Origin of the sequence: Lacrimispora sphenoides, assembly GCF_900105215.1 — a bacterium.
GTDB classification, from domain to species: Bacteria; Bacillota; Clostridia; order Lachnospirales; family Lachnospiraceae; genus Lacrimispora; species Lacrimispora sphenoides_A.
Window position 1 is genome coordinate 173,015 of record NZ_FOIP01000001.1, and the last position, 57,671, is coordinate 230,685.

51 protein-coding genes (2 of these 51 running past the window's edge) are annotated in these 57,671 nt (G+C 45.2%); 9 read left to right on the forward strand and 42 right to left on the reverse strand.

The genetic code is table 11. The features are described 5' to 3' along the window. The 4 genes from guaB to BMW45_RS00805 all read right to left on the reverse strand — a co-directional run. Positions 1-867 carry the 5' portion of an IMP dehydrogenase gene (guaB, locus tag BMW45_RS00790; protein WP_092240133.1) on the reverse strand. It extends 588 nt beyond the left edge of the window, so only the first 867 of its 1,455 coding nucleotides appear in the window; it begins with the start codon at positions 865-867; its stop codon lies beyond the left edge, outside the window. Positions 868-1,073: 206 nt separating this feature from the next. Beyond that, positions 1,074-1,583: a DUF6106 family protein gene (locus BMW45_RS00795; RefSeq protein WP_092240134.1), complete on the reverse strand. Its 510-nt coding sequence runs from the start codon at positions 1,581-1,583 to the stop codon at positions 1,074-1,076. A 249-nt stretch (positions 1,584-1,832) separates the two neighbouring features. Continuing rightward, positions 1,833-3,452, reverse strand: a complete 1,620-nt coding sequence (gene groL, locus BMW45_RS00800; protein WP_025231718.1) for a chaperonin GroEL — start codon at positions 3,450-3,452, stop codon at positions 1,833-1,835. 77 nt (positions 3,453-3,529) lie between these two features. Next, positions 3,530-3,820 carry a co-chaperone GroES gene (locus BMW45_RS00805; protein WP_092240135.1) on the reverse strand — a complete coding sequence of 97 codons (291 nt, stop codon included), beginning with the start codon at positions 3,818-3,820 and terminating at the stop codon, positions 3,530-3,532. A gap of 371 nt (positions 3,821-4,191) precedes the next feature. On the opposite strand from BMW45_RS00805, the gene BMW45_RS00810 reads away from it, so the two are divergent. Then, on the forward strand, positions 4,192-4,836 hold the full coding sequence (locus BMW45_RS00810; protein WP_092240136.1) for a prolipoprotein diacylglyceryl transferase: 645 nt from the start codon (positions 4,192-4,194) through the stop codon (positions 4,834-4,836). Positions 4,837-5,126: 290 nt separating this feature from the next. Here BMW45_RS00810 and rhaD read toward each other — a convergent pair whose 3' ends face one another. From rhaD to BMW45_RS00840, 6 genes are all read right to left on the reverse strand, one after another. Then, positions 5,127-5,954: a rhamnulose-1-phosphate aldolase gene (rhaD, locus tag BMW45_RS00815; protein WP_092246051.1), complete on the reverse strand. Its 828-nt coding sequence runs from the start codon at positions 5,952-5,954 to the stop codon at positions 5,127-5,129. 13 nt (positions 5,955-5,967) lie between these two features. Continuing rightward, positions 5,968-7,218, reverse strand: coding sequence for an L-rhamnose isomerase (locus tag BMW45_RS00820; protein WP_092240137.1), 1,251 nt, complete (start codon positions 7,216-7,218; stop codon positions 5,968-5,970). A gap of 65 nt (positions 7,219-7,283) precedes the next feature. Continuing rightward, on the reverse strand, positions 7,284-7,598 hold the full coding sequence (gene rhaM, locus BMW45_RS00825; RefSeq protein WP_092240138.1) for an L-rhamnose mutarotase: 315 nt from the start codon (positions 7,596-7,598) through the stop codon (positions 7,284-7,286). Positions 7,599-7,621: 23 nt separating this feature from the next. Then, on the reverse strand, positions 7,622-9,055 hold the full coding sequence (rhaB, locus tag BMW45_RS00830; RefSeq protein ID WP_092246053.1) for a rhamnulokinase: 1,434 nt from the start codon (positions 9,053-9,055) through the stop codon (positions 7,622-7,624). Positions 9,056-9,493: 438 nt separating this feature from the next. Further along, positions 9,494-10,396 carry a GGDEF domain-containing response regulator gene (locus BMW45_RS00835; RefSeq protein ID WP_092240139.1) on the reverse strand — a complete coding sequence of 301 codons (903 nt, stop codon included), beginning with the start codon at positions 10,394-10,396 and terminating at the stop codon, positions 9,494-9,496. Positions 10,397-11,115: 719 nt separating this feature from the next. After that, positions 11,116-12,729 carry a S8 family peptidase gene (locus tag BMW45_RS00840; protein WP_092240140.1) on the reverse strand — a complete coding sequence of 538 codons (1,614 nt, stop codon included), beginning with the start codon at positions 12,727-12,729 and terminating at the stop codon, positions 11,116-11,118. A 590-nt stretch (positions 12,730-13,319) separates the two neighbouring features. On the opposite strand from BMW45_RS00840, the gene BMW45_RS00845 reads away from it, so the two are divergent. Further along, the gene (locus BMW45_RS00845) at positions 13,320-14,957 is read left to right on the forward strand and encodes a S8 family peptidase (protein ID WP_242882852.1); all 1,638 of its coding nucleotides are present in this window, start codon (positions 13,320-13,322) and stop codon (positions 14,955-14,957) included. Positions 14,958-15,259: 302 nt separating this feature from the next. Here the strand turns inward: BMW45_RS00845 and BMW45_RS00850 are convergent, their stop codons facing one another. The 7 genes from BMW45_RS00850 to BMW45_RS00880 all read right to left on the reverse strand — a co-directional run bounded on the left by BMW45_RS00850 (position 15,260) and on the right by BMW45_RS00880 (position 21,419). Then, the gene (locus BMW45_RS00850; RefSeq protein ID WP_092240141.1) at positions 15,260-15,496 is read right to left on the reverse strand and encodes a hypothetical protein; all 237 of its coding nucleotides are present in this window, start codon (positions 15,494-15,496) and stop codon (positions 15,260-15,262) included. A gap of 292 nt (positions 15,497-15,788) precedes the next feature. Then, a complete protein-coding gene (locus BMW45_RS00855) occupies positions 15,789-16,022 on the reverse strand; it encodes a hypothetical protein (protein WP_025231702.1) in 234 nt (77 codons plus the stop codon). A 267-nt stretch (positions 16,023-16,289) separates the two neighbouring features. Beyond that, on the reverse strand, positions 16,290-16,709 hold the full coding sequence (locus tag BMW45_RS00860) for an RrF2 family transcriptional regulator (protein ID WP_092240142.1): 420 nt from the start codon (positions 16,707-16,709) through the stop codon (positions 16,290-16,292). A 310-nt stretch (positions 16,710-17,019) separates the two neighbouring features. Then, positions 17,020-17,847 (reverse strand): carbohydrate ABC transporter permease, encoded by an 828-nt coding sequence (locus BMW45_RS00865; protein ID WP_092240143.1) that lies wholly within the window; start codon positions 17,845-17,847, stop codon positions 17,020-17,022. Positions 17,848-17,861: 14 nt separating this feature from the next. Then, positions 17,862-18,770, reverse strand: coding sequence for a carbohydrate ABC transporter permease (locus BMW45_RS00870; RefSeq protein ID WP_092240144.1), 909 nt, complete (start codon positions 18,768-18,770; stop codon positions 17,862-17,864). Between the two features lie 8 nt (positions 18,771-18,778). Next, positions 18,779-20,074: an ABC transporter substrate-binding protein gene (locus tag BMW45_RS00875; protein WP_092240145.1), complete on the reverse strand. Its 1,296-nt coding sequence runs from the start codon at positions 20,072-20,074 to the stop codon at positions 18,779-18,781. Positions 20,075-20,138: 64 nt separating this feature from the next. Further along, on the reverse strand, positions 20,139-21,419 hold the full coding sequence (locus BMW45_RS00880; protein ID WP_092240146.1) for a Gfo/Idh/MocA family protein: 1,281 nt from the start codon (positions 21,417-21,419) through the stop codon (positions 20,139-20,141). A 446-nt stretch (positions 21,420-21,865) separates the two neighbouring features. Between BMW45_RS00880 and BMW45_RS00885 the strand changes: the two genes are divergently transcribed. After that, the gene (locus BMW45_RS00885) at positions 21,866-22,810 is read left to right on the forward strand and encodes an AraC family transcriptional regulator (protein ID WP_092240147.1); all 945 of its coding nucleotides are present in this window, start codon (positions 21,866-21,868) and stop codon (positions 22,808-22,810) included. A gap of 80 nt (positions 22,811-22,890) precedes the next feature. Further along, positions 22,891-24,792, forward strand: a complete 1,902-nt coding sequence (locus BMW45_RS00890) for a DUF5696 domain-containing protein (RefSeq protein WP_092240148.1) — start codon at positions 22,891-22,893, stop codon at positions 24,790-24,792. On the opposite strand, the gene BMW45_RS00895 is transcribed toward BMW45_RS00890, so the two are convergent. The 6 genes from BMW45_RS00895 to BMW45_RS00920 all read right to left on the reverse strand — a co-directional run bounded on the left by BMW45_RS00895 (position 24,789) and on the right by BMW45_RS00920 (position 32,139). Continuing rightward, positions 24,789-25,751, reverse strand: coding sequence for an AraC family transcriptional regulator (locus tag BMW45_RS00895; protein ID WP_092240149.1), 963 nt, complete (start codon positions 25,749-25,751; stop codon positions 24,789-24,791). The two genes, BMW45_RS00890 and BMW45_RS00895, sit on opposite strands and share 4 nt — an antisense overlap. A gap of 15 nt (positions 25,752-25,766) precedes the next feature. Then, positions 25,767-26,636, reverse strand: coding sequence for an MORN repeat-containing protein (locus BMW45_RS00900; RefSeq protein ID WP_092240150.1), 870 nt, complete (start codon positions 26,634-26,636; stop codon positions 25,767-25,769). Then, positions 26,629-28,077, reverse strand: coding sequence for a MocR-like pyridoxine biosynthesis transcription factor PdxR (pdxR, locus tag BMW45_RS00905; RefSeq protein WP_092240151.1), 1,449 nt, complete (start codon positions 28,075-28,077; stop codon positions 26,629-26,631). Before pdxR ends, BMW45_RS00900 begins: the two co-directional genes overlap by 8 nt. Positions 28,078-28,230: 153 nt before the next feature. Beyond that, complete coding sequence (locus BMW45_RS00910; protein WP_025231691.1) at positions 28,231-29,904, reverse strand: glutamine--tRNA ligase/YqeY domain fusion protein; 1,674 nt, start codon at positions 29,902-29,904, stop codon at positions 28,231-28,233. Between the two features lie 111 nt (positions 29,905-30,015). After that, on the reverse strand, positions 30,016-30,291 hold the full coding sequence (locus BMW45_RS00915) for a GNAT family acetyltransferase (protein ID WP_092240152.1): 276 nt from the start codon (positions 30,289-30,291) through the stop codon (positions 30,016-30,018). A gap of 150 nt (positions 30,292-30,441) precedes the next feature. Continuing rightward, positions 30,442-32,139, reverse strand: coding sequence for a L,D-transpeptidase family protein (locus BMW45_RS00920; protein WP_092240153.1), 1,698 nt, complete (start codon positions 32,137-32,139; stop codon positions 30,442-30,444). 200 nt (positions 32,140-32,339) lie between these two features. Here BMW45_RS00920 and BMW45_RS00925 point away from each other — a divergent pair, with 200 nt between their 5' ends. Beyond that, a complete protein-coding gene (locus BMW45_RS00925; protein ID WP_092240154.1) occupies positions 32,340-32,849 on the forward strand; it encodes a hypothetical protein in 510 nt (169 codons plus the stop codon). 85 nt (positions 32,850-32,934) lie between these two features. Here the strand turns inward: BMW45_RS00925 and BMW45_RS00930 are convergent, their stop codons facing one another. From BMW45_RS00930 to BMW45_RS00945, 4 genes are read right to left on the reverse strand one after another with little or no spacing between them, the layout of a single operon-like run. Beyond that, positions 32,935-34,617, reverse strand: coding sequence for an ABC transporter ATP-binding protein (locus BMW45_RS00930; protein ID WP_092240155.1), 1,683 nt, complete (start codon positions 34,615-34,617; stop codon positions 32,935-32,937). Continuing rightward, entirely contained in the window at positions 34,608-35,381 is a 774-nt protein-coding gene (locus BMW45_RS00935) for an energy-coupling factor transporter transmembrane component T family protein (protein WP_092240156.1), read from the reverse strand. Before BMW45_RS00935 ends, BMW45_RS00930 begins: the two co-directional genes overlap by 10 nt. A gap of 20 nt (positions 35,382-35,401) precedes the next feature. Beyond that, on the reverse strand, positions 35,402-36,004 hold the full coding sequence (locus tag BMW45_RS00940) for an ECF transporter S component (protein ID WP_029701498.1): 603 nt from the start codon (positions 36,002-36,004) through the stop codon (positions 35,402-35,404). A 27-nt stretch (positions 36,005-36,031) separates the two neighbouring features. Further along, on the reverse strand, positions 36,032-36,772 hold the full coding sequence (locus BMW45_RS00945; protein ID WP_025231684.1) for a nucleoside phosphorylase: 741 nt from the start codon (positions 36,770-36,772) through the stop codon (positions 36,032-36,034). A 194-nt stretch (positions 36,773-36,966) separates the two neighbouring features. Between BMW45_RS00945 and BMW45_RS00950 the strand changes: the two genes are divergently transcribed. Together BMW45_RS00950 and BMW45_RS00955 are read left to right on the forward strand one after the other, a co-directional pair. Then, positions 36,967-37,791, forward strand: coding sequence for a MurR/RpiR family transcriptional regulator (locus tag BMW45_RS00950; protein ID WP_025231683.1), 825 nt, complete (start codon positions 36,967-36,969; stop codon positions 37,789-37,791). After that, positions 37,775-38,557: a MurR/RpiR family transcriptional regulator gene (locus BMW45_RS00955; RefSeq protein WP_092240157.1), complete on the forward strand. Its 783-nt coding sequence runs from the start codon at positions 37,775-37,777 to the stop codon at positions 38,555-38,557. Before BMW45_RS00950 ends, BMW45_RS00955 begins: the two co-directional genes overlap by 17 nt. A 63-nt stretch (positions 38,558-38,620) precedes the next feature. On the opposite strand, the gene BMW45_RS00960 is transcribed toward BMW45_RS00955, so the two are convergent. From BMW45_RS00960 to BMW45_RS01010, 12 genes are all read right to left on the reverse strand, one after another. Beyond that, positions 38,621-40,144: a PTS transporter subunit EIIC gene (locus BMW45_RS00960; RefSeq protein WP_092240158.1), complete on the reverse strand. Its 1,524-nt coding sequence runs from the start codon at positions 40,142-40,144 to the stop codon at positions 38,621-38,623. Positions 40,145-40,258: 114 nt separating this feature from the next. Beyond that, positions 40,259-41,584: a 6-phospho-alpha-glucosidase gene (locus tag BMW45_RS00965; RefSeq protein WP_092240159.1), complete on the reverse strand. Its 1,326-nt coding sequence runs from the start codon at positions 41,582-41,584 to the stop codon at positions 40,259-40,261. A 381-nt stretch (positions 41,585-41,965) separates the two neighbouring features. Next, positions 41,966-43,375 (reverse strand): L,D-transpeptidase family protein, encoded by a 1,410-nt coding sequence (locus BMW45_RS00970; RefSeq protein WP_092240160.1) that lies wholly within the window; start codon positions 43,373-43,375, stop codon positions 41,966-41,968. Positions 43,376-43,459: 84 nt separating this feature from the next. Next, a complete protein-coding gene (locus BMW45_RS00975; protein ID WP_092240161.1) occupies positions 43,460-44,344 on the reverse strand; it encodes a DMT family transporter in 885 nt (294 codons plus the stop codon). A 263-nt stretch (positions 44,345-44,607) separates the two neighbouring features. Next, positions 44,608-44,805, reverse strand: coding sequence for a DUF4177 domain-containing protein (locus BMW45_RS00980; RefSeq protein WP_054790679.1), 198 nt, complete (start codon positions 44,803-44,805; stop codon positions 44,608-44,610). A gap of 286 nt (positions 44,806-45,091) precedes the next feature. Beyond that, positions 45,092-46,132: an NAD(P)H-dependent amine dehydrogenase family protein gene (locus BMW45_RS00985; RefSeq protein ID WP_092240162.1), complete on the reverse strand. Its 1,041-nt coding sequence runs from the start codon at positions 46,130-46,132 to the stop codon at positions 45,092-45,094. A 107-nt stretch (positions 46,133-46,239) separates the two neighbouring features. Continuing rightward, positions 46,240-47,094, reverse strand: a complete 855-nt coding sequence (locus BMW45_RS00990; protein WP_025231675.1) for a MerR family transcriptional regulator — start codon at positions 47,092-47,094, stop codon at positions 46,240-46,242. A gap of 232 nt (positions 47,095-47,326) precedes the next feature. Continuing rightward, positions 47,327-48,286 carry an ABC transporter ATP-binding protein gene (locus BMW45_RS00995; protein WP_092240163.1) on the reverse strand — a complete coding sequence of 320 codons (960 nt, stop codon included), beginning with the start codon at positions 48,284-48,286 and terminating at the stop codon, positions 47,327-47,329. Continuing rightward, positions 48,273-49,277 carry an ABC transporter ATP-binding protein gene (locus BMW45_RS28205; protein ID WP_330390636.1) on the reverse strand — a complete coding sequence of 335 codons (1,005 nt, stop codon included), beginning with the start codon at positions 49,275-49,277 and terminating at the stop codon, positions 48,273-48,275. Before BMW45_RS28205 ends, BMW45_RS00995 begins: the two co-directional genes overlap by 14 nt. A 9-nt stretch (positions 49,278-49,286) precedes the next feature. Then, positions 49,287-50,156: an ABC transporter permease gene (locus BMW45_RS28210; protein WP_207649042.1), complete on the reverse strand. Its 870-nt coding sequence runs from the start codon at positions 50,154-50,156 to the stop codon at positions 49,287-49,289. A 4-nt stretch (positions 50,157-50,160) separates the two neighbouring features. Next, positions 50,161-51,096: an ABC transporter permease gene (locus BMW45_RS01005; protein WP_092240164.1), complete on the reverse strand. Its 936-nt coding sequence runs from the start codon at positions 51,094-51,096 to the stop codon at positions 50,161-50,163. Positions 51,097-51,109: 13 nt separating this feature from the next. Further along, entirely contained in the window at positions 51,110-52,648 is a 1,539-nt protein-coding gene (locus BMW45_RS01010) for an ABC transporter substrate-binding protein (RefSeq protein ID WP_092240165.1), read from the reverse strand. A gap of 204 nt (positions 52,649-52,852) precedes the next feature. On the opposite strand from BMW45_RS01010, the gene BMW45_RS01015 reads away from it, so the two are divergent. Beyond that, positions 52,853-53,551, forward strand: coding sequence for a response regulator transcription factor (locus tag BMW45_RS01015; protein ID WP_092240166.1), 699 nt, complete (start codon positions 52,853-52,855; stop codon positions 53,549-53,551). Between the two features lie 4 nt (positions 53,552-53,555). Continuing rightward, on the forward strand, positions 53,556-55,043 hold the full coding sequence (locus BMW45_RS01020; protein WP_092240167.1) for a sensor histidine kinase: 1,488 nt from the start codon (positions 53,556-53,558) through the stop codon (positions 55,041-55,043). Between the two features lie 121 nt (positions 55,044-55,164). On the opposite strand, the gene BMW45_RS01025 is transcribed toward BMW45_RS01020, so the two are convergent. The 3 genes in view from BMW45_RS01025 to BMW45_RS01035 are tightly spaced (at most 17 nt apart) and all read right to left on the reverse strand, a layout consistent with a single transcriptional unit that may run on beyond the window. Then, positions 55,165-55,893, reverse strand: coding sequence for a ChbG/HpnK family deacetylase (locus BMW45_RS01025; RefSeq protein WP_092240168.1), 729 nt, complete (start codon positions 55,891-55,893; stop codon positions 55,165-55,167). Positions 55,894-55,910: 17 nt separating this feature from the next. Next, positions 55,911-57,236, reverse strand: coding sequence for a family 4 glycosyl hydrolase (locus BMW45_RS01030; RefSeq protein ID WP_092240169.1), 1,326 nt, complete (start codon positions 57,234-57,236; stop codon positions 55,911-55,913). 4 nt (positions 57,237-57,240) lie between these two features. Beyond that, positions 57,241-57,671, reverse strand: the end of a protein-coding gene (locus tag BMW45_RS01035) for a PTS transporter subunit EIIC (protein WP_092240170.1). It continues 1,183 nt past the right edge of the window; 431 of the gene's 1,614 nt are visible here — the last part of the coding sequence; the start codon falls outside the window, past its right edge — the gene reads right to left on this strand; it ends in the stop codon at positions 57,241-57,243.

Genomic DNA, 57,671 nt, shown 5'->3' on the forward strand with positions numbered 1-57,671 from the left:
TCCTGCTTCTATGAGATCCTTTGTGGCCTCTCCGGTTGCTACATTTCCTGCAATAACGGAAAGAGCCGGATAAGCTTCTTTGATCATTTTTACGCAGCGGAGAACGTTTTCGGAATGACCGTGAGCGGAGTCTAAAACTACCACATCCACTTTTGCCTTTACCAGGGCGTCTACACGGTCAAGCACGTTGGCTGTAATTCCTACGGCAGCTCCGCACAGAAGTCTTCCTTGTCCATCTTTTGCGGACAACGGATATTTGATCTGCTTTTCAATATCCTTGATGGTGATAAGGCCCTTTAAATTAAAGTCTTCATCAACGATCGGAAGCTTTTCTACTCTTGCTTTTGCAAGGATCTTTTTTGCCTCCATAAGGGTGATGCCTTCTCTGGCTGTTACCAGGTTTTCAGAGGTCATGCACTCCTTGATCTTCCTGCTGAAATCCTCTTCGAATTTCAAGTCCCGGTTGGTGATGATTCCCACCAGTTTTTTTCCTTCTGTGATCGGCACTCCGGAAATGCGGTATTTACCCATAAGTTCATCCGCATCTTTTAATGTATGCTCCTGGGAAAGATAGAATGGGTCCGTTATGACGCCGTTTTCTGACCTCTTTACCTTATCAACCTCTTCTGCCTGCTCTTCAATGGACATATTCTTGTGGATAATTCCGATACCTCCCTGTCTTGCCATGGCAATTGCCATGCGATGCTCGGTAACGGTATCCATGCCTGCACTCATAAGCGGAATATTGAGCTTGATGGTTTTTGTAAGGTTGGTCGTTAAGTCAACCTGATTAGGAATAACCTCTGAATAAGCCGGAACTAACAGCACATCATCAAAAGTAATGCCTTCGCCAATTATTGTACCCATTAACTTTTCCTCTCCTTCTTTATATTTTTATTAATGAAACTAATAAGTCTTTTTACTTGTTAGTTACATAGTTTAACAAATTTTACAGGGGTTGTCAACGGACATTTTCCGGTTTCTTTCCGTCACTCATGGACAGTAAAGAAGTCTCTCCTGTAACGAAAAAGGAACCGGGCGGTTTTTTGCAAAACCGACTGATTCCTTTTTCGTTATACTTCTTTCATAACCTTACGGGGCGCTGTCATCCTCATGCACTGGAGCAGCTTATCGTTAGGTTCAAATATGATCTTTGTTGTTTCAGCACCGGACTGGCTGATTAATGTATAAGTCTTTGCTCCCGGTACGTGGGATGAAAAATCCAGTAGTTTCATGTTTTTTGTTTCATGATCCCTGGCCTCTGTGGAACCGGTGGGAGCTACGATCTGGATCCCTTCCATGGAGCCTTCCCAGGCCTTCTTTCTCTTGCTTCTGCCGTAGATCCGGTCAATGGATAGAGAGTTAGTCACAAATAAGTATTCAAATTCTACTTCGCTGTTGCGGAATACAAAGTATGTGGCGGCTGCGGCTGCAAGCAGAATAAGCACTCCAAAGATTCCGAAAACCGGAGACATGGAGAGGAAAAATGCAATTACGCATAGGATTCCCATCGCAATTTTTATCAACATGGTATAGGCCGGTGATTTTCGCTTCACTAGCCATTCTGCATACATTTCATTCATAACGATTTGGGTCCTTTCTTGTTTCCTGCATGGCTGCTTAAGTGGAAGGAGCTTATCCTGATTTAGGATATGGTTAGGTGGGGTGGGTGGGGTACCAGAAGTCCGCAGTGCAGTGGGTAAAGCCTTTGGCTTTACCCGCTCACGGGTGTTCGCCCTATGAAACAGAACATGAAAAAATTTTCTTATGTGCAGGCACAACGTAAATTTTTTCATGTTCTGTTTCGCACTGCTCGTTGCTTACGTGAATGTTTACATCATATCCATTCCGCCTGGGGCTGGCATTGCAGGTGCTTTTTCTTTAATATTAGCAACAACGGACTCTGTTGTCAATAAGGTAGATGCAACACTTGTAGCATTTTGAAGGGCGCTTCTGGTTACCTTTGTCGGATCCAGGATGCCTGCTTCTACCATGTCTACGTATTCTTCCTTGTATGCGTCAAAGCCGGTTCCTACCTTAGACTCTCTCACCTTATTGATGATGACGCTTCCTTCCAGTCCTGCATTGGCTACAATATGGTATAATGGGGATTCAAGAGCCTTTAAGATGATCTTTCCGCCGGTTCTCTCATCGCCTTCTAAATTCTTAACAAGTTCTTCAATCTGATTGATGGCATGAACGTAAGCAGAACCGCCGCCTGCGATAACGCCTTCCTCAACTGCCGCTCTTGCTGCAGATAAAGCATCTTCCATACGGAGTTTTGCTTCCTTCATCTCGGTTTCTGTTGCAGCGCCTACTCGGATTACTGCTACACCGCCGGATAATTTAGCAAGTCTTTCCTGTAATTTTTCTCTGTCAAAATCAGAAGTAGTCTCTTCGATCTGGCCCTTGATCTGACCGATTCTTGCAGTGATTGCTTCTTTATCTCCGCAGCCGTCTACGATTACGGTATTTTCCTTCTGAACCTTTACGGATTTTGCACGTCCTAAAAGATCAAGGGTTGCATTCTTAAGCTCATATCCCAGTTCATCAGAGATCACAGTACCGCCCGTTAAAACAGCAATATCCTGTAACATCTCTTTTCTTCTGTCGCCATAGCCTGGAGCCTTTACCGCGATTACATTGAAAGTTCCTCTTAATTTATTAACGATTAAGGTTGTTAAAGCCTCGCCTTCCACATCTTCTGCGATGATGAGAAGTCTTGCGCCGGACTGAACTACCTGCTCTAATAAAGGAAGGATCTCCTGAATGTTTGAGATCTTCTTATCAGTAATAAGAATATATGGATCATCTAAATTAGCTTCCATCTTCTCCATATCGGTGCACATATAAGCAGAGATATAACCTCTGTCAAACTGCATACCTTCCACAAGATCCAGCTCTGTCTTCATGGTCTTTGATTCTTCAATGGTAATAACGCCGTTGTTGGAAACCTTCTCCATAGCGTCAGCTACCATCTCGCCGACCTCATCATCTGATGCGGAAATAGCTGCTACTTTTGCGATGGATGCCTTGCCTTTGATCGGCTCACTCATCTTTGCAATCGCTTCTACTGCTGCTTCAGTCGCTTTTTTCATACCCTTTCTTAAAACGATTGGGTTTGCACCTGCTGCCAGATTCTTCATTCCTTCATTAATCATAGCCTGAGCTAAAACGGTAGCTGTGGTAGTACCGTCTCCTGCTACGTCATTGGTCTTAGTTGCAACTTCTTTAACAAGCTGAGCGCCCATATTCTCAAAAGCATCTTCCAGCTCAATTTCCTTTGCAATGGTAACGCCGTCATTTGTAATGAGCGGTGATCCAAAAGATTTATCCAGTACAACATTTCTGCCCTTAGGCCCTAAAGTTACACGAACAGTATCTGCTAACTGATTCACTCCAGATTCAAGTGCTTTTCTGGCATCTACGCCATATTTAATCTGCTTTGCCATGATTCATTCCTCCAGTTTTCTGTTAAAATAAATATACGTACTATCTAAAACCTTACGAAGCGGTATCGCCTTCTTGATTATTCAATCACTGCTAATATGTCATTCTGTTTAACGATCACATATTTCTCGCTCTCTTCTTCGGTCTCTATCTCTGTTCCTGAATACTTGGAGAAGATTACTTTATCGCCCACTTTAACCTGCATGGTAACTTCCTTGCCGTCTACCAGACCGCCAGGTCCTACTGCGATGACTTCCGCCTGCTGCGGCTTCTCTTTTGCCTGACCCGGCAGAACAATACCGGACTTTGTTGTCTCCTCTGCAACCAATGGTTTTAACACAACTTTGTCAAATAATGGTACTAATTTCATTGCAATTCCTCCTCATAACTTTCTGCTTATTATTTCTTTCTTTGGCCATCCGAAAGAAGTTTTATTTTATTCACATACTAAGTTATATCACTCATTATTAGCACTGTCAATAGTTGAGTGCTAACTTTATATTTTTTTTACATTTTTACCATATTTGTACGATTTTCTCCTTTACTTACATAGTTTATAGAAATTTTCTTATTATATACCTTTATTTTTTTGGATGAACGTATTACAATAACTAAGAGAATGAAGCGCCTTACAAGCGCACCATTATGCCCATCAAGCATAAGCCGTGACAAGGAAGCACCTTGCAGGCATACCTCTATGCCCAGAATACATGGACGGTAATAAGGAAAGGAGTGTTTCAAATGGCAAAAAAGGGTAATGGGTTTGGAAAATTCGTGGCACTGGCCACTGTGGCCGGCGTTGTTGCTGCCGGCATCTCTTACTTTACGAAATACAAATCCTTCCACAAAGAACTGGAAGAAAATTTTCACGACTTTGAGGATGAGGGAAATGACGACATTTCCAAAATTGACAGCACGATGAACCGCAACTATGTTTCTTTGCATGCCAATAAGGATGAATTTAAGGTTGCCACTGACCATATGGCAGATGCTGCCAAGGATGCGGTAAGTGCAGCAAGAAACTTAGTAAAGGATGCAGCGAGCATTGTTTCTGATACGGCAAAGGAAGCGGCTTCAGCCGTGGCATTTACCGCAAAGGACATGTTTGACTCTGCAAAAGAACAGACAGATGAGTTTTTAGACGACGAAGAGTTTACGGAAGATGGCGGTTTGGATTACGCTGCCGGAGCCGCAGACCAACTGGCAGAAAAAGCCAAAGAGACTGCAGATACGATAAAAGAAACAGCAGAAACTGCTGCCGAAGCAGTAAAAGATGCGGCAAAGGATGGGATTGATGCGGCAAAAGAAGCGGCGAAGTCCACCGGAGCAGCGATGAAAGAACTGGCCGATGAAACTACTACCATTGTGGAAGAAGAGATGGATTAATCATAAAAGCTACTGGAAAGCCTGCGCTCTCCAGTGGCTTTTTTTCATCTGATTCATCCTCCGGATCCTTTTACATCATCTTAAAAACTGCGGATCACCATTTCATTCAAACGCTTCAATATTTCGCAGGCCAGCCGTACGCCATTCTGATAATCCTCATAAGAAGAAATTCCATAATGGGTATGAGCATACCGTATCTCTCCTAAAGTGAAGGCCACTCACGCCCAACAGGCTAAAACCCATAAAAAAAACACCGGAAAGCTTACGCTCTCCAGTGCCATTTATACAGGTTATTTTTCATACAGAAATTCTTCCGGCAGATTCACCTTAAAATCAACCGCCAGGTCACGGAAGTTTTGAGGTGTGATGGTCTGAAGCTTATCCGTACGGATGGAAAGCACCTTAACAAGGATTTCTGCAGACTTTTCTACTGTATGCAGAAGACCAAAGGTCAGGTCAAAGTCCTCTCCGGAAGCGAATAAGCCGTGATGAGCCCATACAGCCACATCGTACTTCTTCATCAGCTCACTGGTTGCCACTGCAATGTCTCGTCCGCCTGGCACCATCCAGCCAACCACACCTACGCCGTCCGGGAAAACCACCGGACATTCTGTTGCCATCTCCCATAATTCCCGGGTGAAGACTTTATCCTCTAAGGGAAGAACAAAGGTAAGGGCAATTACATTGGCAGGATGGGCATGGTAAATCACCCTGTGTTTACCGGATGTAGCCTCTTTTTTTACTTCATGGTTCATAAGATGGGAAGGCAGCTCGCTGGTGGGACGCCCGCCGTTTACTAATCCCCAGCGGATTCTGTAATTCTCACCGCTTTCATCCACCTCAATGATACAGGTATTGGCTTCCGGATCCAGGATTACGTTGCGGAAATACTTCCCGCTTCCCGTCACCATGAAATACTCTCCTGCCAAACCCTTTACACAGGTTCCGATGGGCTGCCAGGGATTCTTATCCGTAAAGCCCTCTTTCACTGATTCTACCTCTGACTCCTTGATGCGGTAGCTTAAATTGCCGCCGTTTCTCTCATGCCAGTTCTGACGAAAGCCGTCGTCACATAAGCGGATAAAGCCTTTTACAAATTCAGCAACTAAAATATTCATATTCTTTTTCTCCTTATTTCCGGTTAAGCAGCACTTCTTTTTCATAGCTGCGTATTTCTTCAAACCAGTCTTCCTTTGCCGGAACTCCGTTTATCTCACAGAAATAATTCCATACATCGCCCACAGGATATAGCTTAAGCTCCTCCTGAAGCATCATCTGCTCCGTAAACTCTCGTTCCTTCTGTAACAAGGCAAGCGTTTCATTCGGAAGAAGAAGGGCATTTAACAACGCCTTCTGCATGTTGCGCATTCCCACGATCCAGGCGCTTAAGCGGTTGATGCTTGCATCAAAGAAGTCAAGGGCTAAAAGAACGCGGTCAGCTCCACCCCGGATGATTTCCTTTGCAATCTCTTTTGTCTCATCGTCAAACAACACCACATGGTCGCTGTCCCACCGCACCGGCCTTGTCACATGAAGGGCCACCTTGTCAAAGAACAGGAGCATGGAGGATATCTTATCGGAAACCACCTCCGTGGGATGATAATGGCCGCTGTCCAGCAGGCATAGGATATCGTTCTTGGAAGCGTAATTCATATAAAATTCATGGGAACCAACCGTACAGCTTTCCACACCGATTCCAAACACCTTGGATTCCACGGCTACAAATACCTTGGTTTTATCGTAATCCATGGAAAGGATCTGGTCAAGAGAATCTTTTAACCGTGCCCTTGGGGAGGTACGGTCCGCCGGAATATCCTTAAAACCGTCAGGAATCCAGATGTTCATGGTACATGGAGTTCCCTGCTCTTTGGCAAAATATTCAGAAATACGGATGCACGCCTTTACGTGCCTGATCCAGAAGCTGCGTATTTCCTCGTCTTCACTGGACAAGGTGGCATTCTCTGCCTTTGGATGGGAAAACAGGGTGGGATTAAAATCAATGCCAATCCCTCTTTCCTTTGCAAATTCTGCCCATCTTGCAAAATGCTTCGGTTCCAGCTGATCACGGTCCGCCCATTCTCCCTTTTCAAATACGGCATAGCTTGCATGAAGGTTAATCCTGTGTTTTCCAGGAATCAGGCTCAGCGCTTTGCCCATATCATTCATCAGCTCCTGAGGATTTCTGGCCCGTCCCGGGTAATTGCCAGTCGTCTGAATGCCGCCTGAGAGCCCGCCGGCTCCGTCAAATCCTATTACGTCATCCCCCTGCCAGCAGTGCATGGAGATAGGAATCTTATTCAGTGCCTCCAGCGCCTCATCTGTATTAACACCAACGGCCTTGTATGCTTCCTTTGCTGCTTCATATCTTTCTTTTATTGTCATGGCTCTCTTCTCCTTTTCTTAATTTCTGCCCGGGCTTTTAAGGCCGGGGCTTCCTATGATAACGTTCAGTCTAAATGAAATACAGGCTTTAAGCCGATAGAAACCGGGCTGTTATCCGGGTTGGTCTTCATAATGTCAGCCATATAATCCCACCATTTTCGGTTGATGGGTGTATCCGCCGTTTCTGCCCATTTATCTTCATCCTCGATCTCAATATATCCGTAGAGGACATTGGTTTCCTCATCTAAGAAAATAGAGTAATTATGTCCCCCGTGCCGGCTGATCATGTCCTTCATTTCCGGCCAGAGCAAATTGTGTCTTTTCTCGTATTCTTCGGCCATTCCTTTATTTAAGTACATTTTAAAAGATTTTCTTATCATGAATTTCCTCCATTCTGCGCCAACTAATTCCCTGGCTTATACTCCTTTACGGCAAAGGACCGGTATACTGCCTCCCTTGCCTGTTTTAAGCTGTCAAATTCTCCGGCAGCCAGCATTTGGGCCAAAAGATTTCCGATGGCAGTGGCTTCTCCCGGTCCGGCATAAACGGTCCGACCTGTCCGGTCTGCCGTCAGTCGGTTCAAATACTCCGCATTGGAGCCCCCTCCTACCACATGGATAGCCGGATAGATCCTTCCGGTGATGGATTCCAGTTCCTTTACCGTATTTCCATAGCAGGCTGCAAGGCTGTTGTATATGACTGCCGCGATCTGTCCCGGAGTCTTTGGCACCTCCAGCCCAGACCTTCCACAGAAATCCTGCACCTCCATGATCATGCTCTCCGGAGACAGAAATACAGAATCATTGCAGTCCACAATGGAATGGATCACTTCCTCAGAGGCCATCTGGCAAAGCTCTGCAAAGGAGTAAGCCTCTCCCTTTTCTTTCAGCTCCTTTTTCACAGACTGGATCATCCAAAGTCCCATGATGTTTTTCAAATACCGGAAGCGGTGATCATAGCCGCCCTCATTGGTAAAATTTGCTTCCATGCTTTCCATAGTACAATTCGCCTTAGGAAGCTCCGTTCCCATCAGAGACCAGGTTCCTGAGCTGATGTAAAGGAGACCGTCCATGGAATCCTTTCCGTCCGGATCCAGGGGAACCGCCATGACGGCAGCGCCGGTATCATGGGTTGCCGGAAGGACTACCTGACAGTTAAACCCTACTTCCTCTTCAATGGCCTTTGCCAATGGTCCCACTGATGTTCCTGGCATGGAAAGCTCCCCAAACAGCCTTTCAGGCAGGCCCAGCTTCCGGATCAGTTCATAATCCCAGGTTCCGGTTTCCCCATTGACCAGCTGGGTGGTTGTTGCATTGGTATACTCCTGCTTTTTCACCCCTGTCAGCAGATAGTGGAAATAGTCCGGAATCATAAGTAAGGATTCCCCTTTCTCCAGATATTCCGGATTTTCTTCCCTGACTGCCATGAGCTGATAAATGGTATTAAAGATCTGCTTCTGTATTCCGGTTCTTCCATATAAATCTTTTAAGGAAATGATCTCATATAATTTTTCATCCATTCCCTTAGTTCTGTCATCCCGGTATCCAACCGCATTACCTAGGATCCGGCTCTCTCCATCCAAGAGGACAAAATCCACAGCCCATGTATCGATCCCCATGGCAGCCGGGATCTTACCAAGCTTCCTGCATTGCTTCATGCCCTCTTTAATTTCATGAAATAAGGCTTCCACATCCCAGCACAAATGTCCATCCTTTTGCTTCATGCCATTGTCAAACCGGTAAATCTCCTGAAGGACCAGTTTTCCCTCCTTTACGGTCCCAAGAATATGGCGGCCGCTGGATGCGCCAATGTCCACGGCAAGATAATACTTCTCCATGTAAACCACTCTCCCTTTATTTTCTTCTTCCCCGCCCACGCTTTCCGGGCAGGGCCCCCCCGCTTTACCGGGTGTAAAGGTATATCCGCAGGGTATGCCTACTTTCCTGTCCGTTCTTTCGGGCATAAAGATATGCCTGCAGGATTTTTCTACTTTAATCATAACGGATTTCTACAAAAAAAATAAGGACGCTGTTTGTTTTAAACTGCGTCCTTATTTGCATATCCTTCTAAAAGCTTGTATTTATTACGTTTTATTAATCATATTTTATTGAATTTGAATGTTGCCCCAATTAATCCTCCGGTCTGTGTGAATAAAGCTGCGCTTACAATTATCAACAAAGCCGTCAAAGTCCAGTTTCCGTCCTGGTTCCAGTAGTTTTCATATAATTCATTCAAAAGACTAAAAACAGCTGTCATACTTCTCATGGGTTAACAGTTAAAGACACACCCGGTTTCTGCCTTCTTTTTTAGCTTGATACAAGAGACGGTCAGCGCTTTCAAGGAAGCCTTCCAGTTGTTCGCGTTGATATGGGATGGCGGAGATCGCACTAATACTGGCAGTTATCCTTGTAATTCCATCCGAATTATTCCTTGGTACTTCCATAGCCTCGATAGTTGAACGTATTTTCTCCGCAATTAATGATAATTTTTCCAGACTGGTTTCTGGTACGAGAACAGCGAATTCTTCGCCACCCCAACGGCACGGTAAGACAGTGGCCTGGTTTAATGATTTTTTCAAAACCCCTGCAACAGATTTTAGCATAATATCGCCTTGCCTATGGCCATATGTATCATTATAATTCTTAAAGTTGTCCAAATCCATCAGCAGCAGCCCGATGGTAGTCTTTTTCCGCAAGGCCCGTTGCCATTCATATTCCATATGATAATCAAACTTACGGCGGTTCGCAAGGCCCGTCAACGCGTCATAAAAACTAAGTTTTTCGATGGTAAGCAGTTGTTCTACGATTTTAATATGGATTTTCACGCGTGCACTCACCAAAACTTTATTAAAAGGCTTCCGTACATAATCGACCGCACCTAAACATAATGCTTTCTCCTCGTCCTTATCGTTATCCAGTCCTGTGATAACAATAATGGGAATGTTCTGAGTGGATTGGGTTCCTTTTAATTCCTTTAGAACAACAAACCCGTTGGTATCCGGTAGTATGATATCAAGCAAAATCAGATGCGGCCGAAATTGTTTGACCATTTGCATTGTTTCTTTTCCAGTTGAGACAACCCTGACATTATATGTACCTTGTAAGGTATCCACCAATACTTTCTGGCTTAATTCTCCGTCTTCAACAATGAGTATTTTATATATAGTTTCACCTTCCATGATAATCTCCCCGTGCTATCATCAAATTAAATGGCTAGAAACAGCCAATGTACAAATACTCAAAAACATTAACGGCAACCATCAGAATTCCGTCCATTTAGACATGAACATTAGCAAACTTTTTTTCAATTTTACCTTTTATCGTTTATATTGTCAAGGCAAGATTATCTATATTATTCCTCCTTTCCGTCCATTCTGCAAACCTTAGAATTAAGTGCCTGTTAAGTATTCATGTAATTATTAATACTATTCTTTGAGGCTGTATCAGTTACAAGCCCTTTTCCTTCGCAGCATTCACAATAAGACTTATTAAACCATTACTGATAAAATCCAGTTCTTTATTCGTAAACTTCGCCATAGTAATCTCCTCACTGAATTTTAAGCATAATAAAAGCAACCGGTTATATTCTCCGATCGCTCACCATCAAACGTGCACAAGTCTCACCTGATAAAATGCTTCCAATTTGGTCTGAAAAATACCCTCATAGCTATAGTCTTTCAATTCTGAAAGCAAGTTATCTTCGGATATTATCTAGTCGATTGGACTTTTTTATAGAGGGAATAAACAATTAAGCGCAGATCAGAGATCCATTTCTAAATTGACAAAGTTAAGTCAGTGGACAAAAGGACATATTGACAATCAATAAAAACAGTCTCAGATATGGTATAATACTTGTATTAACCGTTAGGAGACTGTTTATATGATGGAAGAAAAAATATTAAATTAAGTTTTCGAAAACACCCAGAATATTAATGCGTCCGTATCCCCATGTGGTATTTGGATAGGTGATATTGTCACTCCGGGTGGCCCCTCGTACCATAAGACGGCTGATATCTCTCCCAGTAATGGTTGTAAAATTTCCGCGGTTGATTGCCCATTCCATAAGCATGGCAGCAACGCCGGAGGCGTGTGCAGCTGCAGCCCCCGTTCCGGTTGCACTTCCATAGCGGTTGCCGGGCAGGGGACATGTAATCTGATATCCGGGGGCTGCAAGATCCGGGACAACCACACCGGATACGGAAAAACCTCTGCTTGAGTTGATTTGAATTCTGTCATTGAATTGATTGTAAGCAGCTACAGTAAGCGGATTGCTTGTATTTCCCGGATTCGTTATAGTAATATCTGGAGTTGATTCAAGAAAGAATGTATCAGTTGAGATAATGGGGCCTGAAGGCAGCCAGGCGTCAAAAATTGCCGGCTGAAGGTCTATATTAGCGATTCTTATCTTCCATATTCCGACATTAGCCTTCTGAAATCGCACAATAATGAGTTGGGCTCCGGTGTCTTCCTCCAAGACAAAGTTATTGACGTAAAGTATGGTAGACTCTAAAACAAAATCATATTCAAGGCACTCGTTAATACGCGGATAAATATCCTGCGTAGTTTCGCCGGTTGATGAGGTAAGCTTAATGGTCATCCGGAACGGAGAGTGATTCCAGAGTTCAAAGAAGAAATCCGGATCATGATCTCCGATGTGTAGTTCAAAGTCCGTGTAGAAATTAGGCGACATAAGTTCTCCACGGAAATGTCTTTTACTATTCCCTTCATTCCCAGCGGCAATACATGGCAATACACCGGGATAAGTCGCCAGATTGTTTATGTATTCCGATAATCGTCCACGTCCGATATGTCCTCCCTGGCTTGTGCCAACTCCAATGCATAGAACTAGCGGTCTGTTAATACGTGCAGCCACAGATCGAATGTATTCAATTCCTAGCAAAATATCTGACTCCTGATAGCAGTCAATATCATTTCTGACACATAAAATTTTCCGGTTATACTCCTTTGCCTGTTTCAATTTGACAACTACCAATTCCGCTTCCGGCGCAACACCTTGGAACTCCTCAGCCAGATTAGGGTTCCCAGCGGCAATACCTGCCAGCATGGTTCCGTGACCATTGTCGTCTCGAGTGGGTACGATGTATGCAGGATTAATGGCACTCAGCGCAAAATTAATACTCTCTTTATTAAATTCTGATCCAAAGGTAAATCCCTTAGGAGGGACCCCTTCTTCCAGTGTCTGGTCCCAAATAGAAAATATCCGGGTGGTTCCATCCGGGTTAAGAAATGCCCTATGCTCATATTCAATTCCCGTATCAACAAAACCTATTAATATTCCCTGTCCAAACAAAGAAAAATGAGTGTGGTACTGAACGGCCGTAACACCGGATTTTTCCAGGCTAATAATGGAATTTAGTGTATAAAGACGCGGAAAAATAGCATACGGCTGAATTCCGAGATAGCACATAGCAAATTCGCTAACTGGCATATGAAAGATAGAATATCTGTCATTGATCTTAGTCAGATCCCCATTTCCGCGATACTGATCCATGATTTCAGTGTTTATTATCAGGTCGAAATAATTTTCATCAATATTTTTAATGTCAAACCCCCCAATACATCAGATTTTACTTTTTATTATTTTATGAGTGAATAGGAAAAAAAACACCTCACAAAAGTTGATTTTCCCCTTTTCTACCATGAAACTTACTTTTTATGGCAACTAAACCGCTTCTTCTTTTATCTCTACCACTCCGCAAGGACTTTCACTTTTGTGGCAATACTCTTTTTCTTCATAATATGAATAACAATCTCCTAAAATACAACCCGTTTGATAGCCGTTTAAGTCATTAAAATTTAGCTTTTCCCCTTCTGGTGTAGTTAAAGTATATTTGTCTGGATGTCTGTGATTCTAATCATAGAGCGTGTGCTCGATTCTGCCAAGTGATATTTTTAGCACCATTTAAATATGATGGTACAAGGTTAATAAATATGGTATTCCAAGCTGGAGTCCTTTTTCTATCCATTATCAAATTCACATTTATTTATCATTTCAGGCTCTATCCAATAATATAATTATGAAAAGAAACCTAATACATAGGAGGCGTTGACATTAAAATTGTAGATGAAAGTTATTTTGATTTGATTATAAACAATGAATACACAGATCTACTTCGAGAGAATGGAAATCTTACTACGATCGATGAAAAATATTCTATCTATCATATGCCAGTCAGTGAATTTGACATGTGCTTTCTCGGAATTCAGCCCTATACTATCTTTCCGCTTCTTTTTACGCGTGATTCCATTATCAGCCAGGAAAAATCTGGTGTTCCTATCGTTCAGCAAAATCCTAATCTTTCTCTGTTTGGGCAGGGAATTCTAATAGGCTTTGTTGATACAGGTATTGATTATGAACATATGGCATTTCTTAACCCGGACGGAACCACTCGGATATATTCCATTTGGGACCAGACACTGGAAGAAGGAGATCCTCCTCAGGGATTTACCTTTGGATCAGAATTTAATAAAGAGATTATTAATCTTGCGCTGAGAGCTTCCACCCCTACATCCATCGTATCTACCAGGGATGATAATGGGCACGGAACCATGCTGGCCGGAATCGCTGCCGGAACCCCTAATATGGCTGAGGAGTTCCAAGGAGTTGCTCCTGAAGCGGAACTGGTGGTTGTAAAACTGAAACAGGCAAAGGAATATAACCGAAAAATTTTTTCTGTCAGGAGTGATATTGACTGCTATCAGGAATCAGATATTATAATGGGGATTGAATATATCCGTACTGTGGCCATGCATCTTAATAGACCGCTGGTCCTGTGCATTGGAGTCGGTACAAGCCAGGGAGGGCACAACGGAAACGACCTATTCTCGGAACACATAAACAATCTGACAAAATATCCCGGTGTATCGATATGCATTGCCGCCGGGAATGAAGGGGGTAACAGAAGACATTTCCGGGGAGAACTTATGTTGCCTGATTTCTACAGGGATTTTGAACTACGCATCGGAGATCATGACACGGATTTCTTTTTAGAACTTTGGAATTACTCTCCGTTCCGTTTGACCATAAAACTTACTGCACCAACCGGTGAAACTACGCAGGTCATTTATCCGCGTTTAAACGAGTGCTTGAAATTTGATTTTATTTTTGAATCCACCGTATTTTACGTCAATAACTTTATCTTGGAGGAAAATACTGGAGCCCAGCTCATCATTGTGCGTTTTCAGAAGGCTAATGTTGGAATATGGAAGATAAGTATCGCTAATAAAGACCTTCAGCCGGCAATTTTTGACGCCTGGTTGCCTTCGGGCCCCATTATCTCCGAAGAAACATTTTTTCTTGAATCAACCCCGGATATTACCGTGACAAATCCAGGAAATACCAGCAATCCGCTTACCGTAACCGCTTACGATCAATCAAATGACAGTATTCTAATCAACTCAAGCAGAGGATTTTCCGTATCCGGCGGGACTGTTCCGGATCTTGCAGCACCCGGATATCAGATTACATGTCCTCTGCCCGGCAACCGCTATGGAAGTGCAACCGGAACGGGGGCTGCAGCCGCACACGCCTCCGGCGTTGCTGCCATGCTTATGGAATGGGCAATCAACCGCGGAAATTATACAACCATTACTGGGAGAAACATCAGCCGACTTATGGTACGTGGGGCTGTCCGAAGTCCTGCTATCACCTACCCAAATTCCACATGGGGATACGGGCAAATTAATATTCTGGGCGTATTCAACGGCTTAAGTTTATAAAATCACTACTCCTATTAATAGCAATTTGTATTAAATAAAGTTGACATAGATTAACTTATCGTTTATGCTATATTCAAAATTTAACATCAATGAAATTCGATTGCTTTAAGCGGTCGTTGGTAGTTGATTGGATAGGTACTTGTGGTTTTCATAAGTGCTAATTTTCCAATACACCAACGACCGCTTTTTTTATATTTGGTGAATAAGGCAAATGTTCTGGAAAAGCAGACACTTGTGCTATATATTTTTTAGTTTATTACAAAAAAAATAAGCCAGTCATTTCGACCAGCCTATTTGTCTTATTATTTAGTTTTATCACTGTTTACAATTAAATCCTTTAATTCTGAAATTGACATATTATTCTCTTCAAGTACGGAAGACAAATCCTTAAGCTGTTCAACTTTAATTTCTACTTGTATTTGCTTCTCTCTTTCCTGAAGTGTTTTGATTGCAGCTTTATATTGTTCTATCGAATCTTGTGTTCTTTTTAGTTCTTCCTGTAATTTTTCAAACGATGATTTGCGAACACCTCTTGGCATATTAGTACCCTCCTTACAATTGGTCATATAAACATATAGATCATATCACACAATTTACATTATACCATAAAATAGATACGTGCTTAAATGAGTCCTGATTGTAATATAAAGTTGCCCCAAATTTTGCCCCAAATTGTTTCGGTTTATGCTGATTCGAAACGGTTTATAACGGCAAATTTTTATCTTCATATTGTTGAAAAATGCCGTAATTACAGTGTTTGCGACATTTTTCAATGTTGTGTCGTACTTTGTTTTAAACTGCGTCCTTATTTGTAGATCCGTTCTAAGCTTTTCAATCTGCCTTTGATGAAATAAGCAATTCCTTTAAATCCATGATCGACATCTCATGCTCGTCCAATATTGTTGATACTTCCTTAAATTGTTCCAGCTTTATTTTATCCTGAATATCTTTCTCTTTTTCGCCTAAAGTTACCAGACTGTTCTTGTATTGCTGAATCGATTCCTGGACCTCTTTTAATTCTTCCTGAAGTTTTTCAAGTGGTGTCTTTCTTACTCCTCTTGGCATACTGGTTCTCTCCTTTACAGAAATATTTTTATCAACCATATATTACCAAGTATATGCAAAGTTTCATTTGTTTATTACTTTATAACTCCATTAATGAAAAATTTCCAGGAAGAACTTTTATGAAAGCTTTTTGGTTTTAAAGGTCCGTTTATGGCTCAATAAAAGGTAAGGAAAACGGATATAATCCGATTACTTTCCTTCAGACTGTAAATAAAGTTCACAGCCAGCGCCCGGACTTATACGGTAAAAAAGCTTTTCGACCATCGTCTATAGCATCTCATCCCCGGCTTTCAAAATCTCACTGATCTTTGCTCTTTTTAAACTGGCAATCAAATCATTCTGGACAGACTCAAAAATTTTATGTACGGGGCAGTACTGCGAAGCATCTCTACTGCAATACCCGTCCTCTTCCAGACAGCGGTTAATACGAATTTCTCCCTCTATCACCAGAACGATATCATACAGTGTAATATCTTCCGTTTTTTTCACCAGATAATATCCCCCGGTAGGTCCCTGTATAGACTTTATGTAACCCTCTTGTTTGAGACGCGTAACAATTTTAATAAGATAATTACCAGTAATGCCCAGCCTCTCAGCCATTTCTTTTACGGTCGTCACTTTATCCTCATTCTGGGCTAAATAAATGATGACTCGAATTGCATAATCTGTTGTGATCTGTAATTTCATTGCATCTCTCCTTAAAGATATTTACATTTATCGTAATGTAATGGTGGGAACACCGTCTTAAGAAATGCCCTGCCAAACTCCTCCAGGGACAGCCCCAGCGTTCAAGGTTATTCACTGTATTCATACGTTCCAATATATTTAAGAATGCATCGGTATTGTAACATAATTATATACTGTTTTTCAATCGTAGAATGTTCAATAGGCTAAAGTCCACAAATTAAAAGAAAAGGAAAACGGATATGATCCGCTTTCCTTTCCCTGTTCCAAACAATCCTCTTATCAATTCTTAAAACGATTCCCTGCCGGTCCTTTAACCTTTTACTCCCGTATGGGCCACTCCTTCAATAAACTGTTTCTGGAAAACAAAGAACAAGACAACCATTGGAATGACTGCCAGAACAGCGCCTGCCATCTGTGCGGGATAATCGTTGGTATGCTGTCCCTGAAGCGTAGAAAGTGCCGGAGCCAGAGTCATCTTTGTTGTGGTCGTATTTACGATCAAAGGCCACATAAAGTCATTCCAGGCAAACTTTGCCGTGAAAATCACAAGGGCCACGATCCCTGATTTTACCAGAGGGACCATGATCCTGGTCAGGATCTGGATCCTGCCGCACCCGTCCAGTATGGCTGCTTCCTCCAGTTCATCAGGAAGGGATAAGAAAAACTGCCTCATCATAAAAGTTCCAAAGGCACTGAATAAGTTTGGAAGAAAAAGTGCAAACATGGTGTCCAAAAGCCCCAGCTTCTGCACGATAAGGTACTGAGGTACCAGAAAGATCTGTCCCGGTACCATCAGGACGGAAAGCACCACCAAAAACAGGATATCTCTTCCCGGAAATTTAATCCTGGCAAAGGAATATGCAGCCAGGGTACAGATCACTACCTGTCCCGCAACCGTTACAACCGTAGAAAATACCGTGTTCATATAAATTCTTCCAAAAGGAAGGGCGGTCAGAACATTATGATAGGCTTCTGTGACAAATCGTTCAGGCAGAATCGTGGGAGGAATCATCATGGATTCTCCCTTTGTTTTAAATGAGGTACATAGCATCCAAAGAAACGGAAGCACGGTAATACCGATTCCTGCGATCAGTATCAGGTGGATCAATAGTTTTTTACGTCTGCTCGATTTCATCATCCGGCTTCACCTCCTTAGTCGTAATTGACCCATTTTCTCTGTCCTATCATCTGAATCACTGTTACCAGCATGATGATAGAAAAGATCAAAATGGATATGGCTGCTGCATAGCCCTTATGGCCATAATCAAAGGCATTCCGGTAGAACATCATGACCAGGGTCTGGGTGCTTCGATAGGCCGTATTCGTTTTTACAACCATCATATAAATGGTATCAAACACCTGAAATCCGCTGATGATAGAGGTGATCATGACGAAAAATATGGTCGGTGACAGCATGGGGATTGTGATTTTAAAAAACTGGTGAATGCCGCTTGCCCCATCCACAGATGCCGCCTCATAATAGGATCTTGATATCCCCTGCATGCCTGCTAAAAGAATGATCATGTTATAACCTACAGTTCCCCATATCCCAACGATCATTATCATGAACAAAGCTGTTTTGGGGTCGGTGATCCAGCCGTGAGGAGCAAAACCCATAGCCTTTAACGCCGCATTTAAAAGACCGTACTGCTCATTATAAATCCATTTCCAGACCATTGCCACCGCGGCCGACATGGTCACGGATGGCAGAAAATAGATGGTCCGGTAAAAAGAAGTTCCCCTGATTTTCGTATTGAGCAGGGCAGCTACAAACAAGGATAACATAAGGCCCAGAGGCACGGTGATCCCGACGTAGAGAAGTGTATTGCCAAGAGAGTTCCACAGTTCTTTATCCTTAAACATTTCCAAATAATTGTTAAGGCCATAAAAGGTGGCTACATTGAATTTATTCACTTCATTAAAGCTGAACCAGAAATTCTGAATAAAGGGAAAAATATAAAATACAAAGATTCCAAGCAACAGGGGTGTTATGAATAAGTACCCCTCTCCCCATTCTTTCCATTGCCGCTTTGCTATTTTCTTTTTTGTCGTACCCTGCATATAAACACCTACTTATTATTTTTTGCTAAAATCGCATCAGCGTCTGTTTTAAGCTGGCTGCATACATCCGCTAAAGTCTTATCGCCGGAATAAGCTGCCTTCAAAGCTTCTGCTTCTATATCATAGAGCTCTGCCACAGATTTGCATACAGGAAGGGGATTGGCTTCCCCAGAATGATTGGTGTAAGCCGCCAGGTTTAAATCCTTGTTGAAATCGGCAAAATACTTCTGGGCATCGTTCCGTGCGGAAATAACGACTCCGCTCTCTCCCTGGATCTTCATGGCCTCTTCGCTTCCAAGCCATAAAGCAAAATCTGCTGCTGCGTCCTTATTTTTACTTCCTGCAAACACGGCATAACCAAGTCCGTTTATGATATTTGGCTCTTTTCCGTTAAATTCCGGGAATTCTACCAGGTTGATCTTGGTGTTGATGGCGTCATTAGAAGTATACTCCGGTGTCATGTAGGAGCCTGCTAAAACCATTGCCAGCTGTCCGCCTTCGAACATGGCATCGGCACTGGTTTCTGATAATGCAGCAGCTGATGGGGAATATCCCTCATTGATCAGATCGATCCAGCACTGGATTCCTTCCTGGGTCTTAGGATCTGTATAACCGGTTTCTGTTTTGTCAGCATTTAAGATCCAGCCGCCACCCGCATATACGGTTGGATAATACCATGTCTGGAAATCGATAGGGCAGGCAAAAGGATATGCTCCTGAATCAAGACCTGCTGCTTTTAAATCCTTACATGCCTTTGCAAGATCATCAAAGGTCCAGTCATCGGTTGGATATGCCACTCCTGCCTTGTCAAAGATATCCTTGTTATACCAAAGAGCATTGGTATCAAAATCCTTTGGTATGGCGATCTGCTTATCCTCAAAGTTATAAGCCTTTATAAGGGCTTCCGGGAAATTCTTCTCTATATCAAGGTCTGATTTTTTCAAATAATCATTTAAATCCAGAAGAATTCCTCCGTCATAGTAATCCTCTGCGTGAAGTACATTGATCCAGAATACATCCGGTGCTGTTCCGCCTGTTGCCGCAGCCTCCAGCTTGGTCCAGTATTCGCCTCCCTTATAAGGGGTAAGCTGGATATCAATCTTTACATTTTCATGAGTTTTCTGGTAGGCCTGGATCATGGACTCCATGACAGGGCGCTGCTTTTCATCCCATATTCCCAAGCTTAAAGTCGTAGCGCCTCCTCCGGAAGCTTTGCCTCCGCCGCCACATCCCGTAAGACTCATTGCTGCCATGGCTAATGCCATTCCCATTGCCAGAACTTTGGTTCCTCTCGTCTTCTTCATAATCTGCTCTCTCCTTTTTTATTGATATTTTTTATACATTAAGCGGATATGCCTGCATATCCCTTTAACGAATATCCTCTAAGTGAATCAGCTTTCCTCCCGAGATTCTGGACTGTTCCGCCGCCAGAGCAATATAGTGGCTTTCCAGGGACTTATCCAGTGTGGTCATGGATCGATTCGGCTCGGTTCCTTCCCTGACCATATCAAGTAACTGCTCCACCATCCGGTTATCGCCTCCGGCATGACCGGAAAAGTCATCGGACAATTTGGAAACGTCTATGACTTCCTTTTCCTTACCAAATGGTCTTACGGTTATGAAATTGGAGTGAAGACTTGCTTCTATTTCTCCCTTTGTTCCCATAAATCTGGTAAACCGGGAATTTTCTTCTGTACAGCCTGTCATGGTAAAGCTGATGGTAGAGCCGTCAGTCATATTTAAATTTACTACCTGATGATCCACCACATTGTTATCACAATGGTATACACATCTTCCGTAAGGGCCGGTCTTTATGGCTTCCATAACCGATTCCTCCGTAGGATGAAGGGTAAGCACGTTGCATGGCCAGTCAGACTTACCATGGGCAATGCCGGTTTTTTCATTGGTTATGTAAATCTTTTCTGCATCAAAGGGACATTCTGCCTTGGCGGCACATCCATCAAGACAGCGTTTTGCCGCACCCTCCGGCGCTTTTTCCTCCTTGAATAAATAGGTGCCTCCAAAGGAGGTAACGGATTCGCAGGTCTTTCCTGTCAGCCACAATAAAAGGTCCATGTCATGACAGCACTTTTGAAGGATCATGGGGCTGGTCTCTTCTGAGTTTCTCCAGTTTCCTCTGACAAAGCTGTGGGCCTGATGCCAGTAGCCTACATTTTCAATCCCCATAACAGTGACCACATCTCCGATCACTCCGGAATCGATGAGTTCTTTTACCTTTGTATAAAAAGGAGTATACCGCAGAACATGGCAGACTACCACCTTCCGGCCACTTTCGCCGGCAACCTTTAATAACTCTCTGCATTCGTCTAAATCCGGTGAAACCGGCTTTTCCAGCAAAAGATCATATCCCTTTTCAAGGGCCGGAATCGCATGGCCCACATGTTGTCTGTCCTGTGTAGCAATGAACATCACATCAGCAAGCTTTTCCTGTTTTAACATCTCCTCTGCACTGGAATAACACCGTTCCTTTGGCACTCCGTATTCCCTGGACACCTCTTCTACCTTTTCCTCGACAATGTCCGCTATGGCAGTAATCTCCATCTTTTCAGGAAGCAGCTTTGCAACCGGTGCATAGTTATCTTTGCCTCTGCTTCCAAGGCCCGCAATGGCAACTGTAATTCGTTTCATATGATCTTCCCCTCCTGTATCATGAACCTGCGATTCATGATCGACATTCAACCTTCGCGCCGATGAGCAAACTCATCTGCACTCTCTTGCGCTCATTCTATCTTGGTTCTTTTATAATGTATAATAATTATATAATGAATCGGTTTGATATGCTTATACTATTATCCGGACTCATTGCCAAATTCCTTGTTTTTTCAGTTATTGTGCACAAATCATCCTGTAAAATATTCCATCATTAGGTTATTTCAACGGATTTTAATAAAAAATACAAAAAGAGGCATCCATACGAATCGATGAATGCCTCCATTGGCGAATTAATATTTTATTCATTATACTCTAATTCAATGGGTTTGAATTGCAGGATTGTCCTGTCTTGTTATCAAATTAACCATTCTTGCCAGCGGCTTCATTTCATGCTACCATAAAGTTCAAAGGAGGTATTTCAAATGGCATATTGCAGCACAGCGCTAACCATCGAATTTGAAATCCATGAGATCATAACCGTCCACTATTTTGAATACATGAAGGATTTTGTATTTTCGGGAGAATCCCACGATTTTTGGGAGTTTCTTTACGTGGACAAGGGGGAAATTACCGTACAGGCAAATCAATCCATCTATCAGCTAAAAGCCGGAGACGTAATTTTCCACAAGCCAAATGAATTCCACGCCTTAAAAGCGTCCGGAAACAAGGCTCCCAATCTGGTAGTCATGTCCTTTCGCTGCTCCAGCGAAAGCATGAGGTTTTTTGAAGAGAAATCCTGCTCCTTAAATCAGGAAGAGCGATTCCTCATTTCCAGGATTATTGCAGAAGCGAAACAGGCCTTTTCCACTCCCCTTCACATTCCTTCCGTGGAAAAGGTGGAGCTGGCCCCTTCCCCGCCATTCGGAGCCGCCCAGCTCATCCTATTATACTTACAAGTATTCCTGATCCACGTGAAGCGGAATCATTTTGAAGAAGGCGGTACACCGATCCATAACCTTCCGACCGAGCAGATGGTCCTTTCCTCCAATTCCAGCCATTTGGAACAGATCATTCAGTTTATGGAGTTTCACATCTGCGAACACCTTACTATAAAAGCCATTTGCAACGAATTCTCTATAAGCCGTTCCACCCTTCACTCCCTGTTTCACAAAGAAAAAAACTGCGGGGCTATCGACTATTTCAATTTAATGAAAATCGAGCGTTCTAAGGAGATCATGCGGGATGGCAACATGAACTTTACGGAAATTGCATATTTCCTTTCCTACAGCTCCCTGCAGTATTTTTCAAAGCAGTTTAAGAAAACAACCGGAATGTCTCCTTTGGAATATTTTAATTCCGTAAAAAAATATTCCAATGAAATCACAAATGCAAGTAAGAAAAGGAGAGAGGATAACCGGATGATTTGACAAGCTTCCGTGATGATTCCGTAAGGCTTTTTTCTGAAAAAGTGCTATATTAGAACCATCAATACAGTGGAGGATGGACAATGCACGATATTATATTCAATCAAACAGCCTTGAGCTTTGAGGAAAGCTCCCTCCTTTTTTCCATTCAGCATGGGAATGTGCTTTGGAAATGGGACAAAGAATACAGGCCCCGCCTTGTAATAGGCGGACAGACCATCTATTTCCAGGGTGCCGCTTCCATTACTCATAGGCAATGGAAAACAGGAATAGGGGAAGGAATCATCAGCCACTACCAGGGCTTTCAGCTGGACGGCATGGATCTTGAACTAGCCTTTGAAACGGTCACATGGATCGAGTATGCCACGGAAGACGTTCATTTTGAATGGATCCCTCTGACAGATAGCAGCCTTCCGGTTTCAGAAATATACTGGCCCGGATACATGGAATTTGAAAAAGAAAGTGACCGCTGGTATACTCTATTAAATATCCAGCAAGGGCTTCTCATCCCAAATACCTGGGAAACGGCACTTGAAAAGCTGCCCTTTGACGGCATGATGTGCACAGCCGGCTCTTATATGCCATGGTTTGGACAGGTAAAGGAGGGAGGCGGCTACCTAGCCATCTGTGAACAGCCCTGGGATGCCGCTTATTATGCGGAGCATCCGGCAAAGGGCCCCTATACCCACACCGGCATCAAGTGGCTGCCAAGCCTGGGCAGAATGAATGGCCGCAGGACGATGCGGTATTCCTTTCTGTCGGACTGTGATTACAATGATATCTGCAAGCATTACCGGACCTACGTAAAGGAACAGGGCACCTTCTGTTCTCTGAAAGAAAAGGCGGCCAAGGCACCTGTTCATAAGCTGGTCGGCGCTTCCTTTATCCATAAGGGAATCAAAACCAAGGTCATGCCGGATTCCCGCTTCTTTGACCCGGAAAACCCGGACAAAAATAACCATGTATACAGCTTTGAGAAACGAACCGGTGAGATCCATCATTTCCGCAAGGATCTTGGTCTTAAAAAGCTGTATCTCCATCTGGATGGCTGGGCGGAGCCAGGTTATGATAACCAGCATCCCGACTACCTTCCCGCCTGTGAAGAGGCTGGGGGCTGGGAAAAGATGAAGGAGCTTGCGGATACCATGCACGGGTACGGATATTCCTTTGGCATCCATGACCAGTACCGGGATTATTACCGCAGGGCCAAAACCTTTGATCAGAATTTTGCAGCGCAAAAGCCTGACGGAACCCTTACGGAGCATGCCAACTGGGCAGGCGGACCTCAGACCTATCTGTGCGCCACTCAGGCTCCCTATTATGTAAAAAGGAATTTTACTGAAATCAAGAAAAACGGTGTGGAATTAGACTGTGCTTACTTAGATGTGTTCACGTGCAATGAACCTGACGAATGCGACCACCCATGGCACCGGATCAACCGGAAGGAATGTCTGGATTACCGTAGCCTTTGCTTTGAATACCTACTTTCCAAAGGGATCCTTCCAAGCTCTGAGGAAGTGACGGACTGGTCTGTAAAAAGTCTTGTGTTCTGCCACTATGCCCCCTATTCCTTTATGATGCACGAGCCAGGGGCTGATCGCCAGGGAATCCCGGTACCTCTCTTTAACCTGGTTTATCATGACTGCCTGATCATACCGTGGATGATGGAAAAATACGAAAAAGAGGACTTCATGCTTTATGCCCTCTTAAACGGCGGCGCCCCATATTTTATCCGGGATGGGGCTTATGAGAACATTGACGGCTCTTTTGGCGGCCATCAAACCCTCTCAGAGGATGAAATGGCAGCCCGCTGCGGCATTGTCGCTTCCCTTCACGAAAGGGTCGCCATGTGTGAAATGCTCTCCCATGAATTTATTGACGGGGACCCATTCCGTCAGCGTACCACTTTTTCTGACGGCACTGCAGTGGAAGCCGACCTTCTTCAGGGAACCTATGAGATCAGAACAGAAAATTTGACCTCCTAAGTGTCTAAAGCTCTGTATTCCTTTGGGGACATTCCGTAATAGTTCCGGAAGATCCTGTGGAAATAGCTGGTATTATCATACCCTACCGCTATGGAAATATCTGTTACGGAAAGCCTGGTGTTTAAAAGAAGGACAGAAGCCTGATTCAGCCGCTTTACCTGCAAAAGCTCCTTATAGGTCCGGCCGGTCAATCGCTTTATCGCCCGGCTCAGCCAGTAAATGTTATAATTAAGGAGGGCCGAAAGCTCAGTCAGCTCCCCATCCTTATAATTTTCATCAATGTAGGTGAGCACCTGAAATATAAGCTTCTGTTCAAAGCTTTCTAAAGTATGGCTGATCTTATCCGTATAATGCATGAGCTGAAGGAACAAAAGCCCCATGGTAACCTGGTTAATGCTCCTTTTATTGGGCTGGTCGCTTAAAAGGGTCCACACCATGTTTTCCACCAGATTCTGGACCGGCAGCACATCTGCCACCTGAAAATGGAGGTAGCTGGCGTAACGGGGATCAAAGCAGAGGCAGCCTACCAGGAAATCCCGCAGCAGGTTTTCCTCTTCTCCCATCATTTCAAAGGCAGTATCAAAAAACTCCGGCAGGATAATGAAGTTTATTCCAATGTCCTTCTCTCCTGCCGGAAGGATCTCCTGGGTGGCATGCTGGTTTAAAAACAGCAGCTCCCCTGTCTTTAAAACCACCTTTTCCCCATCAATATAATGGACCGTTTCTCCCTTGCACATATAGATCACTTCAATGTAATTATGCTTATGTTTTGGGAAATGGACGAATCTGGTGTGAGGCCTGATGCTGATCATTTTCCCATGCTCCAGCATCTTTTTGCTGTCAATGACCAGATCCCGCCCCTCGGTATACCGGTTGCGGTCAATTTCTGTCCGTCCGTTTATGATTTCCCGTTCCTCGTCTGTAATGACTCCCAGACGGTCTAAGATTTCCTGATTCATCCGTCAAGGCCTCCTTTATGAAACATAGGGAAATAGTATCAGGTTTTTCCACCTGTCCTCTCCCATGGCGCTTTCTCCCAAGGCATAGGCATGGATCATATCATCCTTTGCCATCAGTTTGTAAATAACGGCTCCGGAGCTATCCGTATCCTGGATCCATCGATCATCCTTAATAATCACGCCATCTGTAACCTGAAACTGCCAGACGGAGGTTTCCCCTTCTGCATTGGTGCTGGAATAGGTAATCTCTCCCTGCATCAGATCATTCTTAAAAATACCCCTTTTTGCATTGAGTTTCGTGATATCCTCTGTTACTCCGTCATAATAGTTGTAACCGCACTCTCCGTTCCCGTTCATCTTACCATTCGCCCATGTTCCATAGGAGTAATCGTAACGCTTCCCCTCCTCCAGTTCCAGGACCTGCAGGGCCGTACATTCTCCCTCAGGCTTCCCATAATCAAAATTCCCGTAAAAAACGGTGGAGGCCTTTACAAATACCAGGCCTTTGCCAGTGGATATTTTCCCCCTCATCGCCGCTCCATCATACATGCAGGGAAACTCTTTCCAGGGGATGTCATAACTGTTTAAGAGCCTGGCCGCTCCTTCTAAATCCCCCTGGTCAAAGAACCCGGTCAGTTGGGATAAAAACTCCTTATCTCCGGGAGAAAGGGCTATTTCATCTGATAAAGTCTCACTGATAGTCTCACTGATAGTCTCATTTATAGTATCAGCCAATGCTTTTGGTTCCGCGTATTCTTCGTATCGTTTTCCATTCCTGATGGTGCCTGCCAGACTAAGCAGAAGCAAAAGCACCGTGATGAGCCCGATCCAAAGGAGGAGGCGGAGGTTTTCTCTTTTTCTTGGATCCGTCCATTTCTCAAACACAAAATCCCTCCTTCCCGTCATCTACAGACCACGCCTGGCAAAGAAGCGCAAGGCCTGTCCTTATCTCTTCTTCCGTAAGGCTTGCAAACCCAAGAACAATGGTTGAAGGATACGTATTATGCTGTTCATGGATAAAGTATCCCGACATACCGTAAACCTTAACCCCATATTTTGCTGCCATATGGATGAGCTGGCTCTCCGCTCTTCCCTTGCAGTCAGTTAAAAGAAGATGGAGTCCCGCATGTTCTCCTCTGATCAAGAACTGGCTTTCAAAAGGTTTCAGACCTGCGGCCAATGCATCATGCTTTGCCTTATAGACTGCCCTCATCCGGTTCAAATGGCGTTCGTAATACCCCTCTGCCATAAACTGATAAAGAATGTTCTGGTCAATGCGGGATACAGTGGAAGCATAGAAATTCATCCCCTCCCGGTAAACAGCCAAAAGAGGGCCGGGCAGTACCATATAGCTTACGCGGATGGCCGGGGCAATGGATTTGGAAAAGGTTCCGTAATAAATTACACGGTTTCTTCCGTCCATTCCCTGTAAGGCAGGGATAGGCTTTCCCTTGTATCGGAATTCACTGTCATAATCGTCTTCAATGAGATACCGCCCTTCCTTTTCATAAGCCCAGACAAGAAGCTCCTGCCTCCGCTTTACCGGCATAACGATGCCGGTGGGATACTGGTGGGAAGGCATAACATAGGCAATATCCGCTCCGCTCTTTTCCAAAAGCTCCACATCCATGCCGGACCGGTCCATGGCAACAGGGACCACCTGGTATTTTAAGCTGTCAAAGACCCGGTATGCCTGCTTATACGTTGGATTTTCCATGGCAATCACACGGTCAGCTCCCAGGATCTGGGACAGCAGCATCAAAAGGTATTCGCTTCCGGCGCCTACGATGATCTGATCTGCCAGACAGTTTACCCCGCGGGCGGAATGGAGATAGGAACGGATGGCCTCCCTGAGGGCCGGTTCTCCCTGGGGATCTCCTGGCATGAACATCTCCCGGTTATCATCTACCAGAGTGTTTTTCGATATCTTCCTCCATGTATTGAAAGGAAATGCACAAAGATCAATGCCTCTGGGTGAAAAATCCACCTTCCAGTCCGGAACTTTTTCCTTATCAACGGATGAGGGACTAAGAAGGGAGGGGATTTTATCCCTTTGTTCCTGTCCGGTATACACCAGATCCTCGATTCTGCATACAAAATATCCCTTACAGGGGACAGCCTCAATGTATCCCTCCGATAAAAGCTGTTCATAAGCCATCTGGGTGGTGCTGCGGCTGACTTTTAAATTCTCTGCCAGCCTCCTTGTGGAAGGAAGGCGGTTGGCCGGCCTTAGATTCCCTTTTTTTATTTCTTCTTTGATATAGCTGTAAATCTGGCTGTAATAGGGCGACCCAGGCTGGTTCTTTAAAGGTATCATCAGCTCCATAAAAAAGCTCCTTTCCTGCCCGTGCTTTTTGGCATTTAGATGTTGTGTACACAGGTTGTCACTTTACCGGATATGAAGAAATGCCGCACGTCCTTATCTCTCCCGGTCATGCAGCATTCTACTTGTTTGACCTGCCGCCTGGCCTGTCAACGATTATTTTGTTATTTTAAATGAACTCTTTAATGAAACGATCCGGTTGAATACCAGCTGTTCCGGTCCGCTGTCCTTGCAGTCAACACAGAAAAATCCGTTTCTAACGAACTGGAAGCTGTCATAAGCTTTTGCACTTAGAAGACCCGGTTCCACAAAACAGTTCTTTAAGATGATCAAAGAATTTGGATTTAAGTTTAAGCTGCCGTCTTCGTTAAGCTTTCCTTTTTCTTCGTCCACAATGTTTTCATACAGACGGCATTCTGCCTGTACTGCGGTGGAGGAAGCTACCCAGTGAATTGTTCCCTTTACTTTTCTGCCTTCAAAGCCTGAGCCGCTCTTTGTCTCCGGGTCGTAGGTACAGTGAACCACAGTGACATTGCCGTCCTCATCCTTTTCGCAGCCGGTGCAGGTCACAAAATAGGCATTCATAAGGCGGACTTCATTGCCTGGGAAAAGGCGGAAGTACTTTTTAATGGGTTCTTCCATAAAATCTTCCCGTTCAATGTAAAGCTCTTTCCCAAAGGGAACCTTTCTCTCTCCTAATTCAGGATTTTCCAGGTTATTTGCAACATCCAGGTACTCTATGGTATCCTCGGGATAGTTATCAATGACCAGCTTAATAGGATCCAGGATCGCCATCATTCTCGGTCTTTTTAACTTTAAATCCTCACGGATACAGTATTCAAGCATCGCATAGTCAACAGAGCTGTTAGCCTTGGAGACACCTACCAGATCCACAAACATGCGGAGGGATTCCGGCGTATAGCCTCTTCTTCTTAAAGCTGCAATGGATACCAGGCGGGGATCATCCCAGCCGTCAACGATACCGTCTTCTACCAGCTTCTTGATATAACGTTTTCCCGTTACCACGTTGGTAAGATACAGTTTTGCGAATTCAATCTGGCGGGGAGGATGAACGAATTCACACTCCACAACTACCCAGTCGTAAAGCGGTCTGTGATCCTCAAATTCCAGAGTGCAGATGGAATGGGTGATGTGTTCAATGGCGTCCTCGATTGGGTGGGCAAAATCATACATAGGATAAATGCACCATTCATCGCCGGTGTTATGATGCGTCATGCGGGCCACACGGTAAATGACCGGATCACGCATGTTGATGTTGGGAGATGCCATATCGATCTTGGCTCGGAGAACTCTTTCCCCATCCTGATACTTGCCTTCCTTCATCTCTTCAAAAAGCTTTAAATTCTCTTCTACACTGCGGTTCCGGTAGGGGCTTTCTTTTCCAGGAGTCTTAAAATCTCCCCGGTATTCCCTGATCTCCTCCGCAGTCAAATCACAGACAAATGCCTTTCCCTTCTTTATTAAAAGGACAGCACAATCATACATCTCCTGAAAATAATTGGACGCAAAGAAAAGACGGTCCTCGAAATCAGCACCCAGCCACTTCACATCTTCCATGATGGATTCTACAAATTCTGTCTTCTCTTTTGTCGGATTTGTATCGTCAAAACGGAGGTTGAACTTTCCACCATACTTCTGAGCCAGGCCATAGTTAAGTAAAATCGATTTTGCATGTCCGATATGCAGATAGCCGTTAGGCTCCGGCGGAAATCTGGTCTGCACATGATCATAAACACCCTCTGCAAGATCCTTATCTATCTCCTGTTCAATAAAGTTTTTAGAAACTACTTCTTCTTTGTTCTCTTCCATTTCTCTTCCTCCATGTCAGTAATCCCAATATTACACTATCATACCATACTTCATCCATTTAGGAAAGGGGGAAAATACAGCAAAGAACCGGGCTTTTGGCGGATCGAACATTCATTTTCTTGCGGCTTTTTCCCAGGCCGGGTGGTTTTTTTCATACTGCTCATTGATCCACTCCACAGCCTGTCCCCGTCCCTCTTCTGTAAAAGGAAATAAGGCTTTTATTTTCTGCTCCTCAGGAGTCGCTTCATAGCAATAGGGTTCCGGATATACCACGGCTGAAAATTCCTCTTCCTCCTTTGCCACCCGGTAACGCATTCCTTTCATGCTTCCGGTGTAAGCCTCTTTTTTAAAAAACTGTATGGGTACGAAGGTATCTTTATTAAGCATTTTATATTCCTCCTTACATATGGCTTTATCTATTGAAACCCTATACCAGTATTATGCCCTTGTCAAGAAAATCCTATGTTACCATGTAAAAACAAAAGGCTGCGGCACAGGCTCATGTAAACAGCCGGCACCGCAGCCAAAGGGCTTGCATTACTTATGCACGCCAGGCCCTGTTTTCTTCTTTCCTGAGCTATTTGAAACTCCAGGTCCCACCTCACCGTCTTTTGAAGGAGCGCTTGTTGAAGTCTCTGTCTCCGGTTCCTTGGTCGCAGGAGGAGCCGCAGTCGTTGGCGCTGCTGTTGCAGGCGGAGCCGTCGTCGGCGCCTCCGTCGGCTTCGCTGCAGTGGTCGGCTCAGTCGCAGGCTTTGTCTCCGCCGGCTTTGACGTTCCGTTAGAAGCTGTCTGGGATTCCGTTCCAGGCAGATGATAACAAAGAACCGGAACTCCTGCTGCTATATTTTCAAAGATGGTCTTTGCCACAGCCGGGGGCAGATTGACACAACCGTGGGAACCGCTGGTCTTATAGATGGTTCCGCCGAAGGTACTGCGCCATGTGGCATCATGGAGGCCGATATTTCCGTTAAATGGCATCCAGTAAGATACGGGAGTCCGGTAAGTTTCTCCCTTTAGTGTCGCATCCCTTTGCTTATAGGTAAGGGGAAATACGCCTGCAGGAGTGGACCAGCCCTTTGACTCATTGCCTGATACGAAATCTGCTTCTACCAAAAGCTTTCCGTCTTTATAAAAATACAGGTGCTGGGCTGTTAAATTGATTTCCACATACGTGGTACCGTAATCGTTGTCTCCATGGCTGGCTGCCTTCTGTTTGTAGACAGGCTCTCTTACCTGGCTTTGCCCGGAACGGATCAGCTCTGCCAGTTCATCCGCTTCCTTGCTTTGATCGATTTTCCAGCCATAGCTGCCACCCGTGATCCTTACGGTCTGCCCATAGGAGGTCTTTAAGTTTTTGGCCCTGGTGGACGTATCATACTGGGAAGCCAGCTCTTTCACGTATGCAGAAACAGAGGAGCTGCTTAAATAAACCTTGCCATCCTCTCCGATCCCGATCCACTTGGAAATCGTATCACCGTTTAACACCTTTTTTTCATTTCCAAAGCTGTATGTAATCGTGGCATTGGCATATTTGTTCAATGTCTGTACCTGCTCGATCAACTGGGGATCGTCAGCAGGAATCTGAGGCTTTACATAAGCCCCAAGCTCTTCTAAGGAAATTTCCGGGATTAAGCCCATCACAGCTTCGGAAATTCCTGACTTCACCTTTTCCGGGTCAAGCTGGTTTCCTTCCTTGGCAGCTATAATGTGGTAGCCCTGTCCTGTTACATAATCGGACACTTGTGCGTTTTCCGGCTTTTCCACAAGTTCATCCTTTAAACAGTCCAAGCCTGAAACAGCCGTTTCAAATTTGTCCTGGTCATACTGTATCATGGTTCCTATATCAAATTCCTGGGGCGTTTTCGTATGTTTCAGCCATTCATAAGTCTTCTGGTCCGCCAACAGCTTTTCAAGGCTTCCGTCAAAAACTGACTCAAGGCCGATATCCCGTCCCTTTATCTCTTGTGTGCTTCCTCCTCTTTCCCCGATTGACAACACATAGTTCTGTGCGCCGGAAGCAATCGACTTCTTTACTTCTTCAACAGATTTCTTTGATGCATCCATTCCATTGATCGTGGTGTTGGGGAAAAACACCTTCTCATACTGCTTGCCCGTCTGAAGATAGACAAGAGCAGCAATCAGCGCCGCTGCAGCTACAGTCCCGCTTCCAATTGCTGCCAAGCCCTTTAATCCAAGTGGCTTTTTCTTTCTGCTGCGCGGTTTTACATTTTCCATTTACTATCTACCTCTTTACCAGCCTTTTTATTCAGTATTCATTATACATGAAAACCGCGAAATTTGTCTAAATTTTTACGGTATTTTTCTTGACATTTTTATTACGATTTTTCTGGCACTCCTTGGTGACAAAATATTTCATAATCCCCCCGGCGCCTTCATAAATATAAGATTAAGAATAATGAAAAAGGATTCTTCCAATGGCACGCTATACCCCTGTTTACGGATCAGTAACTTCTGTTAACCCTCTAAGGACCTCCTCTGACGACAAAAGCTGTTCTATGATCATTTCCATAATGAGCGAGAGCATAGGACAGACCAACTTTATTGTCACTCCACAAACCTACGTTTTTAACCAGCACACCTTTAACCCAGGTGATTCCATCGTCGCCTTCTATGATACAAAAGCGCCTGTTCCCCTCATTTATCCGCCTCAATTCACAGCAGTCGTCCTTGCGGATAACAGTGATGGGTATGAGGCTGTTTTTGATTATTTTGATGACGAATTGTTAAATTCATCACAAACTCTGCAGCTGAGCCTGTCCGACCAAAGCGAGACAACGATTCTCCTTTCCAACGGTCAGACCTTCTTTTACCACCCAGGCGGCCATTTTCTTCTTGTCTTTTATGCATTCACCACCCGCAGCATTCCGGCAATTACCACTCCCCAGACGATTGTGGTCTTCTGCGCTCCTGAGAAGAAAACTTAAGAAAGCCCCTGTTTCCGGCAAAAAACAAAGAGTCTGCATCGCAGACTCTTTGCCGGAGCAAAATTGCTTCAGGAGGCTATCTTCCTTAAGCTTTTATATCTTCCGCTGTCATAAAAGCACCCTCATACCCCAGGAGTTCACACAACCGGGCAGTATGGGGCTGTTCCAGCCGGGCCTTTAACAGACTTTCTTTCTCATAAAAGACCGTCTCCCCCGGCCCGTCTTTAAGCACTTTCCCGTGAGCCATAATAATAACACGTTCAAAGTATTCCGCCACAAAGTCCATATCATGAAGAATCGCCAGCACAAATTTTCCTTTTTCACTTAAGGTTTGGACAATCCTACCCAGCACCGCCCGGCCTTTTGCATCCTGGGCAATGGTCGGTTCATCCAAGATAAGCACCTTAGGATCCATCGCCACCACCGAAGCAATGGCTACCATTTTCCGTTCCGATAAATCCAGGTCATAGGGATTTTCTTCCGCCGCATCCATAAGCCCTACCATCTCAAGAGCCTCAGCAGCCAGCTTTTGCGCCTCTTCCCGGCTCTTTCCTAAATTTAATGGTCCTACCATGACCTCTTCCATCACCCGGTTTTTGAATATCTGGTCATCCGGATTCTGGAACACATATCCCACCTTTCCGGCAAGCTGTGCTACGGTTCTTCTGGATATATCCTCGCCTTCAAAGGAAATACTCCCTGCATTTGGCTTTAAAAGTCCCTTTAACAGCTTGACCAGAGTGGTTTTTCCCGCGCCGTTCTGGCCGATGATTGCGGTAGGCCTTGCATCAAGGCAAAGATCCAGGTGTTCAATCACTGGAATATCAGGATTGTAATGAAACTTTAAATCCTGGATCTTAAATACTGTCTGATCATTTATCTCCTCCCGGTCTTTTATAGAAGCCCTGCCGGAAAGCTTTGAAGGAAACTGGTCCCTTAAACGCTCCAACTGCGCTAACGTGACCGGATAAAGCCTGTCCTCTCCCTCTTTCCTGCTCACTCCCAGCGCTCTGCAAACCTGGGTATAGACCGGCGGTTTAACGCCCAGTTCCTCTAAATCATCCCTGGAAAAAATCCGTTCCGGAGTATCATAAGCGATCTGCTTTCCTTTATGAAGAAGGAGGATCTTATCACAGTAAGAAGCCAATTTCTCCATCTTCTGTTCCACCATGATAATGGTTATACCTGTTTTTGCCAGCTTATCAACCACCCGGAATACCTCTTCACTTCCCTGAGGGTCCAGCTGGGAGGTTGGCTCGTCAAGCACAATGACTTTAGGCTCCATGGCAAGGATGCTGGCAATGGCCACCCGCTGCGTCTGCCCGCCTGATAAATCAAAGGGATTTCTGTCCCTGTATTCTTCAATATCCAGAAGCTTTAAATTTTCTTCCACTCTCTTAAAAATTTCATCCCTGGGAATTCCCAGATTCTGAAGTCCAAAAGCGATTTCCTCAAAGACTGTATCCTTTGCTCCGGAAAGCTGGTTAAAAGGATTCTGGAACACAAGGCCAACCTTCTGGCACAACTCGGCTATGGGAGTTTTCGCCGCTTCTACTCCGTCTATGAGGAGCTTCCCGCCGTATGCTCCGCGAAACATGGTAGGAACCAGACCGGCAAAGGCCTGGCACAACGTGCTTTTTCCAGACTTATTTTCACCGGCGATCCCGATAAACTGCCCCTTTTCCACCTGAAAATCAATTCCGTCAAGAGCCAGACTTTCCGTATGGGGATACCGGTATTTTAAGTTTGTCACTTCGATCAAAGCCATGTAAGCACCCTCCATACAATAGAACCCGCAATGAGCAGAGCCATCAACGACATGAATGCCTTGTCTCCTCCTGCCAGCCTGTATTCCCTTAAAAATGTCTTTTTATTTTTTGAATCAAATCCCCGCACTTCCAGGGCAATGGCCCTTTCTCTGGTGTTGATCAGGGAGCTGCTGACTACAGGCGAAATTAACGGAATAAATGCCCTGGCTCTTACAAGCAGGCTGCCTTCTGTTTCCATTCCCCGGCTTCTCTGGGCATCCATGATGGTGTTCATAGTCCCCATCATCTGGGGAATAATCTGAAAAACAGAACTGATCATGTATCCGAACCTGGGTGAAAAGCCCGCCTGCTCCATGGTCTCCACCAGGCCCGCAGGCTTGGTAGTCAATACAAACGTAGCAAAGGCCAAAAGCATGTTTAAGATATTAAGCCCGATCCTGGTAGCATAAAGAAGCCCTTCCTGATAAAAGGCAAGAGGCCCTATATGGAAGAGAACCTTCTGGTTTTCCTGATTAAAAAGGCCATGGATCAAAAAAATGGTGATTATGATGGTAAAAGAAAAGGCAATCAGAGGGAAAACCTTTCTGATGATCTTACCGCTGATCAAAAGCCCTAGGCTGATGGCCAGAAAAAGGCCGTATATCCACAGCGCACCCCCAATAAGGGGTGCGCTGACAGCTGCCAGAATATAAAACATCTTGGCAAATGGATGCAGCCTGGTTAAGTAGGTATCTTTATCCACGTAAAGACTGATACTTTTCATATAATTCTGCCTTTCCTGCTTTAATCCAGACTTGCCACTTCATCATCCAGTTCGTAAAGGGAAGTCAGTTTCTTTGGAAGACCTTTGATGATGGCGTACACGATCAAAAGGGTGATTAATTTATCCGGCACATCCACGAGGACCTCATCAAGGAAGGAGCCAAAAGCAACGGGAAGCCCTGAAGCCTGTGACCAGGCAAAGACAGCGTCTCCCCAGATATTGCCTGTTGTTCCGCCCCAGAAAATGATATTTAAAGGAGTGGAGATTACAACAGCCGTAAGGCCTGCCACACATGCGGTAAGAATGGCTCCTGAGAGCTTTTCCATACGGCCAAGCCTTGCCATGATTCCTACAGCGACACCGATTCCTAAGCTGGTTAAGGCATATACCAGAGTGATCGAATCACCGGTGGTAAAGCCGTAAATTAAGTTGTTAGCCGCACCGCAGATTCCCCCGATCACGGGTCCCCCAAGAATACCGCCGATGCAGGTACCGATAGAATCCAGCCAAAGCGGAAGCTTTAAAACAGACGCAAAAAGCTTTCCTAAATAATTAATTCCAATACAAGCCGGAATCAATACAAAACAGGCTGCATTCAATTTGGTTTTAAATAAATTTTTCATCTCAATTTCCTCCATTTTTTTTTTCTTTCAACCTTTATCCATACGGACAAAGGCCTCCAATGCCGTAAGGATCTCCAAATGCTCTCCCCTCATCATGGCGGACTCTCCGCCCGTATAGCTGTTGATGTTTTCCTCTATGGACTCCTCAGACTCCACCACCACGTTTAATATGGAGGCGGTTTTTACTCCCCGCAGTCCGCCTACCACAAATAATGCGGCAGTTTCCATATCAGAACCCATGACACCTTTACCTGCCCAGTAAGCGCAGACCTCCTTTTCCTCATCAATGTAAAAGCTGTCATGGCTTCTGGCTATTCCCACATGAGATCTCGCTCCCAATTCCCCTGCACTTTCCATGCAGGCCAGCAAAAGCTTTGTATCCGGTATCGCCGGATAGATGGAATCTGCATAGGAGGACGAGGCTCCATCATCCCGGACAGCTCCATTCACCAGAATTAAATCGCCAAGGCGGATCCCCTTTTGAAGCGCTCCGCAGCTTCCGATTCGGATCATGGCCTTAACCCCGATTCTTGCCAGTTCCTCCACTGCGATTGCCGCAGACGCACCTCCAATCCCTGTAGATACCGCCATAACAGGTACTCCTCTGTATTTTCCCTTAATACTTCGGAATTCCCTGTTAAACGCCAGTTCCTCCGTATCCGTCAGACAGGCTGCAATCCGGTCCAGACGTTTTGGGTCACCCGGCAGCAGCGCATAGGGAACGGCATGTTCTTTTGACAGCTTGATATGAGGCATGATCTCAGCCACAGGTATCATCTCCTTTCACCTTTTTTATGTCCTGAATGTAGCACAAAGAGGGCATCCTGTCAATCTGTTGGCACAAACTATAACCTGATAATAATACCTTTTTCACGAAACAGTCCGTCTATTTCCACCCGGCTGCATTGACTTATCATGTATTCGTGTTAAAATGGACTGAGAGATTTACGAGGAGGTTTTCAATGGTCACACTTCATCTGGATGACGCTGTTATCAAAAGCCTGAGTAACAATGAACTGAATGTCCTGAAATATGTCTATGAACACTCGGCTGAGGTTTTGGATATGAGCATACAGACTCTGGCCACCCAGACTTCTTATTCCTCTGCCACAATTCTGCGCTTCTGCAAGAAGCTTGGGTATTCCGGCTTTGCGGAATTCAAATATGCCCTCCGTGCCGAGGAAAGAAAAGAAAATCCCGGACCCTCGGCTGCAAAAGCCCAGGATTTTAATACCCGGATCATGATTGACAGTCTGTGTTCCAACGTGGAAGGAACCTCCAATCTGATATCGGAAGATCAGCTCAGCCATACGTTCCGGTATTTTGACAGCAACTGTCCCATCTACTTATGGGCCCCGGGAGGGATCACTTCTATTCTGAGCGACTACTTTGAGAAGCTTCTTTTCTCCATCGGGCGCCAGAATGTATACAAAATCGAATCCAGTAAAATGGGAGAACACATTTTAAGAAATATCCACTCGGAATCCCTGCTGATCTTAATCAGCACCACCGGGGATTTCGGCCCGACCGTACGTCTTGGCAAAATCGCCCGGATGAACAATGTCCCGATTCTATCCATCACCCCATATACCAACAATGAAGTTGCCAATTTAGCCACTGTCAACTTCCGCTTCTTCACCAACCAGCGCGAGAACCGGGGAGCGGAGTTCACTTCCAGGCTTCCGGTGTTTTATATGATCAACGCCATTATACGCTGTTACCTTCAGTACAAGCTGTCCGGCCGGGAACAAACGGAACAGGGGGAAAACAATGATTCCTTTATTTGAAAAAGCACATGAGCTGCACCTTACGGATACGGAGGAAGAAATCCTTAAGTATTTTGAATCCAATCTTCCCTCGTCCGTGTATACCAATTTAAATGACTTAAGTGCAAGCCTGTATACCTCCAATGCTACCATTGTCCGTTTCTGCCAAAAGCTGGGACTGAAGGGCTATAACGAATTCAAATATCAGGTACGAAAGGAATTAAAGCAGCTTCATCCCCAGAACTTCCGTACTGATGATCTGGTCCATCATTCTCTCGCCCTGTTTAAGGATAATTTAGATCAGATCGATGAAGAGAAGCTGGAAGAGATCGCCGGGCTTTTAACCAGTGACCGGCCCATCTATATCTATGGCTCCAATTTAAGCTCCCTTGCCGCCAAATATCTCCAGACGGTCTTAAACACACTTGACTATCCCTGTATTCTGGTTGAGTGGCGGCGCCTGTTAAATGGTCTTGTACATGAGATAAACAGTGATGCCGTTCTTTTCATCATCACGGCCCATGGAGATGCCAGGCGGTATCTGTCTGTATTCCGGAAGGCCAAGGCCCGCGGTACCATCACGATTCTGCTCACCTGCGAGAAGGACAGCCCTCTGATCCCCTACAGCACCATCGCACTCTGCACCAATGACCGGAATGAGGAGTACCGTCATGTAGATATCAATCCCAGACTTGGAATCCTGACGATTGTCCAGCTTCTGATTGAACTGGCCGCCAGGATCAAGAATTCCCAGACAGACGGTGATACATTTGATTCCCTGTCTTAACAAAAATAAGGAAGCTGCCCGGTTCCATGTTTCCCATGGCCGGGCAGCTTCCTCTTTATTACTTTAATATTTTAATACTTCCCTTACATTTGATGCAATTCCTTCCACTTTCGGCCCATAAATCACCTGGATATGTGTATCACTAGTGCGGACAATTCCCATGGAGCCTGTTTTCTTTAAAAGTTCATCACTCACCATTGCCATATCTTTAATATCTACCCGAAGTCTGGTCAGGCAGTTGTTCACTGTCGTGATATTATGATATCCGCCAAGTCCCTCTATGATTTTCGATGCGAGGGCTTTTTGTTTTTCTTCCATGGTGCTCTCCTGCGCATCCGCCTCCTGCTCTTCGTCAGATACATCAATGGAAAGCTGTTTTCTCGTAAGATAGCTTTTAAATACAAAATAATAAATAACAGAGAAGAACGGTCCGGTAATGATCACCCAGTACCAGCGGGATCCTGGCTGGAATACGCCCCAGATCAGGAAGTCAATCAGACCGCCGCCAGTATTGCCGATAACAACCTTAAATGCCGACATCAGCATGAAGGACAAGCCGCCCATCAACGCATGGAACAAAAACAGCGGCGGTGCAATGAACATGAATGAGAATTCCAATGGTTCCGTAATGCCTGACACAATGCTGGCTGCGACGCCTGCAATCATGAGAGCCTTTACTTTATTCTTTTTCTCCGGAGGAGAGGTCCTGTAAATAGCCAGTGCTGCTGCCGGAAGACCAAACATCATCATCGGCATTTTGCCCTGTCCTAAAAATACCGTAAACGGCCTCAGCTCTGAGATGTCTACTTTATCGACAAATTGAAGGAAGATATTTAAGCATCCTTCTACTCCTTCATAGGTTCCGCCAATGGAGGTGGTACGGAAAATGCCGTTTAATACATGGTGCAGACCGGTAGGAATCAGCAGCCGCTCCAGGAATCCATATCCGAATACTCCGACCAGTCCTGTAGCAGAAATCAAACCTCCCAGCCCGTCAATGACCATGGAAACCGGTGACCATAGGATCGGTGCGGCAAGACCAACAACTGCCATAGCCATAATAACAACAATGGCAACAAAACGTTTTCCTCCATAAAAGGAGATTGCCACCGGAAATGTAACTTTATGATACCGGTTATGGAGTGAGGCGGTGACGATACCTGCAACAATACCTGCGACCGCACCCATATCCAGGGTTTCTACGCCCAGAATCGTGGATATCTTTAAAGCGCCGAAATTCATAAAGCCGGAATTGATCATACATGCCGATGCTACAAGAAACGTATAATAACCGATAAATCCTGCAAATGCTGCTATTTCCTTTTCCTCCCTCGCCATGCCGAAAGAAATGGAGATGGAGAACAGCACCGGAATCAATGTAAATACAACACCTGATATTTTATTTAAAGTAGAAATTATGAAATAGATAAGCCCCTGCTGTAAAAACGGAACAGCCGCCTGTACCTGCGCTTTCATAAGCGCAGAGGTCAACCCCAAAACGATACCGCATGCGGCCAAAGCAGCAATCGGCATCAGCAAACTACGTCCGAGGGCCGAGAAAAAATCCATTGCTCTGTTTTTTTTCATGATAATATCCTCTCCCGTCACAGGCAACCTTGCCCTGCAACGTTACATCCTGTTTTCTTATGATTCTCCATAGGAGCACATTTCATTTCACTCCCGCCAAGTTTTTGCTTCCCCTTATTTTAACTCCGGCCACATGCCTTTATTTGCTTCAATCAAAGCATCCAGTACCGTTCTTGCTTTCTTTGCATCGCCTATCAGCCTGTTAAGGGTAAATGCCTCCAGAGCCTTCTGATAAGAATTCTCAAAATAAGCATCTACAATCAGCTTTTCACAGGATACCTGGTTAACCAAAAGTCCCAGATAGAACTGAGGAATATTTCCTACTCTCATGGGGCGTGGGCCATTTGCTCCAAGTTCACATACAACCTCTACCATGGCATCGTCCTGCATATTGGCTATCGCACCGTTGTTCTCAACGATCAGGATATGCCTGTCATTTATATTAAAAGCAATGGATTCCGCAACCTTAATCATCATTTCTGCATGGGCATCAGAAATCTCATCAAACTTATCTCCCAGCTTTCCTTCTTTGATCACCTGGGCACATTCGCTAAATACCCGTTTTTCTCTCCCCGCCATAACCTCATCCGCACGGGTAAAATCAGCGTCCAGATGGCTGGCCTTATATTCCGGATATAAGTAATACTGGTCGTAGGTGTTGGGCAGATACTCCGGGAAATCTTCCATGATTGTCTTTACCATTCCATAGGTATCCAGCCAGGACTTATCTCTCTGTTCCGCATCCTGGGGAAGGAAACCGTTCTGGGCAACCATTTCCCTGATCTTTGGAAGTAAGTCTTCTCCTGTATGAACATCATACATATGGGTGAACCAGCCATAATGGTTCAGTCCAAAGTAAACCGGGTCTAAATCCTCCCAACTGCATTTTAATAGTCTGCTGCAGGAACGTACCACATTCTCCGGCTGGTCGCAGATGTTTAAGATTCTCTTGTCATCCGGAAATTCCCTGCGGAGCGCTTCCGCAACGATTGCAGCAGGATTGGAGTAGTTTAATATCCATGCATCCGGCGCATAGGTGCGGATATCGTGTACGGCCTTGATCATATCCACACAGGACCTGAGACCATAAGCCATCCCTCCTGCCCCACAGGTTTCCTGTCCGATGATTCCCATGCTCAGCGGAATGTGCTCATCCTTTGCACGCATTGGAAGCCCTCCGGAGCGCATCTGCATAAATATAAAATCCATTCCCTCATAAGCTTCCTTAACATCGGTTGTGTAAGAAAAATCCAGCTCCGGAAATCTTTCCTTAAATAGAATTTCACCATACTTCCCAATCGGTTCCTGGCGGTCGTTGTCGATATCGAACAGCACCAGCTTATTTAAGGGGAACTCCTCTTTAAGTCTGACAAAGGACTTTAAGAAACCTAATGTAAAAGTACTTCCCCCTCCAACGATGCATACGTTAAATGTTCTCATTGTTTTTCTCCTTTTCCTCTTTCTACTTATCCTTATCTGATGGCCTTATAATACTTTATTTCATTTAACGTGTAAATAGTTTCACATGCATACGGATACGATCCCATATTTCAACATTTATTACTCTTATAGTAATATTTTTCACTTCATTGTAATTATAATTTCTAACAGAGATAATGCCTGCACTAAATGACGGAGATACTGAATAAAAACCATTCAGATTCTCTCACGAGAAGCAGAGGTTCCGCAAATGTTTCCTGTATTTTTGGAGATAAAAAAACGGACTCCGGAGAATCCTTCAGAAGTCCTATTAAAAAAGCCGGTTCGGATATAATACCCGAACCGGCTTTCGCATCGTTTCTCTCTTTTCATGCACCTGACTTAATAGTGACAGATTACGGGGATTCCGGAATAAACAAGGCCATACAAAGCCTTTGCCTTATCCGGCGGAAGGTTGATACAACCATGGCTTCCCTTTGTCTGATAGATATCTCCGCCGAACCTGCTTCTCCAGTTTGCGTCATGAAGACCGATCCCTCCGTTAAACGGCATCCAGTAATTCACATGGCTTTCATATTCGTAGGTACCATCCGCTTGTCTCTTTCCCCGCAGGATTCGATCTGTCTCCTTATTGTAAAGGGTGAAAATGCCCTCCGGAGTTGTGTACTTTTTAGAAACATTTCCTGTGACACACGGAGAATCCCATACCAGAACACCATCTTTATACATGTAAACATGCTGGGCCGCCATATCTACCTCCACATAAGACCCGCCCCAGGCATTGCTCCGGTTTGCCACTGTCTGAACATACTTCGGTTCTCTTTTCTGGCTTTGCCCGGATTGTATGATAGCAGCCAGTGCCGCACTTTCTCCCGCCTGGTCTATCTTCTGGCCATAGGAACCAGGTAGAAGACGGGCCTTACCATCTGTAACACGAAATGCCCGTTCCTTGCCTACAGTATCATACTTGTCCGCCAGAGTCTTTATGTAAGCCGAAGTCTTGTCTCCTCTTACGTTGATCACTTCTCCCGTCATCCCCGATATCCAGGAACAGATTTCCTCTCCTTTTAAAACCTCCGACTGGTCTCCTAAGGTATAGGTGATTTCCATTTCCCTGACACGGTTGAGAGCATCCCGCTGGGCGATCAATCCGGTATCCTCTGAGGTGACAGTTACAGTGTCATAACAGCCTGATTCCTCAATGTTTATTTGGGGAAGTACTTCATTTAATGCAGCCTTGACGGTTGCTTCCAGTTTTTCTAGGCTTACGCTGTTCCCCTGTACTTCCGGCAGGATGGCAAAAGGGACTCCCTGCTGCCAGTCAGAAATCCGGGCATTCGTTGTAGCCGTAATACCCTCGCCGCTTATACATGAAAGAGAATTCAGCTTTTCCTTTAACTTCCCTTCGTCATAACTGACTGCTCCCTTTTGGCTATAGGTATTATCAGCTGCAGGGCCTGTCACCCGCCCCGAAGTGTTCTGCTCTTCTAAAACCGTCTTAAGCCCTTCCGTAAAAACTACCTGATAGCCGATATCAGGACCGTTTATGACCTCTGTCACCTCTCCCTTCTCCTTGATGGAAAGGCGATATTCCCTGCCATAAAAGCCTTCTATTTGTATCTTCGCTTCTTCAACTGTCATTCCTCCCACAAGAACTCCGTTTATTTTGGTTCCCGGGACAAATTTAGAAGTGTCATCTGCCAGTGCAGTTGTCGTCCCTGCAAACATCAATATGACTGCCAGAAGGACACCCTTTCTCATCGTACCTGCATGACTTCCTTTTCTGCACATTTACCATGAATCCTTTACTAAATATTTGGAAATTAATTCCACAATTTCTAGGTTATCACTATTTTAATGGAATCACAAGAAAAATCATTCCCCAATTTTCTCAACCCTGGAGTACAGCAGTACACCGCCTATGGTGATCAGTCCTCCGGCTATCTGTAAAAGAGCCGGAAGTTCAGCAAAAAGGAACACGGCAAATATGGCCGCAACCACCGGCTCACAGAGCTTGGAAGCCGATACAAAAGAGGGAGACAGGAATTTTAAGCACCAGCTGAAAATACTGTGTCCAAGAAGGGTAGAGAATACCGCCAAAAGAAGACCTACCACCACAGAGCTCATCCCATAACCATGGAAAGGAATTCCAGCCGCTGCCGTAGATATGCAAAGCACCAATGCACAGAAGAAATAGACAATATAGGTGTAAGATATTGTCGACATTCCTTTTCTCACTTCCCGGCCGATCAGGGTATAGACGGCAGAAAAAATTGCCGCTGCCAGTGCAAGCCCGTCTCCGGACAAATGATCTCCTCCTGCCGAATAATCAGAAAGGGCAATAAGCAGACTGCCGATTACGGTAATGGCAATGCTTATAAGGGCAGTTTTTCCAATCCTTCCTTTTAAGAACACGACAAATCCCAAAGCCACCCAGATGACCTCCGTACAGACGATTGCCGTCGAGCTTGCCACAGAAGTCTGCTTTAACGATTCAAACCATGACGTAAAATGAAGAGCCAGAAATATTCCACTCACTGCGCATAATGCAATGGTCTTCCCATTCGTCTGTTTCAGCTCCGCCCGGACCTGGGCTTTCCCAAATACCACCGGTGTCATAAGCCCCACCGTCCACAAGAGCCGGTAAGCAGCCGTCACCACGGAAGGTGCATCGGAATATTTGACAAAAATCGCAGAGAGGGAAATTCCTATGACACCGATTGCGATCATGACCATGGGATGCTTTTCAAGAACTTTCATTTTTCTTCTCCTTTGTTATCCTGTCTCAATATATGCCTCCTGATTATAGCATCACTTCCGGTATTGTCAAAGCATTATAAGGAAATAAAGAAAATCAATGTTTGCTGATCCATATCATTTTTATCATGTTTTTTCGATTGTCCATTAGGGTTCATTGTTGGATTCTGTTGATTATTAGGGTTTTTCAACTCTCTTCATGCATAATTACTTATATTTCTACATCTATCTATTATATATCGCTCATCATTCGTCACGTTACAGGCTTACTCGGCCTTCCGTTTAAATATCGAGATGATCCACCTTGTGCTCCCATAGCTTTGTGCGGCAGGAACTGTATTTACCAGCTCCCAACCCTGCTGGCCTAACTCATTTAACTCTTTTTGAAATGCACCCTGGTCTACTTTTCCACCAAGCATTCCCTTTGCATCGGTAAACAATGTCTTGTACTCAAATCGCTCCATGTTCTTACCTCCTGTAATTTTTCCTTTCTTATTTAGGAAAAAACCAAACAAGTCTCCGGCTGCTTGCCGATAACAGCAGCCTTATTCCCATAATACCATTTTCCAGCGGGCGAGAAAAGGGATAACTTTTTCCTGTCAGACTGCCATGCCCGTTCTGTCGAAGCCGTCTATGTTAAAGGACGCAAAGAATCCGCAGAGTCTGATTTCTCTGCGGATTCTTATTTATCCCTGATTCTTATTTATCTCTAATTCTTATTTATCCTTAATTCTTATTTAACCTTAATTCTTAGCTTTCCAGATATAAATTCATTGGATAGGACAAGTACTGAACATCGTCAAGCTTTTCAACCGTTACAAACCCTGCCGGAGCATTCAGTATGGTTGGAATGCGGTTTACAATGTTTGCACAGGTATGCTCTACCGTAGCCGGCTTCTTTACAAAGAAGGTGGTGTCCGGCTCTCCAATGATTTTCCAGTCACACATGTCACCGTCATCCGGGCCGTAAACCTTGCCGATACACTGGGTTTCAATGACCGGTCCCTGGAAGGTTTCCGTAGTTACAACCGCGCTCATGCCGATGCAGTTTCCCTTGGGGATCGTAGCTCCCAGAGTTTCGGAATATAAGTCTTTATCATAAAAGTAAGGAACGCATTTCTGTGTCTGGGATTTGATGGTCCAGCCCATCTTATTGCACAGCGCTTCATTGGAATTCCATACGTAGGAAGGCTCCAAAGTGGTTGGATGGGCAATTTTTTCTTCGAATTCCTCAGGAGTAAGGCCTGCTCCGTGAGCCTCGGCAAGGGCCAGTCCGTAGTCTTCCACGTTATAGCTGACCGCTCCCTCTATGCGGTCGATCCGATGTACACCGCCTGCCACACAGCCAATCATATTGATCCAGTAAATATCCTGCATTCCTGCTCCAACGATGGTGCATCCGTTTTCTTTTGCCAGCCGGTCCAGACGGTTGGTAATGGCGGAAGCAGTGGTCCATGGATAAATGGCTTCCTCACAGGTCGTCACCACATTGATTCCTCTGGAAACACATTTCTCGAAATGAGGGTATACATCATCCATGAAGCTGAACAGGGTCACGACGGCGATGTCTGCATCGCACTCGTCAAGAACCGCATCTGCGTCGCTTCGGATGGGAACACCGATTTTAAATCCAAGGCCGGCAAATTCACCTACATCCATGCCTACCACATCAGGGTTCACATCAATGGCGCCTACAATTTCCGCGCCATTTTCATATAAATATCTTAGAATATACTTTGCCATTTTTCCGCAGCCATACTGTACCACACGGATTTTTTCATTATTCATCATCGTCGTCATCCTTTCTATATAAGAACCTGTTATGGAGCCAAGCTCCTGATGCATTCATTATAAAGGTTATAGACGGTATCAGGTCAATGGAGCAAAATCACCAAATATCAGGACATACGGACCGGTACCTGCAGGCGCAGGAACATGCCCCTTTCCTTATAGTCAAGAGGCATCTCAACAATGACTTCGCAGATGTAATCTCCGATTACCGTGTAGTGATTCTCTTCTATGGTCGCCAGCAGTCGGTCAATGTATTCTTTTTCTTTGGAAAATCGGTCACAGTATATGCAAAGATAGGAATTGGCCGGTATGACGGTAATCAGTTCTTCCTCAACGTATTCCTGATCCACGAACACGAACACCTGGGTGGAATACAGGTTTCGCTTCATAAAATTCTCCCGCTTTAATATGGTCCCTGCATTGGCAAAGTAAAACGGAGATATCTTACGGGCTCCCATATCTTCCTTTAAGCTGCGTAAAAGACGTTCGTATTCATCGATTTCATAGTCATAAAAATTAGTTTTCGTCTCTTTAATATACATCCGGCGTTTTGGTATGTACTCCATAACAATGGCCCCATCGGGAGGAGCCGCTTCATAGCGGTCATAGCTGTCAAGAGTCCGTTCTATGGCGCGCTTTTGAAGATTAAGTTCCACAATCTTCTGGTCAATGGCATCCCGGTTCTCCCTGAGAAGCTGTTTTACCCGCCCCATATCCCACTTTTTCATGTGAACCCGGATCTCCTTTAAGGGCATCCCTAAGGCTTTCATGTACCGGATCATGTCAAGCTGGGCGCTTTGGCGAATGTCATAGTAGCGGTATCCGGTGTTCTCATCCCTGTTTACGGGGGAAAACAGCCCTTCCCGGTCGTAAAGTCTTAAGGTCTGCTCTGATATGTGATTGATTTTAGCCATTTCTCCAATCGTCATTTTTTTAACATCAAAATTAGTCAATTTTATCATATTCATCAATCTCCGCAGTCAATCATGGTAGTTTCTCTCTTTATTATACAAAACAAACTTGATACTTACAATAAGGTTTTTGATATTTTCTTCACATAGTTTAAACAAAAACAGCGGGCTAAAAATAGCCCGCACAGTTTGTTTTTGATTCTTATCGTTAAACAAATATCTGAAAATACCCTCTCCTCCACGGATTCCTTGTGGTATGGTGTCCTACGGTGTTATAGCTTTATTACTTTGCAAGCGTACACGCCACAAAGTGATCCGGACGCAGCTCCTTAAGCTCCGGGTTCTTCTGCAGGCAATGGTCGCAGGTGAAGTCACAGCGCTTGGAGAACCGGCACTCGTCAGGCAGGTTTACCGGGGAGGTGATCTCGCCCTTAATCAGCTGACGCTGCGGGCGATCCTTTCCCACTACCGGTTGTGGAACTGCTGCCAGCAGTGCTTTGGTGTATGGGTGGATCGGCTCTGCGAACAAATCGTCGGAGTTTGCCTTCTCAACCATCTGCCCCAGATACATGACTGCGATATCGTCAGAAAAGTATTTTACTACCGACAGATCATGGGTAATGAAGATATAGGAAAGGCCACGGTCCTTCTGAAGCTGCTTTAACAGGTTTAAAATCTGTGCCTGAATTGATACATCCAAGGCAGATACCGGTTCATCACAGACGATGAGTTTGGGGTTTACAGCCAGAGCACGGGCAATGCCGATTCTCTGGCGTCTGCCGCCATCAAGCTCATGGGGGTAGGTATTGACATAACGGGATGAAAGGCCAACAATCTCCATCAGCTCCCGTGTCTTTTTCTCAATGGCCGCTTTGCCGCTGACCAGTTTGTGCTGGATCATTGGCTCACTGATGAGCTGCATAACGCTCTGTCTGGGATCCAGAGAAGAAAAGGGATCCTGGAAGATTATCTGCATTTCCGTACGCAGCTTACGCATCTTTGAAGTGCGATAAGCGGTGATGTCCTCACCGTCAAAAATAATCTTGCCGGAGGACGGCGGGGTCAACTTTAAGAGGGTCCGGCCGGTGGTGGACTTGCCGCATCCGGATTCCCCAACGATTCCCAACGTCTTTCCATACTCCAGCTTAAAGCTGACACCGTCTACGGCATGAAGCTGTCCGGCCGGTGTATTAAAATATTTTGTCAGATTTTCAACTTCCAATACATATTTACTTCCCGGCATCCTGATACCTCCTGAGCATGAAATTTTTGTCCTCATAAGCCAGGCAGGCCACGAAATGGGTATCACCATTTGGTTTTAACTCCGGCTGTACCTGCAGACAGCGATCTGACACGTAAGGGCAGCGCTCTGCAAAAGAGCAGCCTTCCGGTAAGTTCATGGGATCTGGCATCATACCCTGAATCGGTTCCAGCTCCTCGCCGCGCTGTTTTAAGTTGGGCATGGAGTTGAATAGGCCTTCTGTGTATGGATGACGGGTATGATTGAAAATTTCATCGGCAGTACCTTTTTCCACGACCTTTCCTGAGTAAATAACCGCCACTTCATCACAGATCTCGGCTACAACGCCAAGATCGTGAGTGATTAAGAGCATTGACATCTCATATTGTCTGATCAGTCCCTTCATCAGCTCCAGCACTTGTGCCTGAATCGTCACATCCAGGGCAGTCGTTGGCTCATCTGCAATCAGCAGTTTCGGATTACAAGCAAGCGCAATGGCGATGACTACACGTTGCCTCATACCGCCAGAGAACTGATGGGGGTAGTCACAGGCACGGCTCTCTGCAATGCCGACCATCTTAAGCATTTCTTTCGCCCGCTCCATGGCTCCTTCCTCAGAAATATTTTCATGCAGAAGGATACTCTCTGCGATCTGCTCACCGATGGTCATAACCGGATTTAAAGCTGTCATAGGATCCTGGAAGATCATGGCAACATCGTTGCCGCGCATCTTTTCCAATTCCTTTGGGCTCTTCTCCAGCACATTGTCGCCATCCAGCATGATGACTCCATCCCGAATAACGCCCGGCGGATTCGGCACCAGATTCAGAATAGAAAGGGCGGTGGTCGTCTTTCCAGCACCGGTTTCCCCTACCAGACCCAGTGTTTTTTTCTTGCCAAGCTGCAGATCGAGGCCATTAACAGCCCGGACGCAGCCGTCATCTGTCTCATAATTGATCACCAGGTTCTTGATATCTAATATAATTTCGTTCATACTCATCACCTACTTTTTCAGTTTTGGATCCAGCGCATCCCGCAGCCCGTCGCCCAAAAGATTTAAAGCCAGTACCGTTAACATGATGGCAAGTCCCGGTATTACGCAGATATAACTGGAATTTCGGATAAAGTTACGTCCCTCAGAAAGCATTGCCCCCCATTCCGGTGCCGGGCTTGGAATGCCAATACCCAGGAAACTTAAGGAAGAGGCAGCAATGATGGTCGTACCGATGGAAAGGGTAATCTGAACAATGATCGGGGAAAGACAGTTGGGAAGGATGTGCTTTGCGATAACCTTCCAGGTGGGAAGCCCCATCGCATAGGCTGCCTCCACATATTCCTGTCCCCGGATCGTCATAACAGAAGCACGGGCGATTCTTGTGAATGCCGTGGCAACCGTCACACACAGTGCCAACAGCAGATTCATTGTGTTGGTTCCGAACAGGGAAACAATAACGACTGCGATCATAATATTCGGCACTGCATACAGGATATCGTTCGTTCTCATAACCACCTGATCGATTATGCCGCCGTAGTATCCGGCTAAGGCGCCGCAGATAACTCCTACCACCAGACCGATGGCCACGCTTCCCACACCAATTACCAGGCTGTAACGGGCTCCGTATAAGACTCTGGCGAATATGTCACGTCCCAGGTTGTCGGTGCCGAACCAGTGCTTCGAATTCGCCGGCTGCAGCTTTAATGCAGGGTTGATCCCAATCACTTCCGTGTCATAATCGAAGATAAAGCCGCTGACAATGGCAACCGCAACAAGAAGTACCAGAAAACCCAGACCGATCATGGCACCTTTATTTTTCTTAAGCCTTCTCCAGACCTCCTGGGCCTGGGAACGGCTTTTTACAGTCTCTGCTGCCATGATATCACCTCTTTTTTATATACTGCGCCTTGATTCGGGGATCAAAGAATGCATATACTACGTCCACCAGTACGTTTACGATACTCATTAGGACGCAGGACATGATAATCGCCCCGGTAACCATCGGCGTGTCACGCTTGGAAATAGAATCAAAAATCAGCCGTCCGACCCCTGGCCAGGCAAATACGGTCTCGGCCAGCACGGATCCGGTCAAAACGTTGCTTAGCTGCATACCGACTACAGTGATAATCGGAATCAGGGCATTTTTAAGACCGTGGCGGAGAATCACCCGTTTCTCATCCGCCCCTTTGGCCCTGGCAGTGCGCATGTAATCCTGACGAAGCACGTCTAACATGGAAGAGCGTGTGGTCCTGGTAATCAGTGCGGCAAGACCCATGCCGACTGTCACGGCAGGAAGAATCAGGGATAATGGTCCATTGCGGCCGCTGGATGGCAGCCAGCCAAGCTTTAGTGAAAACAAAAGCATGAGCATGAGGCCAAGCCAGAAGTTGGGCATCGAGACACCGAAAAGTGCAAATACCATCCCAAGATTATCCTTCCAGGTATTCTGTCGTATGGCAGTGTAAATGCCAAGGGGAATGGCAATCAACACGGACACGAAAACAGAGGCGCAGGCCAGCTGCATGGTGGCTGGCAGTCTTTGTATGTAAGTCTCGAAGACATCTTTTTTGGTTACATAGGAGGTGCCCAGATCACCCTTTAGCATTCCGCCCATGTACTTGAAATAACGAATAACAAAGGGGTCATTAAGCCCTAGCTCCTCTCGGATTATCTCGATCTGGGCCTCTGACGCATTGTCAGGGGCCAGAGCGAGGACCGGATCTCCTCCCGTCATGTTCATAGCGGAATAGATCAGAAACGAAGTTATCAGGATCACCGGGATCATGAGAAGCAGTCTGTTTAGTAAATATCGTCCCATAAGCAAACCTCTTCTATTCTGTCACGTAAGCGAATCTCCAGTCGTGGTTTCCGCCGCCATATAAGTAGGTGTCCTTAAGATTCTTATTGTAAGCAATGATTAAGTTCTTAATGTACAGCGGGACCTGTGGAACTGCTTCAACCAGGTACTTCTGCAGCTCTTTGGAGTATTCCAGGCGCTTGTCCGGATCTTTTTCAGTCAGAATTAAATCAGTCAGCTCATCCGCTCTCGGATCGGAGTAGTGATGATAATTGCTGCCGGAACCGGTGTAGTACAGGTCACGATATACGAAATCAACCTTACTGTCCTCGTTCCATCTCCACAAATACAGGCCTTGGGTACCATTTACGCACTCGGTTTTCAGTGTCGCCGGCTCAACGGTCTGGATTTCGATATCCATACCGATTACTTTTAAGTTCGCCTGAATCAACTGTGCTACCTGGCCGTAATCGCTCTCGTTGGAGATAAGTAGTGGAATTTTTCCGCCTGGGGTATAGCCGCTCTCAGCCAATGCTGCTTTTGCTGCATCCACATCATACGGATAACCTTCCATTTCATCGAAAAAGCTCCACAGGCCACGGTTTAGAATGGTAGTCTGAGTCTGTCCCTTCCCCATCAAAACAACATCAATGATTGATTCACGGTCAATCGCATGTGCCACCGCCTGTCTTACTTTTAAGTTGTCCCACGGTTCTTTTGTTACATTGAAGCCAAGATAGAACAGACGGGTACCAGGTCTCTCAAATACGGTTACGTTGTCATCAGCTTCCAGATCCGGTAAGTTGTCCATGGATGGATCGATACAGACATCAATTTCACCGTTTTGAAGGGCAATGGCTCTGGTTGAAGCTTCCTTGATCGGACGGAAGGTGATGCGGTCGGAGCCCCCCTTCTTGTCTCCCCAGTAGTTCTCATTCTTTACGAAGGTTACCTGCTCATCCGGTTCCCATTTATCCAGCTTGTACGGGCCGGAACCAATCAGATATGGCTCGTCCATACCGCTCTCATAAGCTGCTTTGGACTGAATACTCACCGGAACAGAGGCAAGGGACTGTAAGAACTCGTTTGAGTAACTGTCAATAACCAGCTCCACGGTCAGGGAATCGATAACATTGACTTCAACAAGTCCCTTTAATACGCTGAGCTCATTTTGAAGGCCCATATCATAAGTGAACTTAACATCCTCTGCAGTCAGCGGAGTTCCATCGGAGAAACACATATTATCATACAGTTTGAACACGATGTGAGTGTCGTCCTTAAACTCCCAGCCGGTGCACAGACGCGGCTCAATCGTGCCTTCGTTTGTGAAGAAAATCAGAGTTTCGTGAGTGAGCTTTAATACAATGTTGTTGGTAGCATCCTGTTGTTTCTGTAAATCCAGGTTGTTAATATCGGCGGCGGTTCCGATAATCAGTTCCTCTTTTCGGGAAGAGGTGCCCTCCCCAGACTGGGCCTGGCTCTCTGCTTTGTTGGTGCTTTGGCTTCCCCCGCAGCCCGTCAGAACGAACATAGTAAGACCTGCAGCAAACAGTAACTTAATCCATTTTTTCATCTTTTCCTCCTGTTACTTTTTGTGATATGTGTAGATTCTACAAAGTTCTATCACATATATTGATTTTATTGTTAATTTTATAATAAAATATATTTATGGCAATCATGTGGCATTTTGCGTTCAAATTTGTGAACTTTATGTCAAAAATGACATGGAAATGTCATAAATTCATATTATAGTAGTTATAGAAAGGGAGGTACATGAATGATAACTATACTGATCTGTGACGATAACCGGCAGCTTGTTACCGTGCTGGCCGAGTATTGTGTCAAGGAGGGTTACACGGTACACAGGGCTCATGATGGACAGCAGGCACTTGAGATATATGAAAGAGAAGATATCGATCTGGTACTTTTGGATATCATGATGCCGGTCAAGGATGGATTCGAGGTGTGCCGGCAGATCCGCAGCAGCTCCACGATTCCCATTATCATGATCACGGCACGGGGAGAGGACTTTGAGAAGATCATGGGGCTGGATATCGGTGCCGACGATTATATTGTGAAGCCTTTTTCACCGGGCGAGGTGATGGCCAGGATACGTGCCATTATGCGGCGTATCGATCAGGCTTCGGGAAATCTGCATCAGCATCAGTTATTCATGTATGACAATCTGAAGATTTCACTGGACACCCTTACGGTAACGGTAAATGAAATCCCTGTCAATCTGACAAAGAAGGAGATTGAACTTCTCTGGCTGATGGCCACCCACCGTAACAGGGTATATACAAGAAACAATCTGCTGGATCTGGTGTGGGGCGTAGATTATTTTGGTGACCCACGGACTATAGACACCCACATCAAGCGTCTCCGGTTCAAGCTGTCTGACTTAAGCCACCCAAACTGGCAGATCAAGACAGTCTGGGGCTCCGGATATAAGTTTGAGATCAGGCAGGATCGGTGATCGAATGAAACGAAAGCTAACTGCGCAGATCCTCCTCTATTTTACCGCAGCACTAGTTTTGATGTGCAGTACGGTAGGAGGGATCTTTCTGATTATTTATACCAGAACTACAGTACATAACTATCGTTCAGGCTTTCTACAGAAAACAGAGGCCATCGCTCACTCTCTAAGCGTATATTTTGAGCAGGAGTTACCAGAGTATTATCCGATCGAGTCGGGGCTTAAAGAGCAAATGAAGCAGTCCAACTTAAGGCTGGGCATTTATCTGGATTTCATGGATAACATTGCCTTAAGTAACCTCTGGATTGTGGACAGCGCCACACAGACGATCCACGTGGAATTTGGCAAATATAATATTACCTACTCCTCCATTCCCGCAGAAGTGCGGACACTTATCGATCAGGCCATGGAAGGAGAAACCTCCATCAGTGAACGGTGGTCTGACCGAATGCTGGAAAAAAACTTCATTATTGCTTCACCGGTTCAGTTCTCTGATGGCAGGACGGTGGCGGTGGTGGTCATCCATGCCCGTACCGGCGACATGTTTTCCACAATTATGGAAGCAGGCTGGGTATTGGCCGGAAGTATGCTCCTGGCACTGCTGGTGTTAATCGTTCCGTGTCTCATATTCTCCCGTAACATTGTAAATCCGCTGAAATGTATGGTAGAAATTACCGTAAGTATGACCAAAGGCGATTATACGGCAAAAACCGGCGTGAAACGCCAGGACGAGCTTGGAGTTCTTGCTAATAACATCGACATACTATCTGTACGCCTTAAAGAAGCGGACCGGAAGCAGGCGGAATTAGAACAATTGAGGAAGACTTATATATCTAATATTTCCCATGAATTACGTACTCCGGTGGCAGTGATCCGCAGTTCTCTGGAAGCACTCTGTGATGGGGTTGTGACCGGTCAGGAGCAGGTGGAGGCATACTATAGGGAGATGCTCGCGGAGAGCGTTCATATGAACCGTATGGTCAATGATCTTTTGGAACTGTCCAGGCTACAAAACCCCAGCTATCATATAGAAAAGCAGCCGATTGATTTTATGATGGTCGTAGAGGATGCGGTCCGGACTTTGCGGCATATCGCACAAAATGCGGGGCATGTCATAGAACTGAATATAAAAGACGGTGAAATATTTCCTTTCTGCGGGGATTATGGCAGATTGCGCCAGATGTTAGGAACCGTGTTGGACAATGCCATCAAGTTTTCGATACCGGGAGAGCCAATCCAGGTGACGGTCACTATTGATGTCAGCGGCTGCACTACAAGAATCAACAACAGGGGTACCGGCATTCAAGAGATGGATCTGCCCCATGTGTTCGAGGAGTATTATATGTCTATTGGTGAAACCAACCGGACGGGAACCGGTCTTGGTCTGGCAATTGCGAAACGGATTGCGGACCGCCATAGCATCGGCATCGAGGCTACATCAGTGCCTGGTGAGAAAACTTCTTTTATCTTCCGGATCCCCTGGCAGAGGTAATTGTAGAACTTACCAAGCCAAAAACCCGCAGAGTATGATTTCTCTGCGGGTCTTTATTTATCCTTAATTCTTAGCTTACCAGATATTAATGCATTAGATCGGACAACTCTCTGTTACATGATCACAACTGACTGTAATTGATCAATTGGACCGAATATTTTTGCAGCATATCTTTTGTTTTATTACTAACCAGAAAATCCAGTTCTGCAAGGCGCTGTAAATTGTAAGAGGAGGATTGAAGCAGGTAAGAGTCCACATAGGCCGGGTGGCTCATCAGCTCCACATATGGCCTGGAAGAGATATCGTCCATATGATCGTATACATAAGACAGCCCCGGTTCCCCATGGTACGTGCGGAATTGTATAAAATCCACGTGGGGAAAACCTGTTATATCGTGATTTCTCAGCGGCAGCCGGTATTTTTCAGCGAGTGTCCTGGCGGCAGCAGCCATAACAGGATTGCTGTCCGTTGTAAATAGGTGGGAGTCCAGATGGGTCGGGTTTTTCCCCATTACCTCCACAAACCGTTGGTATTGAGCCTCTAGTTCTACCAGGATATCTTCCGGAAGATACTTGTGGGAGGAGGATAGATTTCGTGGTTTAATAAAAAACCCGTCTTCTCCGGTCAGGGTGCTGCCTTTGGTAAGAGGCTGCCCAAGGGCGATGTTTAAATGCAGGCCAACTCCCAGTGAGGGGCATTCTTTTGTCAGGTAGGCAGCGTGCTGGAAGCCTGGAGTATTGGTTAAAAGTGTAGTGGATGTAAGTACCCCTTGCAGATGAGCATCTATGATCCCATAATTGACAGCCCGGCAATAACCGAAGTCATCTGCATTTATTATCATTTTGCACATAGATACAATCCTTTCTGTCAGGTCAGTTTGGGCCAATAGCCTTTGTTTTCTTCAATCAGGCGGTCCAGGATCTTTCTCGCTTTCTTGGCGTCTGTAACGGTGCGGTTTAACGTCAGCGCCTGCAATGCTTTTGTATAACTGCCTTCAAAATATGCTTCGCAGGTCAGGCGTTCGTAGGCATACTGGTTTTCCAGCAATGCTTTATAAAAAACAGAGACAGGTCCGGTGTGGAATGGTTTAGGTCCGCGGCTGCCCAGCAGGCAGGTCACTTCCACGACTGCATCATCCGGAAGGTTCTCGATGATTCCTTCATTTTTAACCATGATAATATAGTACGCATTTTTATTTAAGTAAATAGCTTCCGCTATGGAAAGGATCATATCACCGTGAGCTTCATTTTTTACTACATGGATTCCATCCAGACTGTTTTGACTGACTGCGCGGCGGCATTCGGAAAACACCTGTTTCTCACGGCCATCCATGACTTCGTTTGCTCTGGTATAATCCGGGTTTAATTTGGAAGCCTTGTACTCGGGATAGATATAGTATTGGAGGTAAGTGGAAGGCACATACTCATCGAAATCATGTACCATATCCTGTACCAGTGCATAAGTATCCAGCCAGGAAGGGTCGCGCTCGGCGGCATCGGCAGGCAGAAATCCCTTATCCTTTATCCGCTCCTTTAGAAGGGGAAGCAAATCCTGGCCGTTCTGGTTGTAAAGATGGGTAAACCATCCAAAATGATTAAGCCCGAAATAGGTGGGTTCCAGGGATTCGGCAGGCACATCGAGCAGCTTGGCGAAAGAATGAATCAGGTTGATCGGCTGGTCACAGATATTTAGAATCCTTTTGTCATCAGGAAACTCCCGCTGCAGGCCGTAGGCTACAATGGCGGCTGGATTGGTATAATTCAGGATCCAGGCATTTTTACTGTGTTTGCGCACATCCTTTACAATTTCAATCATGTCTTTTAAGGAACGGATCCCGTAGGCAAAACCTCCGGGGCCGCAGGTTTCCTGACCGAGCACTCCGTATTCCATGGGGATTTTTTCATCTTTTTCCCGCATAGGATATCCACCTGTACGGATCTGAACCATAACAAAATCCACAGAATCGTAGGCCGCGTCTTTGCTTGTTGTGTAAGTGACTTTTACTTTAGGAGCGTGCAGGCGGAATAACAGCTGTGCATATTCTCCAATAGGAGCCTGACGTTCTGCGTTAACATCAAAAAGTACCAGCTCTGTGACCGGGAGAGAATTCATGTGGCGGATAAATGCATTCAATATTCCGGGGGTCCATGTGGAACCGCCTCCCACGATCGTAATCTTTAACTTATGTTCCATTTATTTAATCCTTTCCTGTATGCTTCGCGTGATACAATGCTTTCACATCTCTAGCAATGCTTTCAACTTTCAATCCGTAGATGACCTGTATTTGATTGGCAGAAGGACAGACAATGCCTGATGCGCCGGTCGATTTTAAATTATGCTCCTGAACCAGAGACATATCCTTGATGGTAACACGCAGTCTGGTAAAGCAGTTGTTGATTTCACCGATGTTCTCTCTTCCGCCCAAGTATTCCAGGATCTGTTCCGCCAGCTTTGTGCCGCTTCCAGAATTCACAAGTGCCGTTTCCCCGTCTTCTGCATCAGCCCCTTCATTTCTTCCGGGGGTTGAAATATTAAACTTTTGGATCAGGTAGGTAAAGCCGTAGTAGTAGATAACCGCCATACCGATACCGATCAGTACCACAAGGTACCACTTACTCTGTGCTCCCC

Bases quoted from the DNA above. Each gene is read 5' to 3' on its own strand.
- BMW45_RS00990 (WP_025231675.1), bottom strand. From the start codon at position 47,094: ATGATAAAATTGACTAATTTTGATGTTAAAAAAATGACGATTGGAGAA.
- BMW45_RS01005 (WP_092240164.1), bottom strand. From the start codon at position 51,096: ATGGGACGATATTTACTAAACAGACTGCTTCTCATGATCCCGGTGATC.
- BMW45_RS00975 (WP_092240161.1), bottom strand. From the start codon at position 44,344: ATGAAAGTTCTTGAAAAGCATCCCATGGTCATGATCGCAATCGGTGTC.
- BMW45_RS01020 (WP_092240167.1), top strand. From the start codon at position 53,556: ATGAAACGAAAGCTAACTGCGCAGATCCTCCTCTATTTTACCGCAGCA.
- BMW45_RS00835 (WP_092240139.1), bottom strand. From the start codon at position 10,396: ATGGAAGGTGAAACTATATATAAAATACTCATTGTTGAAGACGGAGAA.
- BMW45_RS28205 (WP_330390636.1), bottom strand. From the start codon at position 49,277: ATGAACGAAATTATATTAGATATCAAGAACCTGGTGATCAATTATGAG.
- pdxR (WP_092240151.1), bottom strand. From the start codon at position 28,077: ATGGAGCTGATGATACCTTTAAAGAACCAGCCTGGGTCGCCCTATTAC.
- BMW45_RS00985 (WP_092240162.1), bottom strand. From the start codon at position 46,132: ATGATGAATAATGAAAAAATCCGTGTGGTACAGTATGGCTGCGGAAAA.
- BMW45_RS00875 (WP_092240145.1), bottom strand. From the start codon at position 20,074: ATGAAGAAGACGAGAGGAACCAAAGTTCTGGCAATGGGAATGGCATTA.
- BMW45_RS01015 (WP_092240166.1), top strand. From the start codon at position 52,853: ATGATAACTATACTGATCTGTGACGATAACCGGCAGCTTGTTACCGTG.
- rhaM (WP_092240138.1), bottom strand. From the start codon at position 7,598: ATGATAAGAAAATCTTTTAAAATGTACTTAAATAAAGGAATGGCCGAA.
- rhaD (WP_092246051.1), bottom strand. From the start codon at position 5,954: ATGAATATTTTAGTTGCTGAATTTGTAAAAGGCTTTATCCGCTTATGT.
- BMW45_RS00870 (WP_092240144.1), bottom strand. From the start codon at position 18,770: ATGCAGGGTACGACAAAAAAGAAAATAGCAAAGCGGCAATGGAAAGAA.
- BMW45_RS00820 (WP_092240137.1), bottom strand. From the start codon at position 7,218: ATGACAATAAAAGAAAGATATGAAGCAGCAAAGGAAGCATACAAGGCC.
- BMW45_RS00950 (WP_025231683.1), top strand. From the start codon at position 36,967: ATGGTCACACTTCATCTGGATGACGCTGTTATCAAAAGCCTGAGTAAC.
- BMW45_RS01030 (WP_092240169.1), bottom strand. From the start codon at position 57,236: ATGGAACATAAGTTAAAGATTACGATCGTGGGAGGCGGTTCCACATGG.
- BMW45_RS00925 (WP_092240154.1), top strand. From the start codon at position 32,340: ATGGCACGCTATACCCCTGTTTACGGATCAGTAACTTCTGTTAACCCT.
- BMW45_RS00890 (WP_092240148.1), top strand. From the start codon at position 22,891: ATGCACGATATTATATTCAATCAAACAGCCTTGAGCTTTGAGGAAAGC.
- BMW45_RS00955 (WP_092240157.1), top strand. From the start codon at position 37,775: ATGATTCCTTTATTTGAAAAAGCACATGAGCTGCACCTTACGGATACG.
- BMW45_RS00995 (WP_092240163.1), bottom strand. From the start codon at position 48,286: ATGCCGGGAAGTAAATATGTATTGGAAGTTGAAAATCTGACAAAATAT.
- BMW45_RS28210 (WP_207649042.1), bottom strand. From the start codon at position 50,156: ATGGCAGCAGAGACTGTAAAAAGCCGTTCCCAGGCCCAGGAGGTCTGG.
- BMW45_RS00935 (WP_092240156.1), bottom strand. From the start codon at position 35,381: ATGAAAAGTATCAGTCTTTACGTGGATAAAGATACCTACTTAACCAGG.
- BMW45_RS00920 (WP_092240153.1), bottom strand. From the start codon at position 32,139: ATGGAAAATGTAAAACCGCGCAGCAGAAAGAAAAAGCCACTTGGATTA.
- BMW45_RS00850 (WP_092240141.1), bottom strand. From the start codon at position 15,496: ATGCCAAGAGGTGTTCGCAAATCATCGTTTGAAAAATTACAGGAAGAA.
- BMW45_RS01025 (WP_092240168.1), bottom strand. From the start codon at position 55,893: ATGTGCAAAATGATAATAAATGCAGATGACTTCGGTTATTGCCGGGCT.
- BMW45_RS00880 (WP_092240146.1), bottom strand. From the start codon at position 21,419: ATGAAACGAATTACAGTTGCCATTGCGGGCCTTGGAAGCAGAGGCAAA.
- groL (WP_025231718.1), bottom strand. From the start codon at position 3,452: ATGGCAAAGCAGATTAAATATGGCGTAGATGCCAGAAAAGCACTTGAA.
- BMW45_RS00795 (WP_092240134.1), bottom strand. From the start codon at position 1,583: ATGAATGAAATGTATGCAGAATGGCTAGTGAAGCGAAAATCACCGGCC.
- BMW45_RS00980 (WP_054790679.1), bottom strand. From the start codon at position 44,805: ATGGAGCGATTTGAGTACAAGACATTGTTTACCGATGCAAAGGGAATG.
- BMW45_RS00810 (WP_092240136.1), top strand. From the start codon at position 4,192: ATGGCAAAAAAGGGTAATGGGTTTGGAAAATTCGTGGCACTGGCCACT.
- BMW45_RS00885 (WP_092240147.1), top strand. From the start codon at position 21,866: ATGGCATATTGCAGCACAGCGCTAACCATCGAATTTGAAATCCATGAG.
- BMW45_RS00855 (WP_025231702.1), bottom strand. From the start codon at position 16,022: ATGCCAAGAGGAGTAAGAAAGACACCACTTGAAAAACTTCAGGAAGAA.
- BMW45_RS00910 (WP_025231691.1), bottom strand. From the start codon at position 29,904: ATGGAAGAGAACAAAGAAGAAGTAGTTTCTAAAAACTTTATTGAACAG.
- BMW45_RS00960 (WP_092240158.1), bottom strand. From the start codon at position 40,144: ATGAAAAAAAACAGAGCAATGGATTTTTTCTCGGCCCTCGGACGTAGT.
- BMW45_RS00895 (WP_092240149.1), bottom strand. From the start codon at position 25,751: ATGAATCAGGAAATCTTAGACCGTCTGGGAGTCATTACAGACGAGGAA.
- BMW45_RS00970 (WP_092240160.1), bottom strand. From the start codon at position 43,375: ATGTGCAGAAAAGGAAGTCATGCAGGTACGATGAGAAAGGGTGTCCTT.
- BMW45_RS00805 (WP_092240135.1), bottom strand. From the start codon at position 3,820: ATGAAATTAGTACCATTATTTGACAAAGTTGTGTTAAAACCATTGGTT.
- BMW45_RS00965 (WP_092240159.1), bottom strand. From the start codon at position 41,584: ATGAGAACATTTAACGTATGCATCGTTGGAGGGGGAAGTACTTTTACA.
- BMW45_RS00860 (WP_092240142.1), bottom strand. From the start codon at position 16,709: ATGAAATTACAGATCACAACAGATTATGCAATTCGAGTCATCATTTAT.
- BMW45_RS00865 (WP_092240143.1), bottom strand. From the start codon at position 17,847: ATGATGAAATCGAGCAGACGTAAAAAACTATTGATCCACCTGATACTG.
- BMW45_RS00940 (WP_029701498.1), bottom strand. From the start codon at position 36,004: ATGAAAAATTTATTTAAAACCAAATTGAATGCAGCCTGTTTTGTATTG.
- BMW45_RS01010 (WP_092240165.1), bottom strand. From the start codon at position 52,648: ATGAAAAAATGGATTAAGTTACTGTTTGCTGCAGGTCTTACTATGTTC.
- BMW45_RS00915 (WP_092240152.1), bottom strand. From the start codon at position 30,291: ATGCTTAATAAAGATACCTTCGTACCCATACAGTTTTTTAAAAAAGAG.
- rhaB (WP_092246053.1), bottom strand. From the start codon at position 9,055: ATGGAGAAGTATTATCTTGCCGTGGACATTGGCGCATCCAGCGGCCGC.
- BMW45_RS00930 (WP_092240155.1), bottom strand. From the start codon at position 34,617: ATGGCTTTGATCGAAGTGACAAACTTAAAATACCGGTATCCCCATACG.
- BMW45_RS00840 (WP_092240140.1), bottom strand. From the start codon at position 12,729: ATGGATCAGTATCGCGGAAATGGGGATCTGACTAAGATCAATGACAGA.